This window comes from Rhodanobacter sp. FW106-HT46G03, assembly GCF_058789895.1.
Genome location: NZ_JBYTCC010000001.1, coordinates 2,400,265 through 2,456,783 on the forward strand (window position 1 = coordinate 2,400,265; position 56,519 = coordinate 2,456,783).

Annotated in this window: 51 protein-coding genes, 2 tRNA genes, 1 other RNA gene, 1 pseudogene and 1 riboswitch (2 of these 56 only partly in view); of the genes and pseudogenes, 25 read left to right on the plus strand and 30 right to left on the minus strand. The window is 66.2% G+C overall.

Annotated elements, in window-relative coordinates; all coding sequences use genetic code 11:
- The 7 genes from AC3WP6_RS10545 to AC3WP6_RS10575 form a co-directional block, all read left to right on the plus strand.
- Window positions 1-345 carry the 3' portion of a phage/plasmid primase, P4 family gene (locus AC3WP6_RS10545; protein ID WP_492627665.1) on the plus strand. The gene continues 1,185 nt to the left of window position 1, outside the view, so only the last 345 of its 1,530 coding nucleotides appear in the window; its start codon lies beyond the left edge, outside the window; the stop codon is at window positions 343-345.
- A 557-nt stretch (window positions 346-902) separates the two neighbouring features.
- A complete protein-coding gene (locus tag AC3WP6_RS10550) occupies window positions 903-1,124 on the plus strand; it encodes a hypothetical protein (RefSeq protein ID WP_492627666.1) in 222 nt (73 codons plus the stop codon).
- Between the two features lie 135 nt (window positions 1,125-1,259).
- Complete coding sequence (locus AC3WP6_RS10555) at window positions 1,260-2,225, plus strand: phage major capsid protein (RefSeq protein ID WP_492627667.1); 966 nt, start codon at window positions 1,260-1,262, stop codon at window positions 2,223-2,225.
- The gene (locus AC3WP6_RS10560) at window positions 2,225-2,416 is read left to right on the plus strand and encodes a hypothetical protein (RefSeq protein ID WP_492627668.1); all 192 of its coding nucleotides are present in this window, start codon (window positions 2,225-2,227) and stop codon (window positions 2,414-2,416) included. The genes AC3WP6_RS10555 and AC3WP6_RS10560 overlap by 1 nt, the downstream gene beginning before the upstream one ends.
- Window positions 2,413-2,673, plus strand: a complete 261-nt coding sequence (locus AC3WP6_RS10565; RefSeq protein WP_492627669.1) for a hypothetical protein — start codon at window positions 2,413-2,415, stop codon at window positions 2,671-2,673. The genes AC3WP6_RS10560 and AC3WP6_RS10565 overlap by 4 nt, the downstream gene beginning before the upstream one ends.
- A 145-nt stretch (window positions 2,674-2,818) precedes the next feature.
- Window positions 2,819-3,145: a P27 family phage terminase small subunit gene (locus AC3WP6_RS10570; RefSeq protein WP_492627670.1), complete on the plus strand. Its 327-nt coding sequence runs from the start codon at window positions 2,819-2,821 to the stop codon at window positions 3,143-3,145.
- Between the two features lie 3 nt (window positions 3,146-3,148).
- Window positions 3,149-3,679: a hypothetical protein gene (locus tag AC3WP6_RS10575; protein ID WP_492627671.1), complete on the plus strand. Its 531-nt coding sequence runs from the start codon at window positions 3,149-3,151 to the stop codon at window positions 3,677-3,679.
- A gap of 30 nt (window positions 3,680-3,709) precedes the next feature.
- Here the strand turns inward: AC3WP6_RS10575 and AC3WP6_RS10580 are convergent, their stop codons facing one another.
- The 10 genes from AC3WP6_RS10580 to AC3WP6_RS10625 form a co-directional block, all read right to left on the minus strand.
- On the minus strand, window positions 3,710-4,477 hold the full coding sequence (locus tag AC3WP6_RS10580) for a hypothetical protein (protein WP_492627672.1): 768 nt from the start codon (window positions 4,475-4,477) through the stop codon (window positions 3,710-3,712).
- Between the two features lie 5 nt (window positions 4,478-4,482).
- Entirely contained in the window at window positions 4,483-5,346 is an 864-nt protein-coding gene (locus tag AC3WP6_RS10585) for an SMODS domain-containing nucleotidyltransferase (protein ID WP_492627673.1), read from the minus strand.
- A gap of 275 nt (window positions 5,347-5,621) precedes the next feature.
- Entirely contained in the window at window positions 5,622-5,891 is a 270-nt protein-coding gene (locus AC3WP6_RS10590) for a DUF6953 family protein (RefSeq protein WP_492627674.1), read from the minus strand.
- Complete coding sequence (locus AC3WP6_RS10595; protein ID WP_492627675.1) at window positions 5,888-6,070, minus strand: YodC family protein; 183 nt, start codon at window positions 6,068-6,070, stop codon at window positions 5,888-5,890. The genes AC3WP6_RS10590 and AC3WP6_RS10595 overlap by 4 nt, the downstream gene beginning before the upstream one ends.
- Before the next feature lie 365 nt (window positions 6,071-6,435).
- Window positions 6,436-6,528: transfer RNA gene (locus AC3WP6_RS10600), tRNA-Ser, on the minus strand.
- A 71-nt stretch (window positions 6,529-6,599) separates the two neighbouring features.
- Window positions 6,600-6,809 carry a carbon storage regulator CsrA gene (gene csrA / locus AC3WP6_RS10605; RefSeq protein WP_492627676.1) on the minus strand — a complete coding sequence of 70 codons (210 nt, stop codon included), beginning with the start codon at window positions 6,807-6,809 and terminating at the stop codon, window positions 6,600-6,602.
- A gap of 259 nt (window positions 6,810-7,068) precedes the next feature.
- The gene (gene alaS / locus AC3WP6_RS10610; protein ID WP_492628684.1) at window positions 7,069-9,708 is read right to left on the minus strand and encodes an alanine--tRNA ligase; all 2,640 of its coding nucleotides are present in this window, start codon (window positions 9,706-9,708) and stop codon (window positions 7,069-7,071) included.
- Between the two features lie 65 nt (window positions 9,709-9,773).
- Entirely contained in the window at window positions 9,774-10,268 is a 495-nt protein-coding gene (locus AC3WP6_RS10615; protein ID WP_492627677.1) for a regulatory protein RecX, read from the minus strand.
- Window positions 10,269-10,327: 59 nt separating this feature from the next.
- Window positions 10,328-11,368: a recombinase RecA gene (gene recA / locus AC3WP6_RS10620; protein WP_492627678.1), complete on the minus strand. Its 1,041-nt coding sequence runs from the start codon at window positions 11,366-11,368 to the stop codon at window positions 10,328-10,330.
- Window positions 11,369-11,490: 122 nt separating this feature from the next.
- Window positions 11,491-12,000: a CinA family protein gene (locus tag AC3WP6_RS10625; protein ID WP_492627679.1), complete on the minus strand. Its 510-nt coding sequence runs from the start codon at window positions 11,998-12,000 to the stop codon at window positions 11,491-11,493.
- A gap of 83 nt (window positions 12,001-12,083) precedes the next feature.
- Between AC3WP6_RS10625 and mutS the strand changes: the two are divergent.
- Window positions 12,084-14,661: pseudogene (mutS, locus tag AC3WP6_RS10630) on the plus strand (DNA mismatch repair protein MutS).
- A gap of 107 nt (window positions 14,662-14,768) precedes the next feature.
- Here the strand turns inward: mutS and AC3WP6_RS10635 are convergent.
- The 4 genes from AC3WP6_RS10635 to AC3WP6_RS10650 form a co-directional block, all read right to left on the minus strand.
- Window positions 14,769-15,365: a response regulator gene (locus AC3WP6_RS10635; RefSeq protein WP_492627680.1), complete on the minus strand. Its 597-nt coding sequence runs from the start codon at window positions 15,363-15,365 to the stop codon at window positions 14,769-14,771.
- A 116-nt stretch (window positions 15,366-15,481) separates the two neighbouring features.
- Window positions 15,482-16,042, minus strand: coding sequence for a response regulator (locus tag AC3WP6_RS10640; RefSeq protein WP_492627681.1), 561 nt, complete (start codon window positions 16,040-16,042; stop codon window positions 15,482-15,484).
- Between the two features lie 114 nt (window positions 16,043-16,156).
- Complete coding sequence (locus tag AC3WP6_RS10645) at window positions 16,157-16,564, minus strand: RNA-binding S4 domain-containing protein (protein ID WP_492627682.1); 408 nt, start codon at window positions 16,562-16,564, stop codon at window positions 16,157-16,159.
- Window positions 16,565-16,586: 22 nt separating this feature from the next.
- Window positions 16,587-17,489, minus strand: a complete 903-nt coding sequence (locus AC3WP6_RS10650; protein WP_492627683.1) for an AEC family transporter — start codon at window positions 17,487-17,489, stop codon at window positions 16,587-16,589.
- Between the two features lie 114 nt (window positions 17,490-17,603).
- On the opposite strand from AC3WP6_RS10650, the gene AC3WP6_RS10655 reads away from it, so the two are divergent.
- The 6 genes from AC3WP6_RS10655 to AC3WP6_RS10680 all read left to right on the plus strand — a co-directional run bounded on the left by AC3WP6_RS10655 (window position 17,604) and on the right by AC3WP6_RS10680 (window position 23,315).
- Complete coding sequence (locus AC3WP6_RS10655; RefSeq protein ID WP_492627684.1) at window positions 17,604-18,731, plus strand: phosphotransferase; 1,128 nt, start codon at window positions 17,604-17,606, stop codon at window positions 18,729-18,731.
- Between the two features lie 30 nt (window positions 18,732-18,761).
- Window positions 18,762-18,857, plus strand: a riboswitch (TPP riboswitch).
- Window positions 18,858-18,923: 66 nt separating this feature from the next.
- Window positions 18,924-21,077: a TonB-dependent siderophore receptor gene (locus tag AC3WP6_RS10660; RefSeq protein WP_492627685.1), complete on the plus strand. Its 2,154-nt coding sequence runs from the start codon at window positions 18,924-18,926 to the stop codon at window positions 21,075-21,077.
- Window position 21,078: 1 nt separating this feature from the next.
- Window positions 21,079-21,663, plus strand: coding sequence for a nicotinamide riboside transporter PnuC (gene pnuC, locus AC3WP6_RS10665; protein ID WP_492627686.1), 585 nt, complete (start codon window positions 21,079-21,081; stop codon window positions 21,661-21,663).
- Window positions 21,664-21,708: 45 nt separating this feature from the next.
- Window positions 21,709-21,990 carry a 2-hydroxyacyl-CoA dehydratase gene (locus AC3WP6_RS10670; protein WP_492627687.1) on the plus strand — a complete coding sequence of 94 codons (282 nt, stop codon included), beginning with the start codon at window positions 21,709-21,711 and terminating at the stop codon, window positions 21,988-21,990.
- Window positions 21,991-22,042: 52 nt separating this feature from the next.
- Window positions 22,043-22,708: a DUF4124 domain-containing protein gene (locus AC3WP6_RS10675; protein WP_492627688.1), complete on the plus strand. Its 666-nt coding sequence runs from the start codon at window positions 22,043-22,045 to the stop codon at window positions 22,706-22,708.
- 49 nt (window positions 22,709-22,757) lie between these two features.
- Window positions 22,758-23,315, plus strand: a complete 558-nt coding sequence (locus AC3WP6_RS10680) for a hypothetical protein (protein WP_492627689.1) — start codon at window positions 22,758-22,760, stop codon at window positions 23,313-23,315.
- Window positions 23,316-23,502: 187 nt separating this feature from the next.
- Here AC3WP6_RS10680 and htpG read toward each other — a convergent pair whose 3' ends face one another.
- Window positions 23,503-25,377 carry a molecular chaperone HtpG gene (gene htpG / locus AC3WP6_RS10685; RefSeq protein WP_492627690.1) on the minus strand — a complete coding sequence of 625 codons (1,875 nt, stop codon included), beginning with the start codon at window positions 25,375-25,377 and terminating at the stop codon, window positions 23,503-23,505.
- A gap of 30 nt (window positions 25,378-25,407) precedes the next feature.
- Window positions 25,408-26,310, minus strand: coding sequence for a protease HtpX (gene htpX / locus AC3WP6_RS10690; protein ID WP_492627691.1), 903 nt, complete (start codon window positions 26,308-26,310; stop codon window positions 25,408-25,410).
- A 102-nt stretch (window positions 26,311-26,412) separates the two neighbouring features.
- Here htpX and gluQRS point away from each other — a divergent pair, with 102 nt between their 5' ends.
- Together gluQRS and AC3WP6_RS10700 are read left to right on the plus strand one after the other, a co-directional pair.
- Window positions 26,413-27,273: a tRNA glutamyl-Q(34) synthetase GluQRS gene (gene gluQRS / locus AC3WP6_RS10695; RefSeq protein WP_492628685.1), complete on the plus strand. Its 861-nt coding sequence runs from the start codon at window positions 26,413-26,415 to the stop codon at window positions 27,271-27,273.
- Between the two features lie 59 nt (window positions 27,274-27,332).
- Window positions 27,333-28,073: a beta-ketoacyl-ACP reductase gene (locus AC3WP6_RS10700; RefSeq protein ID WP_492627692.1), complete on the plus strand. Its 741-nt coding sequence runs from the start codon at window positions 27,333-27,335 to the stop codon at window positions 28,071-28,073.
- Here the strand turns inward: AC3WP6_RS10700 and AC3WP6_RS10705 are convergent.
- Entirely contained in the window at window positions 28,058-28,894 is an 837-nt protein-coding gene (locus AC3WP6_RS10705) for a tRNA threonylcarbamoyladenosine dehydratase (RefSeq protein ID WP_492627693.1), read from the minus strand. The two genes, AC3WP6_RS10700 and AC3WP6_RS10705, sit on opposite strands and share 16 nt — an antisense overlap.
- Before the next feature lie 102 nt (window positions 28,895-28,996).
- Between AC3WP6_RS10705 and AC3WP6_RS10710 the strand changes: the two genes are divergently transcribed.
- Entirely contained in the window at window positions 28,997-29,386 is a 390-nt protein-coding gene (locus AC3WP6_RS10710; RefSeq protein WP_492627694.1) for a cytochrome c, read from the plus strand.
- Between the two features lie 315 nt (window positions 29,387-29,701).
- Here AC3WP6_RS10710 and AC3WP6_RS10715 read toward each other — a convergent pair whose 3' ends face one another.
- The 9 genes from AC3WP6_RS10715 to AC3WP6_RS10755 form a co-directional block, all read right to left on the minus strand.
- Window positions 29,702-30,160 (minus strand): hypothetical protein, encoded by a 459-nt coding sequence (locus AC3WP6_RS10715; RefSeq protein WP_492627695.1) that lies wholly within the window; start codon window positions 30,158-30,160, stop codon window positions 29,702-29,704.
- Window positions 30,161-30,333: 173 nt separating this feature from the next.
- Window positions 30,334-31,893, minus strand: a complete 1,560-nt coding sequence (locus tag AC3WP6_RS10720; protein WP_492627696.1) for a YfjI family protein — start codon at window positions 31,891-31,893, stop codon at window positions 30,334-30,336.
- Complete coding sequence (locus AC3WP6_RS10725; RefSeq protein ID WP_492627697.1) at window positions 31,890-32,825, minus strand: toprim domain-containing protein; 936 nt, start codon at window positions 32,823-32,825, stop codon at window positions 31,890-31,892. The genes AC3WP6_RS10720 and AC3WP6_RS10725 overlap by 4 nt, the downstream gene beginning before the upstream one ends.
- Window positions 32,822-33,088, minus strand: a complete 267-nt coding sequence (locus tag AC3WP6_RS10730; protein WP_492627698.1) for a hypothetical protein — start codon at window positions 33,086-33,088, stop codon at window positions 32,822-32,824. The genes AC3WP6_RS10725 and AC3WP6_RS10730 overlap by 4 nt, the downstream gene beginning before the upstream one ends.
- On the minus strand, window positions 33,085-33,474 hold the full coding sequence (locus AC3WP6_RS10735) for a helix-turn-helix transcriptional regulator (RefSeq protein ID WP_492627699.1): 390 nt from the start codon (window positions 33,472-33,474) through the stop codon (window positions 33,085-33,087). The genes AC3WP6_RS10730 and AC3WP6_RS10735 overlap by 4 nt, the downstream gene beginning before the upstream one ends.
- A 57-nt stretch (window positions 33,475-33,531) precedes the next feature.
- A complete protein-coding gene (locus tag AC3WP6_RS10740; RefSeq protein WP_492627700.1) occupies window positions 33,532-34,767 on the minus strand; it encodes a tyrosine-type recombinase/integrase in 1,236 nt (411 codons plus the stop codon).
- A gap of 155 nt (window positions 34,768-34,922) precedes the next feature.
- Window positions 34,923-35,277: a transfer-messenger RNA gene (ssrA, locus tag AC3WP6_RS10745) on the minus strand.
- Window positions 35,278-35,436: 159 nt separating this feature from the next.
- Window positions 35,437-35,523, minus strand: a tRNA-Leu gene (locus AC3WP6_RS10750).
- 50 nt (window positions 35,524-35,573) lie between these two features.
- Window positions 35,574-36,299: an oxygen-binding di-iron domain-containing protein gene (locus AC3WP6_RS10755; protein WP_492627701.1), complete on the minus strand. Its 726-nt coding sequence runs from the start codon at window positions 36,297-36,299 to the stop codon at window positions 35,574-35,576.
- Window positions 36,300-36,824: 525 nt separating this feature from the next.
- Between AC3WP6_RS10755 and AC3WP6_RS10760 the strand changes: the two genes are divergently transcribed.
- Window positions 36,825-37,208: a DoxX family protein gene (locus AC3WP6_RS10760; RefSeq protein ID WP_492627702.1), complete on the plus strand. Its 384-nt coding sequence runs from the start codon at window positions 36,825-36,827 to the stop codon at window positions 37,206-37,208.
- Between the two features lie 45 nt (window positions 37,209-37,253).
- A complete protein-coding gene (hrpA, locus tag AC3WP6_RS10765) occupies window positions 37,254-41,414 on the plus strand; it encodes an ATP-dependent RNA helicase HrpA (protein WP_492628686.1) in 4,161 nt (1,386 codons plus the stop codon).
- A 73-nt stretch (window positions 41,415-41,487) separates the two neighbouring features.
- Here hrpA and AC3WP6_RS10770 read toward each other — a convergent pair whose 3' ends face one another.
- Complete coding sequence (locus AC3WP6_RS10770) at window positions 41,488-42,021, minus strand: hypothetical protein (protein WP_492627703.1); 534 nt, start codon at window positions 42,019-42,021, stop codon at window positions 41,488-41,490.
- 82 nt (window positions 42,022-42,103) lie between these two features.
- Between AC3WP6_RS10770 and AC3WP6_RS10775 the strand changes: the two genes are divergently transcribed.
- The 3 genes from AC3WP6_RS10775 to AC3WP6_RS10785 all read left to right on the plus strand — a co-directional run bounded on the left by AC3WP6_RS10775 (window position 42,104) and on the right by AC3WP6_RS10785 (window position 47,023).
- Window positions 42,104-44,242: a RelA/SpoT family protein gene (locus AC3WP6_RS10775; RefSeq protein ID WP_492627704.1), complete on the plus strand. Its 2,139-nt coding sequence runs from the start codon at window positions 42,104-42,106 to the stop codon at window positions 44,240-44,242.
- 118 nt (window positions 44,243-44,360) lie between these two features.
- On the plus strand, window positions 44,361-46,082 hold the full coding sequence (locus AC3WP6_RS10780) for a tetratricopeptide repeat protein (protein ID WP_492627705.1): 1,722 nt from the start codon (window positions 44,361-44,363) through the stop codon (window positions 46,080-46,082).
- 89 nt (window positions 46,083-46,171) lie between these two features.
- Window positions 46,172-47,023 carry an SDR family oxidoreductase gene (locus tag AC3WP6_RS10785; protein ID WP_492627706.1) on the plus strand — a complete coding sequence of 284 codons (852 nt, stop codon included), beginning with the start codon at window positions 46,172-46,174 and terminating at the stop codon, window positions 47,021-47,023.
- A 115-nt stretch (window positions 47,024-47,138) separates the two neighbouring features.
- Here AC3WP6_RS10785 and AC3WP6_RS10790 read toward each other — a convergent pair whose 3' ends face one another.
- Entirely contained in the window at window positions 47,139-48,230 is a 1,092-nt protein-coding gene (locus AC3WP6_RS10790; RefSeq protein ID WP_492627707.1) for an extracellular catalytic domain type 2 short-chain-length polyhydroxyalkanoate depolymerase, read from the minus strand.
- 1 nt (window position 48,231) lies between these two features.
- Complete coding sequence (locus AC3WP6_RS10795; RefSeq protein WP_492627708.1) at window positions 48,232-50,454, minus strand: TonB-dependent receptor; 2,223 nt, start codon at window positions 50,452-50,454, stop codon at window positions 48,232-48,234.
- A 170-nt stretch (window positions 50,455-50,624) separates the two neighbouring features.
- On the opposite strand from AC3WP6_RS10795, the gene AC3WP6_RS10800 reads away from it, so the two are divergent.
- The 3 genes from AC3WP6_RS10800 to AC3WP6_RS10810 all read left to right on the plus strand — a co-directional run bounded on the left by AC3WP6_RS10800 (window position 50,625) and on the right by AC3WP6_RS10810 (window position 56,301).
- Complete coding sequence (locus tag AC3WP6_RS10800) at window positions 50,625-52,022, plus strand: GntP family permease (RefSeq protein WP_492627709.1); 1,398 nt, start codon at window positions 50,625-50,627, stop codon at window positions 52,020-52,022.
- 119 nt (window positions 52,023-52,141) lie between these two features.
- Entirely contained in the window at window positions 52,142-53,971 is a 1,830-nt protein-coding gene (gene typA / locus AC3WP6_RS10805) for a translational GTPase TypA (RefSeq protein ID WP_492627710.1), read from the plus strand.
- A gap of 419 nt (window positions 53,972-54,390) precedes the next feature.
- On the plus strand, window positions 54,391-56,301 hold the full coding sequence (locus tag AC3WP6_RS10810) for a potassium transporter Kup (RefSeq protein WP_492627711.1): 1,911 nt from the start codon (window positions 54,391-54,393) through the stop codon (window positions 56,299-56,301).
- Here AC3WP6_RS10810 and AC3WP6_RS10815 read toward each other — a convergent pair.
- Window positions 56,286-56,519, minus strand: the final stretch of a protein-coding gene (locus AC3WP6_RS10815) for a class I SAM-dependent DNA methyltransferase (RefSeq protein WP_492627712.1). It continues 402 nt past the right edge of the window; 234 of the gene's 636 nt are visible here — the last part of the coding sequence; its start codon lies off the right edge, out of view — the gene reads right to left on this strand; it ends in the stop codon at window positions 56,286-56,288. The genes AC3WP6_RS10810 and AC3WP6_RS10815 overlap by 16 nt on opposite strands.

Below are 56,519 nucleotides of genomic sequence, written 5' to 3' on the forward strand. Positions count from 1 at the left end.
GCGATGGAGGGCTATCGGCGGCTGCGTGAACGCGGCCGGTTCGATGAGCCGGAAAGTTCAGAGCAGGCCCGCGAAGATTGGTACGAAACCGGAAACCCACTTGCCCAATTTGTGAAGGACTACTGCGTGCTTGGGCCTGATGAGAAAGTTGACCCGACCTACTTCACCAAGAAGTACAACGTGTGGCGCCAGCAACAGGAGATGCCCACCGTTTTCTCCAACAAACTGAGTGAAGCGCTGGCGGGTTTGCATGACGGGCGTGTCAGGCGCGGAACCGATGGAAAAAAGCGGTGCTGGCGCGGGATCGACCTCAATGAAGATGGAAAAAAACTGGCTGACATTTGATGACTGCCGGGTGAGGCACCTATCGTCGGTTGATCGTCGGTCTACCGACGATAGACCCCCCTTCGGCCTGCCGCGCGAGCGCAGCGAGGTTGCCGGCAGGATGTTCGATGGGCGCTGCCGACGATCCTACCGACGATAGACCGACGATCCTGCCGACGGTTCTAAGCCTTGGTATTACTGGTTGCCGACGATACCGACGATTACTTTCTATTTGCAGGGAATAAAACAAAAAAAGAGGGAATAGAGAGATAGAGGGTAAGGAGTAGGTTTTTATCGTCGGTATCGTCGGCAACCGTCGGATTGATGCCCCCCGGCAGTCTCGCGCCCGACTAGCCCCGGCAGATCGCCGCCCACGTAGGAGCGTGCAGGAGCGCGTCGCGCGGCTCGCCGGTAGTCGGGGCTGCGGTAACGAGCCGGTCGCCGCGTCGCGGGCCGGAGAAACAGGAGAAACAGGAGAAGCGTTGGTGACTACCCACACATGCCCCCGGTGTCGGTTCGAGTTCCACGATGAAGATGCGGAGCTAGACGCGCGTGTGGCGGCGCTGGAGGCGGAATGCGTGGACAAGGGTTACCCGATGGCCAGCGGTCGGGTCTCGGAGGAAAACGCGGCGAAGCTGCTAGGCATGGCTGCACGTACTCTCGCCGGCAAGCGTAATGCTCGCCCCAGCACCGGCCCGCGCGCACACCATCTCACCGTCAACGGCTCGCGCTGGTCATACAGCCTCACCGAACTGGCGGCGTGGGAAGCGGCGCATCAAGAAAAAGAAGATGAGTTGTAGAACTACACCGCCATAAACCGCCATGCACAGCCATAAACCACCAAGCCGCTGGCGCACCCTCGATGCGTACCCACTCGCAACGAGGATTCACCCATGTCGTTCTCCACTGGCCCGCGCGGCCGCAGTTTCATCCGCATGAAGGCCGCACAGTTCGGCGGCGGCGGTTCACCCGAACAAATCAACACCTTCGCTGCGGCCCGCTGGCCTGCCGAAGGTTTCGCCATCGCCAAGGCCGCGCAATCCGCGATCAATACCGGCGACCTCGGCACCGCTGAAGCGGTCGAGTACGCCGGCGCAGTGCGCGAAAAGTCCGTGCTGGGCGGACTCGTCGGCACGCGCCCCGTTCCGATGAACAAGCTCATGCTGGCCCGCAAGAACGGCGCGCAAGGTTTCTGGGTTTCCGAAGCTGCACCCGTGCCGCTGCTCAAGCCCGTGCTCGCCGGTTCCATGCTGACCGTGAAGAAGGTCGCCGCCATCATCTGCACCACCACCGAAGCGCTCCGCGCCGAATCGCCCGCCGCCGAAGCGGGCTTGCAGGCCGACCTGGACACCGGCTGCGTCGGTGCGCTGGACTCGGCACTCCTTGATCCGGCCAACGCGGGCACCGACGCCATCCCAGCTTCTGTCACGCACGGCGCACCGACCATCGCCGCCAGCAGTGATGCTGCCGCCGATCTCAAGGCGCTGGTGGCCGCGTTCGCGGGCGACATGGCATCCGCCTACCTCGTCACCGACCCCGACACCGCGACGGGGCTGGCGATGGTACGCGGCGCAAATGGCAGCTTCTTGTTCCCCGATGCTGGCCCGCGCGGCGGCTCGATTCTCGGCATCCCGCTGCTGGTGTCCCGGTTCAGTCCCCGCGACAGCTCCGGCGGCCAGCTCGCATTGATCGACGCTTCCGGGATCGCGCTGGCGCTGGAAGGTATCGAGTTGAGCCAGTCCGATCAGACCTCGTTGGTCATGGCCGATACACCGACCTCGCCGGCAGAGATGGTCAGCATGTTTGCCACAAATACTGTGGCTCTTAAGGCAGTGATCCGCGCGAACTGGGAAAACCAGCGCGTCGGCGGCGTCGCGGTCATCACGGGAGCCAACTGGTGATGAACGGCTTTGACCAGCTATTCGCCGGCATGACCCCCGCCGAACGCGACGCACCCGCGACGCGCGGCGACATCACGCAACTCGCCGCCAATCTCGTGCGCCTCAACCATCAACTCAAGGATCGCATGACGGCTTTCGAGCAGCGCATGGAAGTCTTTGAACAGCAGCTTGCGAAGGAAGTACGCCCATGATGCTCGACTTGAACGAAACCGAGCGCAGCTATCCGCGTGCATGGAACAACGTCAAGGAACAGATCGCCTACGTCAAGCAAGTCAGCGATGGCGACTTTGTACCGTTTGCCGCCGAGGTCATCGACGTCAAAGGCGTGCCGATGCTTGAGGTGTATTGCATGACGGACTTGGTGCTGGCGGACTCCAACGACTCGCACAACGCCATGCGCTTCCGCGCCTTCATCCACGATCCCGCGACACTGAAAAAACTGCACTGACCGACGCTGCCCGGCTTTGGTCGAACAGAACGGTTCTTGTCGAGCATCAGGGGGGGTATCAGCAGCATCCGGGGGCGTTGTGTCGGAAAACGTCGCGCCCATTTTTTAAACATGTAACAAAGGTTGCCTTACAAAAAATCCAGCCATGTCCACAGCGAAAACCGCACCCAAAGGGCTATCCACTGAGGCGAAAGCATGGTGGAAACGGCTGCGAACCGAGTACGAAATTGAGGACGACGCGGGCCTTTTGCTGTTGCAAACGGGCTTGGAAGCGTTCGACCGGATGCGTCACGCGCAGGCGGCCATTGCTCGCGACGGCATGACCATTCTTGATCGGTTCGGTCAACGCAAGGCCCATCACTTGCTGCCCGCCGAGCGCGACGCCCGTGCCCAAATGCTCGCCGCGCTGCGGGCGCTGAACTTGGACGTTGAGCCGCTCCATGACCGACCGGGCCGCCCGGCAGGACGTTGAACGATGCCGACGACACGCCGACTCCGCACCCGCTCGCGACGCGAAGCCATCGACCCGACGCATTGGGCGATCCTCACTGATACCCCGCTGCCGGCCGACGCCAATTCCTTCACTGCGCTGGACGCGGAGAGTTACGACGTCATGCGATTACTGTGGGAGGACTACCGCGCCGGCATCCTTGCCGACTGGATCAAGAGCCAGCCTGGCACGCGCCCAGCGATGTGGTGGCGGTACGATGCGCCCCGTCTCGATCCTGCGCAGCTAGGGCGCTGGTCACGCACCTTGCTGGCTCCGCGCCTGATCGAAACGCGCCGCAAGCTTTGCGGTGAAGGGATGCCTCTTCACGAGGCGCTGAACTATGCCCCTTCGCATCACTACGGAATCCCCGCATGGTTTGGCGATCCCGACAATCCACCCGCGTTCGAGTCGCAGCGTGTCTACTTGAGACGTCATGGTCTACTGCTGCCGGCAGAGCGCCGCCAGATTCCCGAGCCAGTCCGGTATCCGCTGAGGGTTGTTTCAGCATGGAGTTGAAGCGACAACGTGAGTACTGGGGTAATCCGCTTATTGGATTCCAACGGCAGCTTTGATGTCATCCCATTCGCTGGAAAGAGAAGGGTTCAAATCTTCAAAAATCCTAGATGACAGGGTAATTGCGGCATTGGCTTTCGCGGTTTCGTACAGGCAAACTTCCTCCAGCGCGATTGCATTGAATTGCTCGGTCGGCGGTTGTGATTGAAATAGTTTGTAGACATCGCCGAATGCTTTCTCAAATCGGACTCTAAGCCATTCGATCCTAACCCATCGCGCCACCAACTGCTCGCTGAATATTGCCTGTGATGCGGCAACGATGACACCAAGTTCGGTTTGTCGGCAGAGAACACAAACTATCCAAAGTGCGACATATAAAACTATCTTTATGCGCTCAGTTCTTGCCATTCGCAGAGCAATGGCTTTGCTGAAGTGGCTATTCTCCAGTACCTGCGCGGCCATCCGCTTTAATGGATCGGTGAGATTGTTGTTGTAGTAGCCGTCTGTTTTTTGATGGGTCAGGTTGACGCCACAAGCGCTGCTAAAGAAATCTTGGAGGCGTTTATCCTGCGCGCGAGGCGCAAGGTAAAGACGGGAAACAAGCCCGATGACAAACAACAGCAGCGTCGATAAGCCAAAGGCGATCAGGACTACAGTTGAAAGAACGGGGTACTTTGTCTGGTCAACAAGTAGGCTGAGAATGGATAGAGCGGCACCGATGTAGAACAGGATGTCAGAAGCCTTGTCGCCCAGTTCGACTGCTTCAAAATATTCCTTTCGGATGGGATCAGAGCGTGACATCTGTATTATCCATAGGCTGGAAAGTCACTTCCAAAAATTTGCCGCCAAATTTCGATAGCACCTTTGTGATCGCTGTTGGTGCCGTAGGTTTTGTGCCACGCATCTCTGCTTTTCGAGATTGCAGTATCGAAGCGCTTTAGCACTTCCTGTCGGTCAGACCAACTCAGGTAGTCGTCGGCGAATCCATTTTCGTACCACAAATAGCTTTCAAGAAGCGGTCTGGCGTTGCTGAAAAACTGGAAGACCTGCCAAGGTGTATCGCTGAGATCGGAATGGAAAAGTTTGATGGCCAATACTTCAATGTGATAACTCTGGAGGTAGTCACTATGGACGCGATTCCAGTGCTTGATCATCTTGATGATCCGCCTGAAATTGGCGCCGCAGTCTGATGCCTTTGATTCGATGGCTGCGGCAAGCTCCTTCGGCTTGGACTCGATCCATTTGTCCGTATTGGAGTCGGGTACGTTGTAGTGCGTAACCTTGCCGTTGCCATCGACAGATCGTGATACGGGAACGACGTCCACGCTGGGCCAGGTCGTGTAGCTAAGGGTTACCGCTTGACCATTGCGGCGGACACCCGTTCGCCATTGCGACAACGCATTCCGAACGCTTTGCAGAACTTCAGTTGGGGTCTTGCCTTTGATGTGTTTGTCGTAGTGCAGTGCGACCATCACATCTAGATCGGCGTGCTGTCGTAGCGCCGTAAACTTAGGTATCGAACCAGTGCTGAATGCTTCGACAATTTCAAACGACTTGCCGAGCTTCGCAACGATATCGTCCTTACGACCATTAGCAGTACTGCGGTGATCGCCTCCAAGATTGATCTGTTCGTAGAACTGATCAAAGGAAACGGCAACTGTATAAGCCATGCAATTCTCCAACTAACATCCGCGCTCGGAGCACCATTGCGGCGAGCGGCTTCCTCCGTTGGCAGATTTCGCTTGGTTCGCGTATCCGTGACCGCTCTCATGCGCAGCGCAACTTGCGCCTGCATGGTCGTCCTTCGTAGCCGCCCCTAACTGCGTTCCATGCGGATGATCCCCCGCGTATGAATATGCACCGATCGCAGAGGGCGCGCCAGTACCGCGATTAGCGCTGACGCCATGCAGGCGTGTGCAGGAGCGCGCCGCGTGGAAGGCCGTACCTAGCCGCGCGCCTCACGTCCCGGCTCATCCTCAGCCACGCGTGTTCGCCAATAGAAGTCCGGCTTGACCCACACAACGGTTTCCGCATTGAGCTTGCGAAACGCATTCAGTAGCGCCGTCCCCAGGACAAGGTTGCCGTCCGCATTCTCGCGCAGCAAATCTTCTTGAGAAGATTTGACGAGATGATCTATGACGTCATCTTGGTAAAGGCACCCGTCACGATCAATCTGCGCCTGCATCCATTTCGCAGCTGGGGCAGCGTCGCTCATTTTTTCGGCTTGACCGGTTCGAGAGATTCAACAGGGAAAACGCCACTTTCCAGCTTTTTCCCTGCGAACCATTGGCATCGGTACGTCTTGCCATCAAAGTCTATCTGCACGGCCATCTCTGGACCGCCAGCCTTGAGCTTGACGATGTCGCCTAAATTGAATGTTGATTGCTTTGCCACAAGCGCCCCCATTTCCTTTTTGAAGACTCTGACAGCATAGCGGCACCATCGAGCGCATGAAAGATCGCGCCGGTATTGGTGTGCGTGTAGACAACCACCTACGCTGGGGATGCTCGTGCGTTGCCCGCGACGACGGGAAAACGCCACCGACCATGCAGGCGTGTGCAGGAGGGCCGCGCGCTAGCCGACCCTTACCGGCCTACGGCCCCAAGCCTAGATCGCGAAGGCGAAAGGGGAGCAGCCCGCGCCGTTCCTTGTCCGTAAGCGTTCGCCCGCGACCGGATCGCGAGAGAGGGACGCAAAGCGGGACGGCAATACCTTGAGCAACAAAAAAGCCCCTAGAAACAGGGGCTTAATTGCGTATCTGGCGGAGAGAGAGGGATTCGAACCCTCGATCAGGTGTTTAACCCGATACTCCCTTAGCAGGGGAGCCCCTTCGGCCTCTCGGGCATCTCTCCGGGTGAGTGGGTTGCAGCGAAGCCGGCAAGGATAGCGGTGGCGGCGGTGCAGGTAAAGGCGAGGGTGTCGATCAGGACTCGGAGTGATCGTCGTGTGGAGGCACCGGGCCGCCGTCGTGTTCGCTCTTGATGCGCTGGTAGATCTCCTCGCGATGAACCGCGACCGTCTTGGGTGCATTGATGCCGATGCGCACCTGGTTGCCCTTCACGCCCAGCACGGTAACGGTCACCTCGTCACCGATCATCAGGGTTTCGCCAACCCTGCGGGTCAGAATCAACATGGTTACTACTCCATCAATTCCTGGTTGCAAACACGAAACGGCGGAGCCTCACCCCTGAGCGCCCGCTGCTTCGGCTCGACGATCAACCGTCGAAGGCCCTCGCGCCTTCCCGGCTTTCCATCCGGCCATCTGTTGCGACGACTAGCGCACGGCGACACCGTGCCACTGGTTGATCGGGTGATACTACCTATCGGGTTTGATCGGCGCAACGCGCGGTATCTTTAGTGTTGGCGTCGCATACACGCGCCAGCGACCGGCCTTATGCCGACAACCGATCGGATGTCCACAACGGCACACCGGCAAGAATCGTCGACAGCGCCGGCACATCGTCGCCACCGCCCTGCGCCATGTCGGGGCGACCACCGCCCTTGCCGCCAATCTGCTTGGCCACGTACGAAACCACATCGCCAGCCTTGATCTTGCCCAGCGCAGTGCCATGCACGCCAGCCACCAGCGCCACACGACCATCGGCGGCGCCGGCCAGCACGATCACGCAATCGCCCAATTGCTGTTTCAGGCGATCCACCGCATCGCGCAGCGATTTGGCATCGAAGCCTTCGAGCCGTGCGGCGACGACCTTGATGCCGCCGATGTCCGCGGCATGCGCAGCGAGGTCGGCGGTGGCCGAGCCAGTAGCCTTGGCGCGCAGGGATTCCAGCTCGTGCTCGAGTTTCTTCTGGCGATCCAGCAACTGGTGCAGCTTGTCGACCACCTCGCTGCCGTTGCCGGAAAGCAGGTGCGAGATCTCGCCCAAGCGGCGCTCTTCATCGTCGATGTGCGCCAGCGCGCCAGCGCCGGTCACCGCCTCGATGCGGCGCACGCCGGAGGCCACACCCGATTCGCCGACGATCTTGAACACGCCAATGTCGCCGGTGCGGCCGACATGGGTGCCGCCGCACAACTCGGTGGAGAAATCCCCCATCTTCAGCACGCGCACTTCGGCGCCGTATTTCTCGCCGAACAACGCCATCGCGCCGGTGGCAATCGCGTCGTCATAGGCCATGTGATGCACCTCGGCCTGCGCGTTGCGGCGCACCTCGGTGTTGACGATGGTCTCGACCTCGGCCAGTTCCGCCGCGCTCATCGGCTTGTGGTGCGAGAAATCGAAACGCAGGCGATCCGGCGCCACCAGCGAGCCCTTTTGCGCCACGTGGGTGCCAAGCACCTGGCGCAGCGCCGCGTGCAAGAGATGGGTGGCTGAATGATTCAGCACGATCGCCTGTCGACGCGCAACGTCCACCTGGGCATCGAGCGGATCGTCGGCCTTGAGCGGCTGCGTGCCGTGCCAGGTACCGGAGTGACCGAAAAACACGCCACCCATCTTGAGGGTATCGACCACGTCGAAGCGGCCGTGCGCCGAACTCAGCATGCCGGTGTCGCCGACCTGACCACCCGACTCGGCGTAGAACGGCGTGCGGTCGAGAATGACGAAACCGTGCTCGCCTTCGGCCAGCTGCGCCACCTGCGTGCCATCGCGCACGATGGCCAGCACCTTGCAACGCGTAGCGGAGAGCGTCTGGTAACCGAGGAAATCGGTCTTGGCGAGATGGCTCGCCAGCTCGGCCGGCAACTGGCCCTTGGCCTCGAACTTGCCGGCGGCGCGGGCGCGCTCGCGCTGCTCGTTCATCGCCGCCTCGAAGCCGGGCATGTCCACGTCCAGCCCGCGCTCGCGCGCGATGTCGGCGGTGAGGTCGACCGGAAAACCATAGGTGTCGTACAGACGGAACGCGTCGGCGCCCGGGATGGTCTTGCCCGTGAGCTTGCCGGCGACATCGTCGAACACGCGCATGCCGTGTTCCAGCGTTTCACCAAAGCGCTGTTCCTCGGTGCGCAACGCATCTTCGACAAACGCCTGCTTGGCCTGGATCTCCGGATAGGCCTCGCCCATTTCGGCCACCAGCGGCGCGACCATCTTCCAGAAGAAATCGCCGCGCACGCCGAGCATCCAACCGTGGCGCAGGGCGCGGCGGATGATCCGGCGCAGCACGTAGCCGCGGCCTTCGTTCGACGGCAGCACGCCGTCGACGATGAGGAACGCGCAGGCGCGGATGTGGTCGGCGATCACGCGCAGCGACTTGCTGGCGAGATCGGCCGTGCCGGTCAATGCCGAAGCGGCCTTGATCAACCGCTGGAACAGGTCGATCTCATAGTTGGAATGCACGTGCTGCAGCACCGCGGCCAGACGTTCCAGGCCCATACCGGTATCCACGCAGGGCGCAGGCAGTGGCGAAAGCGTGCCATCCGGCGCGCGGTCGAACTGCATGAACACGAGGTTCCAGATCTCGATGTAGCGGTCGCCATCCTCGTCTTTCGACCCCGGCGGGCCGCCGGCAATCTCCTCGCCATGGTCGAAAAAGATCTCGGTGCACGGGCCGCACGGGCCGGTGTCGGCCATTTGCCAGAAGTTGTCCGAGGCGTACGGCGCCCCTTTGTTGTCGCCAATGCGCACGATGCGCTCGGCCGGCACACCCACCTCGTCGTGCCAGATGCCATAGGCCTCGTCGTCGGTGTGGTAGACGGTGACCCACAGCCGGTCGGCCGGCAGCTTGAAGACCTGGGTCAGCAGCTCCCACGCCCAAGCAATGGCTTCACGCTTGAAGTAATCGCCAAACGACCAGTTGCCCAGCATTTCGAAAAATGTATGGTGGCGCGCGGTGTAGCCCACGGCATCCAGGTCGTTGTGCTTGCCGCCGGCCCGCAGGCAACGCTGTACGTCGGACGCACGCTGATACGGCAACTTTTCACTGCCGAGAAATACGTTCTTGAACTGCACCATGCCCGAGTTGGTGAACAGGAGCGTGGGGTCGCTGGCCGGCACCAGCGAGCTGGACGGCACGATGGTGTGCCCCCTGGTACGGAAAAATTCAAGAAAAGTCGACCGGATAGCGGCCGTGGTCATCGGGGTCTGAGTCATGCGCCGTGGCGTGCCAATTGCGAAAAGGACACGCCACGGGCGGGCCGCGATCAGGATGCTTCGTCGGCCTCGTCCACCTCGGCGTGGGTGGCATATCTTACCGTGGCCGCAGCAAAGCCGCGCCGCAACAGGAACTGCGCGCGTTTGCCCTGTTCCGCGCGATCTGCCGGCGCACGGTTGCCGTAGTGTCGACGCAGCTGCGCAAGTGCGCTCGCGTTCCAGTCGACCTCGGCGGATTCCAGCAGCGGTGTGATCTCGGTATCGCCCAAGCCGTGCGTGCGCAGCTCCATGCGGATGCGCTGTGGGCCGTAGCCTTGCGCCACGCGCTGGCGCACCAGCATCTCGGCAAACCGGGCGTCGTCCTGATAATGCTGCGCGCCCAGCCGATCGAGCGCAGCGCCGGTTTCGTCCAGCTCGTAACCGCTGCGCGCGAGTTTGCGCTGCAGCTCCAGCCGTGATTGCTCGCGGCGGGCCAAAAGCCCCAGCGCCTTATCATAGGCGCTGGGGCGAAAACGCTCGGACGGCGGTTTGAGTCGGCGCGGCAACGGCAGTTACCCCGCAGTGGCCGCGCTGGATCCTGACCCCGTCGTGCCCGCGCCCGGCATCACGCTTCTTCGGTGGCCGCGGCTTCGGCAACCGGCTCGGCCTTGCCGCCAACGTCCGCCAGCAGGCGCGCACGCAGCTCGGTGTCGATCTCGTTGGCGATCGCGGCGTTGTCACGCAGGAACTGGCGCACGTTCTCCTTGCCCTGGCCGATGCGGTCGCCCTTGTAGCTGTACCAGGCGCCGGATTTCTCGATCAGGTTTTCCTTCACCCCCAGCTCGATGATCTCGCCTTCGCGCGAGGTGCCCTCGCCGTAGAGGATCTCGAACTCGGTCTGACGGAACGGCGGCGCCACCTTGTTTTTCACCACCTTGACGCGGGTTTCCGAACCGATCACCTCGTCGCCCTTCTTCACCGCGCCGATGCGACGGATATCGAGGCGCACCGAGGAATAGAACTTGAGCGCGTTGCCGCCGGTGGTGGTTTCCGGGTTGCCGAACATCACGCCGATCTTCATGCGGATCTGGTTGATGAAGATGACCAGGCAGTTGGAGCGCTTGATGTTGGCGGTGAGCTTGCGCAGCGCCTGGCTCATCAACCGCGCATGCAGGCCGACGTGGGAATCCCCCATCTCGCCTTCGATTTCCGCCTTCGGCGTGAGCGCGGCCACCGAGTCGACCACCACCACGTCGACCGCGGCGGAGCGCACCAGCATGTCGGTGATCTCCAGCGCCTGCTCGCCGGTGTCCGGCTGCGAAACCAGGAGATCGTCCACCTTGACGCCGAGTTTGGCGGCGTAGGTGGGGTCGAGCGCATGTTCGGCATCGACGAACGCTGCGGTGCCGCCGTTCTTCTGGCAATTGGCAATGACCTGCAGCGTGAGCGTGGTCTTGCCGGAAGACTCCGGGCCGTAGATTTCAACCACGCGGCCCCGCGGCAGGCCGCCGATGCCGAGCGCGATATCCAGCCCCAGCGAGCCGGTGGAAATGGTGTCGATCGCCTCGTGCGAATGGTCACCCAAGCGCATCACGGCGCCCTTGCCGAATTGCTTTTCGATCTGGCTCAGGGCAGAGGCAAGGGCCTTGCGCTTGTTGTCATCCATCGTGGGGGTTCCGAGTGGGCTGTGAATGGATTGCATCATGGCCTGATGGCGTCTCACCGGCTGCGATCAGGCCGGAAGAAGTATCCCATACCGGTCAAGCGCGCCAGCCCGCCGCATGCGCATCACACTGTCAGCGTCTTGCGCACGCCGATGAGGGCCGCGGCCACCGTCTGTCGGCGCACGGCGTCACGGTCGCCATCAAAGTGGAACAGCCTGGTGTGCGCGTAGCCGCCGCGGCGCTTCCAGGCGATCCAGACCGAGCCGACGGGCTTGTCCGGCGTACCGCCGGAGGGCCCGGCGATGCCGGTGACGGCCACCGCCACCCCGGCGCCAAAGCGCGCCAGCGCACCGGAAACCATCTCCAGTGCAGTCTCCTCGCTGACGGCGCCGGTGCGCTCGAGCGTGCGCGGATCGACGCCCAGCAAGGCTTGCTTGGCCTCGTAGCTGTAGGTCACCACGCCGGCATCGAACCAGGCTGAGCTGCCGGGGATATCGGTGAGGGTCTTGGCGATCCAGCCGCCGCTGCAGGATTCGGCAGTGACCAGCATCAGGCGTTGCCGCAGCGTGGCCGCCGCGACGCCCTGCGCCAGCGCGAGCAGGTCTTGATCGGTGGGGATGGCAGCAGGCTCCATGCGACACTCTCCGGCTGGAATGCGTGCAGCAGCACGCGGCTCTTCGTTCTACCCTTCCGGCGCGCACCCGCCAAGACCCTGCAATGACCGACGACGAAATCTCCCAGCACACCCCGCTCATGCGCCAGTACCTGGCGGTGAAGGCGGAACACCCGGATGTGTTGCTGTTTTTCCGCATGGGGGACTTCTACGAGACGTTCTACGACGACGCGCGCAAGGCCGCGCGGCTGCTCGATCTCACGCTGACCCAGCGTGGGCAATCCGCCGGGGTGCCGATCCCGATGGCCGGCCTGCCGTACCACGCAGTGGAGAACTACCTTGCGCGGCTCGTGCGGCTGGGCGAGTCGGTGGCCATCTGCGAGCAGTTCGGCGACCCCAACGGCAAGGGGCCGATGGAGCGCAAGGTGGTGCGCGTGGTGACCCCCGGCACGGTCACCGAGGAGGCCTTGCTCGAACAGCGGCGGGACAACCTGCTCCTGGCGATTGCCGCCGGGCCAAAACATGGCTACGGGCTGGCCTGGGCCGACCTGTTCGAGCGGGCGTTTCCTCTTGAGCGAAGTCGCCGACGCCGAAGGTCTGGCCGCCGAGCTGGCGCGCCTGCAGCCGGCGGAAACGCTGGTGGACGAAGCGGCCGCCCTGCCGCCCGCGGTGGCCGCCATGCCCGGCCTGCGCAAGCGCCCGCCGTGGCATTTCGACGCCGACGCCGCGCGCCGGGAACTCAACCGTTTCTTCGGCACCCGCGATCTCTCCGGCTTCGGCGCCGAGCACCTGCCGCTGGCGATCGGCGCCGCCGGCTGCCTGCTTACCTACGTCGAGGAAACCCAGAAAAACGCGCTGCCACACCTCTCCGGCATGGCGGTGGAATCGGCCGACGAAACCATTGCGCTGGACGCCGCCACCCGGCGCAACCTGGAGCTGGACACCCACCCAAGCGGCCGCGCCGAACACACTCTGCTCGGCGTGCTGGACGAAACCGTGACGCCGATGGGCGCACGCCTCCTGCGCCGCTGGCTGAACCGCCCGCTGCGTGCGCACGCCGTGCTGCGCGCGCGCCACCAGGCCATCGGCACCCTGATCGACAACCGCGGCTACGCGCCCTTGCGCGAGCAACTGCGCGCCATCGGCGATCTGGAACGCATCCTTGCCCGCGTCGCCCTGCGCTCGGCGCGGCCGCGCGACCTTTCCACCCTGCGCGACGGCCTGCTCGCGGCGCCCGCCCTGCGCGAGCGCGTCGCCCCGCTGGACAGTCCGCTGCTGCACGCGCTGGTCGCGCGTATCGGCGACCACGCACACAGCACCGAGCTGCTGGTGCACGCCATCGTCGCCCAACCGCCGGTGCTGCAGCGCGATGGTGGCATCATTGCCGACGGCTACGACGCCGAGCTGGATGAGCTGCGCCGGCTCGCGAACCACGCCGACCAGTACCTGGTGGAGCTGGAAGAACGCGAGCGTGCAGCGAGCGGCATCCCCACGCTCAAGGTCGGCTACAACCGCGTCCACGGCTACTACATCGAGATCACCAAGGCGCAGGCCGACAAGGCCCCCACGCACTACACCCGCCGCCAGACCACCAAGAACGCCGAGCGCTACATCACCGAGGAGCTCAAGCAGTTCGAGGACAAGGTGCTCTCGGCCAAGGAACGCTCGCTGATGCGCGAACGCGCACTCTACGACGCCCTGCTCGGCACCCTGACCGAGCGGCTCGAACCACTGAAGCAGGCCGCCCAGGCCATCGCCGAACTCGATGTGCTCGGCTGCCTCGCCGAACGCGCCGACACGCTCGACTGGAACCCGCCGGAGCTCACCGAAACCGCCGGCATGCAGATCGAACGCGGGCGCCACCCGGTGGTGGAGAAAGTGCGCGAAGAGCCGTTTGAGCCGAACGACCTCATGCTGGACGAAGCCCGCCGCATGCTGGTCATCACCGGCCCCAACATGGGTGGCAAAAGCACCTACATGCGGCAGAACGCGCTGATCGTGCTGCTCGCCCACATCGGCAGCTACGTGCCCGCCAGCCGTGCCGTGATCGGTCCGGTCGACCGCATCTTTACCCGCATCGGCGCCGGCGACGACCTCGCACGCGGGCAATCCACCTTCATGGTGGAAATGAGCGAAACCGCGAACATCCTGCACAACGCCACCGCGCACAGCCTGGTGCTGATGGACGAGGTGGGCCGCGGCACCAGCACCTACGACGGCCTCGCGCTCGCGCGCGCCGCCGCGGTGCACCTGGCCACCGTGAGCCATGCGTTCGTGCTGTTCGCCACCCATTATTTCGAGCTGACCGAGCTCGCCAACGAGTACCCGACCATCGCCAACGTGCACCTCGACGCGGTCGAGTACGGCGAGCAACTGGTGTTCATGCACGCGGTGAAGGACGGTCCGGCGAACCGCAGCTTCGGCCTGCAGGTGGCGGCACTCGCCGGCCTGCCGCGCGCGGTGATTGCCGATGCGCGTCGCACGCTGGCAAAGCTCGAACACGGCATGCTTGCCGGCAGCACGCAAACGGCTGCCGCGGACTCACCGCAGCTGTCGCTGTTTGCCCCGCCCGCGCCCTCGGCCATCGAAGATGCGCTGGACACGATCGACCCTGACACCCTGTCGCCGCGCGAGGCGCTGGACGCGCTGTACCGGCTGAAGGCCTTGCGGCCCGACGCGTGAGACGGGATTCGGCAGCGCGACCCACGCTGATCCGAAACCCCCGTGGCTCGGGTTTCAGCCCGACCGGCGGTCGGTAAGGCGCCGTCGGGCTGAAACCCGACCCACGGCTACTTTTCGGCTTGGTCGGCAGCCGATTTGGTGGCGTCGACCAAGTGGTCCGCATCCGGCATGGCGATGTCCGGGATGGCATCCCACTCGGCTTGACTGTCGGTGGCCGGCAAGGGCTCCGGCGCGGTGGCGGCGCGGCGCGGCAGCCGACCGGCCAGCACCAGTTGCTGGATGCGCTCGAACACCTCTTCACGGCCGAACGGCTTTTTCATGAAATCGTCGGCCCCGTAGCGCTGCACATAGAACTGTTCGGTCGCCTGCACATTGCCGCTGATCATCACGATGGGCGTGGCCTGCGTAGCCGTCTCGTGGCGCAGCGTGCGCAGCACCTCGAAGCCGGACACGCCGGGCATCACGATGTCGAGAAAAATCAGCCCCGGGTGCTCCCGTCGCGCGAGTTCCAGCGCCTCGGCACCATTGGCGGCCTTGATGACGGCGTAACCGTCCTGGATAAGCATCTTGCCGAGCACGGCGCGGATTGTCGGCGAGTCGTCGACCACCAGCATGCAGGTGGACGCCATCGCACGCACGCGCGGCTCGCTGTGACGGCGCTCGCGACCGCCCACCAGTCGCTTCAACAAACCGAATCCGGCCATGCTCCTGCCCCCTGCCGCTTCCCGTGGCGACATGGGCGGAGTGTCACCGGCACCGCGTGCCAGCGCAAGCAGGCGTGGGTGACGAAAACGGGCGGTGCGCCGGGCGGCTACCCGGATCAGCCGTGATGCACCAGCAGGTTCGACTCGGAAGGAGCGTCGGTTGCAGCGGGCTGCAGGACACCGGCAGCCATGGCCACCACCTCGTCCGGCCTTGCCGGCAAGCGCCCGGCGCGCACCAGGGTGTCAATGCTGGCCTGCACCGCCGAGCGACCGAACGGCTTCTTGATGAAGTCGTCGGCACCAAAACGCTGCACGTAGAACTGCTCGGTCGCCTGCGGGTTGCCGCTCATCATCACGATCGGAATGTGCGCGGTTTGCGGTGCGTGCCGCAACGTGCGCAGCACCGCAAAGCCGTTCACGCCCGGCAGCACGATATCGAGAAAGATCAGCCCCGGCTGGCCCGCGACGGCCAGCTCGATCGCCTGCTCGCCATCGACCGCCTTGTGCACCGCGTAGCCGTCCTGTTCCAGCATGCGGCCCAGCACGGCGCAGATCGTGGGCGAGTCGTCCACCACCAGCACGCGCGTGTCGGCAAGTGTCTTTCGCCACACTGTGGCCGGTGCGGCCGGGTTTCCCATGCTTCCCAGGAGCTTGCGCAAAAAGCCGGTGCTGTTCATCGCCCACCTCCCATAGGCCCGCCGCCGCGTACGGCGGGTTGATGGCTGGATGGTGAGACGTCCCGCGCACACAAACTGGGATGCAGTGCTCAGCTGCCGCGCGCAGGCATCCGATCACGGCGCCGATTGATCCTTGAGGTCGCGCAACCGTCGACGCGCGTGCTTGTCCGGCCGCCGCGGCGGCGCCTGGCGGCCGATCAGGCGCTGCTCCTCACGGCGCAACGCGCGCGCCTGCACGCTGGCCGCGCTTTCGCGGTAGAGCGCCTGCGCCGCACTGGCCGGGCCCCGTTGCGCGGACACCGCCAGCAGCTCGACTTCCAGCCGCTCCGCGCCGCGCGTCACCTGCAGCACGTCGCCCACATGCACCAGCTTCGCCGGCTTGCAGCCGCCATCATTGACGGTGACCTTGCCACCTTCAATGGCCTGCTTGGCGAGGCCGCGCGTCTTGAAAAGCCGCGCCGCCCACAACCACTGATCGGCACGGATACCAGTGCTTGCGTCGTACTCGTTCATCGGCAGCATGATCGCACGCCGACGGAGGTCGTCACGTGCCCAGCCACGCGTTGGCCAGCGGCACCGTCACGAGCGAAACCAGGATGCCGAGACCGAGCACGGTGTTGGCCAGTTCGGGGTCGAGGCCGTATTCGTCGGCCAGGATCGTGGCCGACACCATCGGTGCCATCGCCGCCTGCAGCACGCCCGCCACCAGCACCATGCCGCCGACGCCGGCCGCAACGCCGAGTACCCAACACGCGGCCGGCGCCGCCGCGAGTTTCCACCCCAGGCCCCACGCGGTGGCGCCCCATTGGCCGCGGCTGCCACGCAGGCGGAACTGCATGCCCACGGAAAACAGCGCGAGTGGCGTCAGCGTTTCGCCAATCGGGTGGAACACGCCGTCGAGCCACGCCGGCCAGCCGCCGAGGCGGCCCGCCACCACGCCAACCAGCAAGGCCAGGAACGCGGGAAACGTAAGAATGCGCCGCACGATCACGCGTGCATGCGGCGCGCGCCCGGCATACAGCGAGGCCACCACTACCGCCACCGAAGCCAACACCGGGAATGCGCCAAGCTGGTCGGCCACGACCGCGAGCGACAAGCCGGCTTCGCCACGCAACGCGGCAATCATCGGGTACCCCATGTACGCGGTGTTGCCCAGCCCGCACACCAGGATCAGCGCGCCCGTGCGTTGCCGCGACCAGCCCAGCCGCGGCCCCAGCCAGCCAAATACCAACCATGCACCGGCAAACACCAGCCACATCGACACCACGAGAAACCACAACTGCGGATCGAGCCGCACTTTGGGGATCAGCTCGAGCACCAGTGCCGGCAGCGCCACGTTCAGTACCCACCAGTTGATGCCGCGCACCGTACCTTCGGGTGGGTGCGCAAAACGGCGCACCAGCACGCCAAGCGCAAGACAGACAAACAGCAGCACCAAGGCGGACATCGGCGATCACGCGCGGGAAAGCCTCGCATTAGACGCGATGCCGGCGGCGCACGAAAGCGGCGCGCCGGCTCGGCGATAATGCCGACTTCGCCCTCCGGTCGATGCTGCGCGCAGATGAGCTTCCCCGAACACCACGTCCACGGCCTTGCCGGCGACGACATGCCGCCCGACTGGCCGCCACTGACGGCGACCGAGCTGGCCCGGGTACTGGATGCCTACCCAGCGCTTGGCACGCCACGGCATATCGTCTGGCACAGCCCGCGCCCGCTCTCCAGCGCCGCACTGGTCGATACCGGCGGCGGGTGTGTGTTCGTCAAGCGCCATCACCGCAGCGTACGCAGCGTCGTGAGCCTGGGTGAGGAACACGCCTTCGCCGCGTGGCTCACCGGCCACGGCATGCTGGTGCCGGCGGTGCTTGCCGACCGCCACGGCCGCACCGCCACCGCGCTGTGCGACTGGGTGTACGAAATCCACGCACCGGCCCGCGGCCGCGACGTGTATCGCGACACCATGTCGTGGGTGCCGTTGACTGATCTTGGCCGCGCGCACCGCGCCGGCGCCATGCTTGCGCGCTTCCACCGCGCTGCGGACGGCTACGCCGCCGCCCAGCGCTCCACCCATCGGCTGGTGGCGCGCAGTGAACTGATCGAAGCCGCCGACCCGGTGGCCGCACTGCAGGCGCAGCTCACGCAGCGGCCGGATTTGGCCGTCTATCTGTCCGGACGTCCGTGGCAGGCCGAACTCGCCGCCGTGTTCGGGCCGCAACACGCGCAAACCGCCGCGCGCCTGCGCGCCCAGCCGCGATGCTGGACACACGGCGACTGGCATGTTTCCAACCTGTGCTGGAGCGACGACGGCGCCGACGCCCGCATCACCGACGTGCTGGATTTCGGCCTGGCCGCACGCACCTTTGCGCTGTTCGACCTCGCCACCGCGATCGAGCGCAACGCCATCGCCTGGCTAGAACCCGGCACCAACCGCGCGCGTCCCGGTACGGCATTCGCGCTGATAGCCGGTTATCAGGACGAACATCCGCTGACCCGCGCGGATCTCGACCTGCTCGCCGAGCTGCTGCCGATCGTGCACGTCGATTTCGCCATTTCCGAAGTGGATTACTTCCACGGCGCCACGCATTCGCGCGCGCATGCCGACGTGGCGTGGGACACCTTCCTGCGCGGCCATGCCGCCTGGTTCCGCAGCACCGACGGCCGCCGTCTACTGGCAACCATCCGCGCCGCTTGACGCAAGCTGGTTCGTTCGTGGTCTAATTGGCAGCTGAAGCGGGGGTGCCCGGCGTTGCCGGGCTGAGAGAGTCCCTTGGAACCTGACCCGGTTAGAACCGGCGTAGGGAGCTTGATCCAGAATCGCGATCGCGCCCGACCGGCGCACGCGGTTCATCGTCGCTTCGCCCGTTTCCCACGGCGACCCACGACGATGACGCTTCCCCGTACTTCCCTGCTGCTTGCCCTGCTCGCCGCCCTCGCGCCCGCTACGCGCGCCGCGGAGGTGCAAACCACCGACCTGGCCGCCATACACGTCAAGGCCACGACGCACACCGACCGCAACAACGCGAAACTGGCGACCTGGGGCAACGCGCCGCTGCACGACACGCCGGCCTCGGTCACGGTGATCCCGCGCGCGCTGATCGACGATCGCCAGATCCGCACCTTGTCGGAGCTGGCCCGCACCGATGCCGCGCTTGGCGACAACTACGCGGCCGTGGGCTACTACCAGAACATCTCGATCCGCGGCTATCCGCTCGACCTCGCCACCGGCTACCGCCTGAACGGTCTCACCCTGGTCGGCGAGCAGAAGGTGGCACTGGAGGACAAGCAGCAGGTGGAGGTGCTTTCCGGCCTCGCCGGGCTCGATGCCGGGGTGATGGAACCCGGCGGCGTGGTGAACTACGTCAGCAAGCGGCCGGCCGAGGTGCGCGACGTGACGCTCGGCACCGACTCGCACGGCGCGCGCTACGGCGCGCTCGACGTCGGCACCTGGCTTACGCCCAGCTTCGGCGTGCGCGCCAATCTCGCGTGGGAGGACATCCACTCCTACGTGCAGCATGCCAATGGCCGACGCAACTTTTACTCGCTTGCGGCGGATTGGCGGATCGCGCCAAACGCCACGCTGGAACTCGACAGCGACTACCAGACCAGCGCGCAGCGCTCGGTCTCCGGCTATCAACTGCTCGGCGGCACGGTCATCCCGCAGCACCCCGACCCCACGCGCCTGCTGGGCTACGAGCCGTGGCAACTCCCGGTGGGCATCCACAGCGCCAACACCAGCGCCCGCTTCCGCTACGCGTTCAACGACGACTGGAACGCCAACCTTGCCGCCGGCCACAGCCGCGGCGTGATCCAGGACAACGTCGCGTTCGCCTACGGCTGCTTCTATCAGGATGCCTGCGCGAACCTGCTCACCACCGGGGCCTACTTCGCTCCCGACGGTGGTTACGACATCTATGACTACCGCAGCCCCGACGACACCCGCGTGGCGGACGAGGCGCGTGCCACGCTCCAGGGCCACTTCGACACGGGCGCAGTGAGCCATGACCTGACCCTCGGCGCCAGCGCCTTCCGCCGCACCATCGACCGCCGCATCGAGGTCTACGACTACGTCGGCAGCGCCAACATCGCGGACAACAACCCCCCGTACTTTGCGCCTTCACCCAATCAGCCCGGTGCTTCGGCGCGCCGGCTCGCCAGCTGGCAGCACTCGCTGTTCGCCATGGACCGCCTGCACTTCGGTACCCACTGGCAAGCCATCCTCGGCAACCGGTTCGTCCGCCTCAACGAACGCGACTACGACAGCAGCAGCACGCTCACGCGCAACACCCGCATGAGCCGCACCCTGCCGCAAGCCGCCGTGCTGTGGCAGCCCACCACGCCCATCACGGTTTACGCCAGCTACGTCGAAGGCTTGTCGCTCGGCCTGGCCGCGCCGTACTGGGCCAGCAATCCGGATGCGATCCTCGGCCCACGGCTGTCGCGTCAGCTCGAAACCGGTGTGAAATACGCACTCAGCGATGCGTTCAACCTGAGCGCCGCGCTGTACCACATCCGCCAGCCCTACCAGTACGCGCAGCCGGATGACTCGGCTGCCGGCTACACCTTCGTCGAGCACGGCGAAGAGGTGCACACCGGCATCGAGCTGGGTGCGCACGGGCAGCTCACCACGCACCTGCGGCTGGATGCCAGCGCCAACCTGATCCGCGCCGAGGCCCGCAACACCGGCACGCCGTCCTACGACGGCCACCAGGTGGCCAACGTGCCGCGCCTGCGGGTGGCCACGTATCTGGATTACAGCCTGCCCATGCTGCCGCAGCTCGCCCTGCTCGGCGGCTGGCGCTATGCGTCGCCCAACGTGGCCACCGCGGATGGCCGGGTGCGCGTGCCGGCCTACAACGTGTTCGACGCCGGGCTGCGCTACACCGCCCATTGGGGCGAGCGCACCCTGACCTGGCGGCTGGCGGTCGACAACGTGTTCGACCACAGCTACTGGCGCGACACCGGCAGCGCCTGGGGCGACAGCTACCTGTTCCCCGGCGCGCCGCGCCTGGCGCGTCTGTCCGTCACCATCGGCCTGTGACGTGACGCTGGTCGAGCTCATCGCCGCGGTGCTCAGTGCGTCGGGCGTGTGGCTCACCACCCGCCGCCACCCCGCGTGCTGGCCGGTCGGGCTGGTGTCGGTGGTGGTCTACGCGTGGGTATTCGTCGACGCCAAGCTGTATTCGGACGCGCTGCTGCAGGGCGCGTTCGGCGTGATGATCGGCTATGGCTGGGTGCGTTGGGTGCAGCACCTGGGTACCGACGGCCGCGTGCGCATCGCGCGGTTGCCGCCAGGCCGCGCGACCTGGCACGTCGCGCTCGGCGCGCTCGGTGCGCTCGCGCTTGGCGCCGTCATGCGCCACTACACCGACGCAGCCCTGCCATGGCTGGACGCCACGCTCACCGCGTACAGCCTCGTCGCGCAATGGTGGCAGGCACAACGTCACACCGCAGCGTGGTGGCTGTGGATCGTGGTCGACGTGGTGTACGTCGGCGAGTACGTCTACAAGGATCTCCGGATCACCGCCGTGCTGTACGCGCTGTTCGTCGCCATGGCGGTCGCCGGGTTGCAGCAATGGCGGCAAGCCGGTCGGATGCAGGCGACCGCCAGCGGGTTCGGCACCTGAAAGCCTGTGCCACAATGGCCGCGTTTTCGCATCACGCGTGGTCACATGCTCTCCAAGCCCTACGATTTCCACCAGTTCCAGACCGAGCTGAGTGCACTGGATACCAGTCAGCCGGCGTCACCGCCTGCCGCCGCAACGCCTGTCGTCAACCCCAAGTCACGGTTGGCGCGCGCCAAAGTGGAGTTTCTTGCCTTGCGCGAGCGCTACCAGCTGACGGTGGCCGAAGTGGTCGCGTTTTTTCCGGAAGAAGATGGCATCGCCTACTTGCAGACGCTGATTGCCGCCAGTGCGGCCAAGCCGTCGCGACGCCGCTCCAAGAGCGTCTGAAAGCTCCCCGGCCTCACACTGCGGCAACCCCGTGCACGGGCATAATCGCGGCATGAACAGCCCGACCCGCTTCGCCTGCTGTCTCATCGCCACGCCGCTGGTGGCGTGGTCGTTCCCGGCCGGCGCGCAGAACATCTACAAGTGCGTGACGGCCGGTCAGGTGACCTACACCGACCAGCCGTGCAACGACGGCAACGGCAAGCTGCTGCACCAGGCGAGCGCGGCGGAAACCATCGACCATTACCTGCGCCTGGGCCAGCCGCAGCTGGCCAAGGCCTGGGCCATGGCCCGCCATCTGGATTCGCTCTACACCGCGCGCCTGGCGCTGTTCAACGCAGCGCAGGAGGCCAAGGCCAAACAAGCCCAGGCAGACGCCATCGCGGCGCAAGCTGCCGCCGATGCGGCGCGCGCGCAACAGCAACAGGCCATGGCAGCGGCACAAGCGGCTGCACAGGCCGCGGAAACCGATCGCCTGGCCGCCGAAAACACTCAGCTGCGTGCGCAGAATGCGGCCTATCAGAACAGCCTGGCGCAACCGCCGGTGTACTACATGACCGTCCCGGCCTACTTTGGTGGCTGGAACAGCGGCTATCGCCCACCCTTCAACCATGAACACCCATACCGTCCGCCACCGACAAATCTCAGGCCGCCGCCGGTGCGGGGTTACACCTTGTTGCAAACCTGCGGCTCGCTCAAAGGCGGCCGCGCAAGCTGTTGAGCCCAGCACCACGACCCGCTGCAGCGACACCGAAGTGAGGAAGAACGCTATGCGCAACCGATTCCCTGTGGCTTGCATGGCCGCGCTGCTCGGCCTGGGCGCCGCCACCGCGGCCGCCGGCGACTCCATGTCGCTCAATGCATTTACTCCGCGCGTCGAGCCGGTGCTGATTCAGGTGGATGCGCACGGCAGGATCACCTCCGCCTCGCCCGCCTACGCGTTGCCGCCGGCACTCGACCGGCTGCTGCGCAAAAACCTCGCCGAAATGATCAGCAAGCCCGCCACCGACAAGCACGGCAAACCGATCGCCAGCCAGTTCGTGATGAACGTGGCACTGCAGGCCATCCGCAACGACGCCGGCGGCTACGACACCTCGTTCCGCTACGTTTCCGCGCAACCGGTGCCGATGGGCTCGTGGTTCTGGTCGCACCAGGACGGCCACCGCCTCGCGCTGGTCAGCCAGGATCACCGCCAGCGCTGGTTGCATCGCGCGCCGCGCGACTTCAATGCCCCCGCCTGGCGGCAAACCAACCACATGCCACAGCCCGCCGCCATGCCGCAACCGGCCAGCACGCCGGCGGCGAACCCGGTCGAACGCAACCGCTGACTCGCCGCACCGCAATCCTGCAGGCCGGGATGGGGGATTCGGGATTCGGAAAAGACCCCTACTCGCTTCCCGGCGGATCGGGGTTTGTCCCGACTTGGTTCAGCGAGATGTCGCCAGGCTGCAGCAACCTGCAACGGAGCCGGGATTCCTGCCGAATCCCGCATCTCCCATCCCCAATCCCGGCTCCTCAGCCACCAAGCAACACGCGGTTCAACCGCTGTACGAACGCGGCTGGATCGGCGAGTTGCGCGCCGGCGGCAATCTCCGCCTGTTCGAGCAGCAGGCTGGCGAGATCCTTGGCTTTTGCCTCGTCGGTTTCGGTTTCGACCCGCTTGAGCAGGGCATGTTGCGGGTTGATCTCCAGCGTGGGCTTGGTCGCCGGCATCTCCTGCCCGGCCTCGCGCAGCAGGCGCGCCAAATGCGGCGCCATCTCGTAATCGGACAGCGCCAGGCAAGACGGTGAATCGGTGAGGCGGGCGGAAACCTTGACCTCGCCAACCTGGTCGCCAAGCAGCTCCTTGAGCTTCTTGAGCAACGGTTCGGCGGCTTTCGCGGCCTCCTCCTGCTGCTTCTTTTCGCCCTCGTCGAGCGGCAGTTCGCCCTTGGCGACGTTGTGCAGTTTCTTGCCCTCGTACTCGCTGAGGTAGCCGACCATCCACTCGTCGATGCGGTCGAACATCAAGAGCACCTCGATGCCCTTGGCCTTGAACGCTTCGAGCTGCGGGCTGCCGACGGCGGCGGCGTAGGTGTCGGCGGTGATGTACCAGATGGTGTCCTGGCCCACTGCCATGCGGCCGATGTAATCGTCGAGCGACACGCTCTGCTTGGCGCCATCGCCCTTGGTCGAGGCGAAGCGCAGCAGCTTGGCAATGCGGTCGCGGTTGGCGGTGTCCTCGCTGATGCCTTCTTTCAGGGTGTTGCCGAAGGCCTTGAGGAAGGTGGCGAATTTTTCCGGCTCATCCTTCGCCAGCTTTTCGATCAGGTCGAGCACGCGCTTCACGCACGCACCCTTGATGCGCTCGAGCTGGCGGTTGTGCTGCAGGATTTCGCGACTGACGTTGAGCGGCAGGTCATCGGCATCCACCACGCCGCTGACAAAGCGCAGGTAGTTCGGCAACAGCTCCTTGGCCGCGTCCATGATGAAAACGCGCTTGATGTAGAGCTTGAGCCCCTTGCGCTCGTCGCGCCCGCCCATCATCCAGTCGAACGGCGGCTGCGCCGGAATGTAGAGCAACGTGGTGAAGCTCTGGCTGCCCTCGACGCGGTTGTGCGTCCACGCCAGCGGGTCGTTGAAATCGTGGCCGAGCGATTTGTAGAACGCCTTGTATTCGTCGTCCTTGATCTCGCTCCGGGGCTTGGCCCACAGCGCCGAGGCGGCGTTGACGGTTTCCCACTGGTCGGTGGGCTTGCCGTCCTTTTCCTCCGGCACGCGGATCGGAAACGCTACGTGGTCCGAATAGGTGCGGATCAGGCTCTTGAGCTTCCAGCCCTTGAGAAACTCGTCCTCGTCCGCGCCCAGGTGCAGCACGATGGTGGTGCCGCGCTCGGCCAGCTCGGCGGTTTCCAGGGTGTACTCACCTTTGCCGTCGCTTTCCCACTTGACGCCATCGGCCGCGGCGCTGCCGGCATGGCGGGTAAGCACCGTCACCTTGTCGGCCACCACGAACGCCGAGTAGAAGCCCACGCCGAACTGGCCGATCAGCCGTGCGTCGGCCTTCTGCTCGCCGCTCATCGCTTCGAGAAAACGCCGGGTGCCGGAGCTGGCGATGGTGCCGATGTTGGCCACCACCTCGTCGCGGTTCATGCCGATGCCGTTGTCGCGCACGGTGATGGTGCGCGCCGCTTCGTCCCAACTGACGTCGATGTGCAGCTCGCTGTCGCCGCCCATGAGCTCGGGCTTGGCGAGCGCCTCGAAGCGCAGTTTGTCGCACGCGTCGGAGGCGTTGGAGACCAGCTCGCGCAGGAAAATCTCCTTGTGCGAGTACAGCGAGTGGGTGACCAGGTGCAGCACCTGGGCAACTTCGGCTTCAAACGAGCGGGTTTCAGTGGCGGTTGCAGTCATCTTCGACGGGTCCATGCAAACGAGGGGAAATCAATGGTGCGGCGAGGCGTTGCGCAACGCGGCAATACGCTCGTCGAGCGGCGGGTGGCTCATGAACAGGCGCCGGAAGCCGTCGGCCAGCGGGCCGGCAATGCCGAACGCCGCCAGCGTCTTCGGCAAGGTGTTCTCGCCGTGGCCGCCGCGCAGGCGATCGAGGGCGGAAATCATCGCACCGCGGCCGGCAAAACGCGCACCGGCCGCATCGGCGCGAAACTCGCGCCAGCGCGAAAACGCCATCACGATCATCGACGCAAACAGGCCGAGCACCAGTTGCAGCACCATCACGGTGACGAAATAACCGATGCCGCTGCCGCTTTCGCGCTCGTCGCGGTTGCCGCTGAGCGCGCTGTCCACCACCCGGCCAATGACGCGCGCGGCAAGAATCACCAGCGTGTTCAGCACACCCTGGATCAGGGTCATGGTCACCATGTCGCCGTTGGCGACGTGGCCGATCTCGTGCCCCAAGACGGCCGTGACCTGCTCGCGATCCATCTGCTGCAGGAGGCCGCTGCTCACGGCCACCAGCGCGTGGTTTTTCGACATGCCGGTGGCAAACGCGTTCATCTCCGGCGCGTCGTAAATGGCCACCTCAGGCATGCCGATGCCGGCGTTCTGTGCATGCCGGCGCACGGTTTCCACCAGCCAGCGCTCGCTTTCATTGGCCGGCTGGGTGATGACGCACGCGCCGGTGGAGTGTTTCGCCATCCACTTCGATATGGCGAGCGAAATGAACGCCCCGCCCATGCCGAACACGGCCGCAAACACGAGCAACCCGGTACTGCCGCCAAAGCCCTGCGCGGCGGCCATCTGATCCACCCCAAGCAAGTGGCAGACGATGCTGAGCAAGAACAGGACGGCGATATTGGTCGCGAGGAAAAGGACGATGCGGCGCATGGCTGTCACTCCGGCAGTCACGTAATGAAGAAACGAGTGCAAGCGGAGTGGGGGTGATGCCTGCCGGTTTCAAGCGCCGGCGGGCGCGTGCAGACTGTACACATGAACTACCGCGGACGCTTCGCCCCCTCGCCCACCGGCGCCCTGCACTTTGGCTCGCTGGTGGCTGCGCTGGCCAGTTGGCTGTGTGCGCGTCAAGCGGGCGGCCGCTGGTTGGTGCGCATGGAAGACCTCGACCCGCTGCGCGCCGTACCCGGCTCCGCCGCGTCCATCCTTGCCACCTTGCCCGCGTTCGGGCTCGTCCCCGATGTCCCGGTGTTGCATCAGGCGCAACGCACGGCCGCCTACGATGCAGCGTTTGAAGCACTGCGCCGAAGCGGCGCGGTCTTTCCATGCTGGTGCAGCCGCAGCGAACTGGCCCTGGTCGGCCTGCACCGCGACGGCCGTTGCAGCGCCCGCAAAAACCCGCACCGCGAGCCTGCGTGGCGGCTGCGCGCACCCGATGTGGATATTGCCTTCGACGACCGGCTGCAAGGCCCGCAAAGCCAAAACCTGCGTACTGCCGTGGGTGATTTCGTCATCCGTCGGGTCGAAGGCATCTATTCCTACCACCTGGCCTGCGTGGTGGACGACGCGTTTCAGAGCGTGACCGAAGTGGTGCGCGGCTGCGATCTGCTCGACTCCACACCGCGGCAAATCTGGCTGCAGCGCCTGCTCGGCCTGCCCACGCCGGCCTACCTGCACCTGCCGTTGGCACTGGATGCGCGCGGCCACAAGCTGTCCAAATCAAGCCAGGCGTGGCCGGTCGATCCCGCCCACCCGCTGTCAACCCTGCAGCGTGCACTCGCCTTCCTCGGCCAGGCTGTGCCGCCCGCCGATGACCTCGCCGAGTGGCTGGCCGTGGCAGCGCGCGAATTCGATTTGCGTCGAATACCGCAACGCAGCGGTTGCTTTGCGCCCTGAGCGGTTATAAATCTCCTGCCGGGCTGGCGCAGCCCCGCAACCGACCCAGGGAGACTGACATGACGCAGCGTACGGTTTTGGTAACGGGTGGCACCGGCGGCATCGGCAGCGCAATCGTCCGCTACCTCGCCCACAAGGGGTACCGCGTGGCCACCAACTACCGCAATGCCGAAAAGGCCGAAGCATGGCGCAAGGCGATGCATGCCGAAGGCATCGACGTGCACATGGCCGCCGGCGACGTTTCCGACCCCAAAGCTTGCGCGGAAATGATCAACGCCATCGAAACCGCATGCGGTCCGATCGACATTCTCGTCAACAACGCCGGCATCACCCGCGATTCCACCTTCCACCGGATGAGCTACGAGCAGTGGACGGACGTGGTCAACACCAACCTCAACGCCTGCTTCAACGTCACCCGCCCGGTAATTGAAGGTATGCGTGCACGCAAGTGGGGCCGCATCGTGCAGATCAGCTCGATCAATGGCCAGAAAGGCCAGTACGGCCAGGCCAACTACGCCGCCGCCAAGGCCGGCATGCACGGCTTCACCATCTCGCTGGCGCAGGAAAACGCCAAGTTCGGCATCACCGTCAACACCGTCTCGCCCGGCTACGTCGGCACCGACATGGTGATGGCCGTGCCCGAAGAGGTACGCGCAAAGATCGTGGCGCAGATCCCGGTGGGCCGCCTCGGCAAGCCAGAGGAGATCGCCTACGCCGTCGCCTTCCTCGTCGGCGAGGAAGCCGCCTGGATCACCGGGGCCAACCTCGCCATCAACGGCGGGCATTACATGGGTTGGTGAGCGTCGACAGCGCGCGCGTTGTCGCCTTGCCCGGCGCGCGCCTGCAGCAGCTTCTCGATCACCTTGCCCACCGCGGCAAACGCGAATGCGCCGGTGACGTGCGTGGCCGCGCCCAGCCCGCCGCCACACGCCAGGTTCATGGATTCCCCCTCTGGCGGACGCGTGCCGCACACGCTGCCATCGGGTTGCGGGTACTGCACGTTTTGCAGCGAGTACACCGCCGATACGCCGAAGTAGCGCTGCGGGTTGCGCGGGAAATTGAAATCCGTACGCAGCTTGCGCCGGATCAGGCTGAACATTGCATCGTGCTCGGTGCGCGACAAGTCGCGCACACGGATCTCGGTGGGGTCGGTGCGCCCGCCCGCCGAGCCCACACTGACGATCGGCAACTTGCGGCGCCGGCACCAGGCGATCATCTCCAGCTTCACCCGGAACGCATCGCACGCATCCAGCACCGCGTCGTAACCGCGGTCAAGCAGTTCGTCCAGCGTGCTGGTGGTAAGGAACCGCTCGATCGTTTCCAGCGCGAGCGCGGGGTTGATCGCACGCAGACGAGCCGCCATCACCGCCACCTTGGGCTTGCCATATTCACCCTCCAGCGCAGGCAATTGCCGGTTGGTGTTGGACACACACACCTCGTCGGCGTCGATCAGGGTCAGGTGCCCGATGCCGCTGCGCGCCAAGGCCTCCGCCGCCCACGAACCGACGCCGCCGATGCCCACCACACACACATGCCGCTGCGCGAGGCGCGCCACGCTGCCCGCGCCATACAGGCGTTCGATACCGGCAAAACGTTCGAAAAGCGGCGTGGGTTCAGTCATGGTCGAGCCGGTGCGCAGCGTGGGCGGAAAGACGCGATTTTATCCCGGCCCCGCAGCGGGACGGATTATGCTCAGCGCCTTGCCTCGATCGGATCGCACCCCATGCGCGTCGCATTGCTCATCCTGCTCGGCCTCGCCATCGGCGTCGTCGGCACCGCCAACGTGATGAGCCTGCTTGCCCAGCGCAACCCGATGCCGACCGCCATCATGCACACCATGGATTACCACATGGCCAGCCTCAAACAGGCGGTGAAAGCGCAGCACTGCGACGCCACCCAAACCGCCCGCCACCTGCTGCGCCTGCAATCCACCGCCACCGACATCCTGCCGGTGTTCGGCATCCACGAGAAAAACTTCGTCGATTTTGCCAACCGCCTGCAGACCCACCTGCAGCAGGCCACGCTCGCCAACCCGGCCAGCTGCGCCGCCCTGGCCACCGCCTTGCGCCCGATCAACCAGACCTGCGACGACTGCCACCGCCAGTACCGCTGAGCGCGCGCCAAAAGCGCAGGGCCCGGAAAACCGGGCCCTGCAGGTTGGTGGGGTGGGGTCTATCAAACAATCGCCGGAAAGCCTTGTGCTGCAAAGGTTCCGCGAATCGGAAAATGGAAGATGCCCCCAAATATGCCCCCAGCGCGTCGAAGTGACTGGCCTATATCGGCCCTGACAGCAGGGTGAAGATCGCGGAACAGCCACGCGCTTCAAGCGGTGGCCGATCTGCTCGAAGTGCCCGCCGTGGCGCGGCTCGCGGATGTTCGATTCGCGGAAGCGGTCAGCCACAACCTCAGTTCATTGCGCGTCGCCCCCCTACCCGCTCGGCCGGTAGCTGCCGCAGGCGTGCCGCTGCATCGGGTAGTGCATGCCGTTGCCGAGTGCGCAGTTCCCCATGCCCGCCGGTGGATTGATCGTGTCGGGCTGCCAGTGCGTGCAGGTCTCGCACGTGACGCGCGGCCGGGGCACATACCCGCCAGCCTTGCGGACGAAACACCACGGGCAGCCCAACGCACGCGGCCAACCGTCCACCACGGGCAGCACGGCGGCAATACTCGGGTGCGCATAGACCGGGCCGCACCGCCCGCAGTAGATCGCCGCCGTGTCGCCCTCGGGCGGTTTGCCCGCCTGTCGCGTGGCGGTGTCGGCAGCCGCCAGCAGGAACGCGCGCAAGCCGGCCTCGGGTAGTTCGGCCAGTGTCCGCAGGTCGGCATCGTGCAGACGATGCACCAGCACGGCGGCCAAGCCCAGCCGGTCGGCCAGCCCCAGCAGCACGGGCCGTATATCCACCCTCACAGCAGGGTCGGCGGCTAGCCTCGATTTTTCAAGAATGGCCACCCGGGGCACTGCCAAAACTGACAAAAGGGGTTTTGTCGGTTTTGTCAGTTCCCCACCCGGCCCTTTCTGGATTTTTTCTGTCCGCTGGGTAGCCAGCCGGTCACGCCAGTTCATGCCGCCACCCATGCGAACGAAACCGATGGACGTCCGCCGCTGGCGTCCGCGTCACGCTCGATCAGGTGGCCGTATTCGATCAGCACGCCCAGCGCCTCGGCTACGGCTTGCGGATCAGTCAGGCCCGACCATCCCTTGCGGTAAACCTCGCGCGCCGTGAATACCTCGCCCAGATCGCCGCGTTTGCGCAGCAGCGCATGGGCAGCCGACAAACCCGAGTCCAGCGCAGGGCCATAGATGCGCCGCGCGTGGCCTTCAAGGTAGTCACACCAGCCCAGCGCACGCGCCAGCACCTCGGCTGGGATCGGGCCGGCGCCACCATCGGCAAGATGCAGCACCAGCGCTAGCCGACCCGCGAGACTGCGGTACTTGGACAAGTGCGACTCCATCCATGCCGGCTCGCTGCCAGACCGTAGCCGCTGCATCAGTTCCGTCTGCCACTCGATCAACATCCCCAGCGCCTCGCCATCAAACCGCATGAAGGACGCGTCGCATCCCTCGCTGCGTTCGGCGCCGATGGCGTCCGGGTCAAGGTTGCGCAGTCGCTGGAACGTCGCCCATGCCGCGCGCTCGGCCTCGGGATTCAGTGGCCGGTCGGTGTAGTGCCACGATGCCGGCAAGTCGGGGTAGACGGCCAACTGAAACCGCTGGATCAGACCATCATCGGAGAATCCGCCACGGATCGCGCCGCGTACGTACTCGCCCAGCTTGCCCGGCTGCATGCCGCCCAAGATGGAAACCGCGCAGGCTTCGATGCGCACCGTACCGCGCCCGATCCGATCCACGGTGAAACTGCCGCTGCCGTTCCAGCATTCCAGCCAGAATGCGCGGTCGCCTTCGCGGCCCTCACGATCCAGGCTCGCCAGCCAGCCGGCCAGTTCATCGCGGAATTGCACCAGGCCACGCGGGTTCGCATTCAATAGCTCGCCCAGCTTTTCCACCGTGGCATCGTTGACCACGATGCGCGGCTCGCACGGTGGCGCATCCTCGCCCGTCACTGCCTCGGCCAGCGCTTCGGCTTGTGTGACGTCGCCTGCCTTCATGGCCTTGCGGATGGCATCCTTCGCATTCGCCCGCTGCGCCTCGGCGACCATGATGCGCGCCTCATAGGCACGCATCGCCGATTCGTGACTCTGGCGTTCATCGTTTGCGAGCCGATCCAGCATGCGCCGCGCGGGCATCAATGCCGGGCTTTTGCCGCTGCTCGGCCGGCCGACCACGCACCCCCACAAGATAGGCCGCTCAAACCATCGGGCGTGTTCCTTCATCGCCACCGCGATGCCGCGCCCGATGGCGCCAGCCAGCGCTACCATCGCCGGTATCGCCGTGAAGTCCAAAGGAACCTGTAGGCCGTCGGCGGCATCCACGCACCACGCGCGCACGGACTGCGGCAGTAGCTCGGCATCAAAGGCAGGAACCGATGGCAACGGGTCGGGCAACGGCTCCGGCACTGCCACTAGCGGCGCCTTCGCACGCTGCACCACGTCGCGCACGGTATCGGCGCCTTGCGTGTTTGCCGAATCGTTGAAGTCAGTCAGTTTTGCCGGTGCGTTCATGCCGCAGCCTCCATGCCGAAGTGGGGCACCGCCAGCAAACCGCCCACGGCCCGCGCGGCAGCCGTCGCCGCCTCCATGCCGGGGTTGCGGCCGATACGCTCGGCAGTCGCGGTGTCGTTGTCAGCGCAGATGACGATGCGGGCCGTGGGGTAGCTGGCGCGCAGATTGATCGCCACGGGTTCAAGGTTGCCGGCGTTGAATGCCACCGCGACCGGGTAGCCAGTGGCCGCGTGGACGCTGGCGCCGGTGGCGTAGCCCTCGGCAATGCACAGCACGTCCGCGACCGGGGTGCCGATCAAATGGAACAGACCGCGAATGCGTGCGCCGCGCTCGAACAGTTTGCAGCCGCCGATGCCGATGCGTTGCACGTTCCACAGCGCGCCGGCCGTGTCGCATATCGGGATCAGCAGCCAGCCACCAACCTCGCGGATGCCGTAGGGTGCGACGCGCTTTGTGCGCAGGTAGGGATGGCTGGCGCTCGCCTCGCTGGCGCCCTCCCAAAGCGCCAGCGCACGCCCTGCCGCCTCGGCGTGGCGTTGCCGTTCCTCGGCCTCGCGGCGTCGCCGCGCGCTGGCGACGATCAGCGCGACGTCTGCCGCGTTCCTCGATCCGGTTCGATGGTCGGCATCACGTCGTGGGCACAAGTCGGCCAGGGTCAAACCGACCGCTTCCGCGATGGCTTGCGCGGTGCATCCGGCGTGGCAGCGCACCAGCACCATGCCGGCGTCGCCCTCCACGATGGACAGCGAAGCGGACTTGCTGCCGTGCGCCGGGCAGCAGGCACGCCAGCCCTTGCCTGCACGGTGGACGCCTTCCAGCCGCGCCAGCAGCAGGCCGGCATCGGCCGGGGTAGAATAGGCGCGCGTGGTGTTGTGTGTGCGATCTCGAAGCCCGGTTGCCGCCGGGCTTCGTCGTGTCTGGTAGGCGGTCACTCGGCCACCTCCGCACGGATACGTGCCGCCGCTTCGCGCAGTGCAGTGCCGACCGCAAACGGTAGGCCGGCCGAGAATCGTTCGGCATCGCTTGCCGGGATCGCTGCGAGAAAGCCGGACTTGCGATTGCGGACGATCAGCACATCCTCAAGCGTTCCGTCCGGCTGGCGGGTCAAGCCAACAAGCCAGCCTTGCCCGGCTTCCAGCGCGCGGCACAGTTCGGCGTCGCCGGTGGCTTCGATGATCTCGACGGCGGCACTCATGCGGCCACCTCCACGCGCGATGCAGCCTCGCGGCTGGCGATCCACGCATCCACTTGTGCCGCATCCCATGCAGACGTGGCCGGCCCGAGTTTGATTGGCGCAGGGAAATCGCCCAACCCGATCAGGCGATAGATCGTGCTGCGGCTCATGCCGGTTTTGAGCCGCACGGAAGGGAGCCGGATCAGGATGCGGCCGGGCAGTTCTTGCATCGTCGTGTTCGTCATTTTCAGACCTTGGAAACGAGAAAGCCCCGCTCGATGGCGGGGCTTGGGGTTGGCCCTTGCGGGCATAAAAAAACCCGCGCTAGGCGGGTCGGTTGGTTTTGCTGGCGCTAGAAACGCGAAAGCCCGCGCGGTGGCGGGCTTTCGGGTGCAGAGCATCAGCATGGACAGTTTGGCGGACTCCCGCGCGATGTCAAGCGGGCCAACGAACGCCCGCCGCGTCTATCCGACCTTGCGCTTGAACGGCAGCACGTCACCACCAGCGCGCAGCGTGTCCAAATAGTCGGCCCACCCCTGCATCATCTTCCGCCGCTCCGGCAGGTGCGCCGTGCGGTTGTAGGCGCGCCCGTTCGGGTCTTTCACGGCATGGGCAAGCTGGTGTTCGATGTAGTCCACGCGGTAGCCCAACACTTCATCCAGCATCGTGCGCGCGGTGGCGCGGAAGCCGTGGGCGGTCATGGTGTCTTTGCCGAAACCCATGCGCCGCAAGGCCGCATTGATCGCGTTGTTGCTCAGTGGGCGACGCGGCGAACGGCCACCCGGAAACACGTACTGCCCGCGCCCGGTCAGCGGGTACAGCTCGCGCAGGATCGCCACCGCCTGCCCGCACAGCGGCACCAGGTGCGGCTGGCGCATCTTCATCTTGCCGGCGGGGATGTTCCACTCGCCCGCGTCCATGTCGATCTCGGCCCACTCTGCATGCCGAAGCTCGCCGGGGCGCACAAACAGCAACGCGGACAGCTTCAAGGCCGCACGCGTCACCACGTCGCCCGAGTAGCCATCGATGGCGCGCAGCAAGCCGCCAAAGGCCACGGGGTCGGTGATGGCCGCATGGTGGCGTTCGGCTGGCGCGGCAATCGCGCCCTTCAGGTCGGCAACGGGGTTGCGGTCGGCTCGCCCGGTGGCGATGGCGTAGCGCATGACCTGCCCGCACGTCTGCAACACGCGGTGCGCGGATTCGATGGCGCCGCGTTCTTCGATGCGTCGCCCCACGCGCAAAAATTCGGGCGCGGCCAGCTCGGCCACGGGGCGGGCGCCGATGTACGGATAGACGTCGTTCACCATCCACGCCTCGACCTTCACGCGGTAATGCTCCACCCACGTTTGTTTTGCCAGCCATTCGCGGGCGATCACCTCGAAGCTGTTGGCCGCGCGTTCCACGCCCGCCGCTTTCTCGGCCTTGCGTTGCTCGCCCGGATCGACGCCAGCCGCCAGCAGCTTGCGCGCCGCGTCGCGCTTGTCGCGGGCATCGGCTAGGCCGGTGTCGGGGTAGATGCCCAACGCCAGCCGTCGTTCCTTCCCGCCGAATCGGTACTTGAGCCGCCACAGCTTGCCGCCGGCTGGCGAGACTTCCAGGTACAGACCGCCGCCATCAAACATCCGCACCGGCTTGTCGGCGGGCTTGGCCTTGCGTATCGCGGTATCGGTGAGCGTGGGGGCATCCTCGCTTGGGGGCATCTCACCCGCAGCGGATGCCCCATGCCCCCAAGGATGCCCCCAACCGGGGCCGGATTGCAACGGATGCCCCCACACGTCGCTGGACAAGGAAAAGGCCGGAACCCTTGATTTGTCGTGGGTTTCCGGCCTCTATTGGACGCCGTTGGACGGCTTATTGGTGGAGGTGGGGGGAGTTGAACCCCCGTCCGAAGATGCTCAATGCCCGGATCTACATGCTTAGCTCACCGTTCGATCTCGTTCCGCGACAAGCACGGCGGGCGAAGCGCACCGCGGAACCAGCCTGATTGATTTGACCTAGAGCCGCCAGGCGGCAGCGTTCGGCGATCTCATGATAATGACCCTACACCGACGAGCATGAGCACAAGTGGGTTCGGGGCTTACGCCTTAAGCGGCGAGAGCGTAGTTGTCGTCGTTGGCAACTATGAGTTTGCTGCTGGATTAACGAGGAAAGCTGCCCCCTCGGCATGCACCAAGTCATCTCGCTACCCCCGTCGAAGCCAGTACACCCCCGGGGAAAACGTCATGGCCAGACAAGTATATGCGGGCACATTGGACGGGTTCAACGCGCAGGGCAGTTTCCTGCCGCTGTCACGCGCTTTGATGACAAGCCCCGAGTCACCCGTGCCCCCTGTTGATGTGCACAGGCATGCCGTCGCCCGGCAACCCGGCTGGTGCCCGGAGTGGGGATCGAACCCACATGGCCTTGCGGCCGAGGGATTTTAAGTCCCTTGCGTCTACCAGTTTCGCCATCCGGGCCGGGTGGCCGAGGATCGTAGCATGGGGTGCCAAGGCGGCTTTGCGCGGTTTCAGCCGGCGTGCGCGATGGCGGCAGTGAAGCGCTCGGCGTAGCCATCGGCAAGGACGCGCAAGGCGGCGGCACCATCGCCGTGGAAGACTGGGCCGTGCATCAAGGCCAGTGCCTTGGGCTGATATTGCGCCAAGGCGCGGATGGTAGGCGCGGTTTGCGGGGTGAGCGCGGTGCTGTGGTGGTGGTCTTCGCTGGCCAGTGCCGCGGCCACGATGTCGCCATCGACCAGCGCCGGGCCGTTGCCCATTTGGGTGAACAAGTCGCCGCACAACAGGGTGCCGGTGGTTTCCTCGTACAGCACGCCGGCATCCCAGCAGTGCGGCACGTGCGGCGTGGCAAGGTAGCGCACGCGCTTGCCGCCGAGGTCGAGCACTTCGTGGTCGGCCAGTGCGCGCGGCGGGCGGATCGCCTGGTCGACGGCGGACAACATACAGCCGATGCGGCCAACCGCCACGGTGGCGCACGGCGCAGCGCACAGCCAGTCGTTCATGGCGCCGCATTCGTCGGCTTCAAAATGGCCATACGAAACCCAACGCAGCTTTGCCGGCGGCAATACCTGCGCCAGCGCGCTGCTGACGCTGGAAAACAGCCGGCGTTGGCCGCAGTGGAACAGCAACGGTTCATCGGCCAGGATCAAGTACTGGTTGAAACGCAGGTCAGCGGCTTCGATGTAGGTGGCAAGCTGGTAAATGCCGTCGGCGACCTCGGTGACGATGGTTTCCATGCTGGGCTCCTCGCTTGCCAGAGAACGAGCCGAGTCTAGCGAGCGGAAAGGACTCAAGCGTCGGTTTTTGCCGCGGTGAAGGCGCGCGGCACGCCGATCACATGCCGCCCAGGTGCGGCGAAGGCTGCCACGCGCTGCCCTCGTTGGCGGCCTGCCTGCCGCTCCGGCAGGCAGGCACACGTGGATTGCCGGCGCTTCCCGATCAGGTGGGTGCGCCGGTCCGGCATGTCGCGCCGGGAGGCCGTGGCGAGCCGGTACTTCGGCCAGCGATGCGGTACTGGAGACGAGGCAAGCGTGGCACCACACACGGGCCTTGCCGGTCGGATCCCAGCCGAAATACGTTGCGCGGTGGCCCGCTGGAGCGAATCCCGACCCGCAACACGCCACGCCCCGTCGGCCTTGACCTCGTCTTCATTGCGAGCCGGCCGCGGGGCGGCCCACAATGCGGGCCCGAGTTTCGCTTGCTGCACGCAGCGGTGTGCGCTGGCGGCGAAACTCCCCGTTGCCAACCCAAGGAATCGCTCGATGGACACCATTCGCCACGCGCTTGACCTGCTCGGCCGCATCCTCATCGCCGTTTTCTTTATCCCGTCTGGCATTGAAAAAATTACTGGCTACGCTGGAACTGCCGCCTATATGACGGCCCACGGCGTGCCCACCTGGTTGATGCCACTGGTGATCCTGACCGAGCTCGGCGGGGGCATTTTGCTATTGATCGGCTGGCACACCCGTATCGTGTCGTTCCTCCTTGGCGGCTTCTGCGTGTTGGCCGTGTTGTTCTTCCATAGCCCGAGTGGCCCGCAACTCGATCAAATCATCTTTTTTGCCGAACTGGCACTCGGCGGCGCGCTGTTTGTCATGGCCAGCCGTGGCGCCGGTGCGTGGAGCCTGGACGCCCGCAAGCACTGACGCCGCACGGGGCAGCGGTGTGGAGCCGCTATCATGGGCGGCTCCATGAACGACCGCGACGCCCCACTGCCCGCGCCTGAAATACCCTCGCTGCACGCGCTCAAGCGCGCGCTGGACGGGGTGTGCAGCCGCGATTTTGGACGTCTGTCCGGACGCTGGCGGCAGCTGTCGAAAACCCCGGATGCGCGCAAGCTGGCGGCGCTTGCCGCCGCCATCGCGGCCTCCGCCGCGAAACGCGCAGCCCGGGTGGCGGCGAAGCCGGCGATCCGCCTGGACGAGACGCTGCCGATCACCGCGCACGCCGACGCCATCGTCGAGCTGATCCGCGAGCACCAGATCGTGGTGATTGCCGGCGAAACCGGCTCGGGGAAAACCACCCAATTGCCCAAGCTGTGCCTGGCCGCCGGACGCGGCGAGGCCGGCATCATCGGCTGCACCCAGCCGCGCCGGCTCGCCGCACGCTCGGTGGCGCGCCGCGTCGCGGAGGAGCTGGGCACGCAAACCGGTGACCTCGTGGGTTTCCAGGTGCGCTTCACCGAGCACGTCTCCGACCGCACGCTGGTCAAGTTCATGACCGACGGCATTTTGCTGGCGGAAACCCAGGGCGATCCGTGGCTCTCCGCGTATGACACGCTGATCATCGACGAGGCGCACGAGCGCAGCCTCAACATCGACTTCCTGCTCGGCTACCTGAAGCGCCTCGCCGAGCGCCGACCGGGCCTGAAGATCATCGTCACCTCGGCCACGATCGACACCGCGCGTTTTGCCGCGCACTTCGGCAACGCGCCGGTGGTGGAAGTGGAAGGCCGCGCGTATCCGGTGGAAGTGCGTTGGCGACCCGCCGATCACGAGCGGGGTTCGGCAAAAAGCGAACCTGACTCCAGACAGGGCAGCACGGAGCACATCGCCGCGGTGGTCGACGAGATCATGGCCGACCACAGCCTCGGAACCGGCCCCGGCGACGTGCTAGTGTTTCTGCCCGGCGAGCGCGAGATCCGCGATGCGCACCAGCTCCTGTCGCGTCGGCAATACCGGGCCACGGAGATCCTGCCGCTGTACGCGCGGCTCTCCGCCGCCGAACAGGATCGCGTGTTCAAGCCCGGCCCGAAGCGGCGTGTGGTGCTGGCGACCAACGTCGCGGAGACCTCGCTCACGGTGCCGCGCATCCGCTACGTGGTCGACACCGGCAACGCGCGGGTCAAGCGCTACAGCCAGCGCAGCCAGGTCGAACGGCTGTACATCGAGCGGGTGTCGCAAGCCGCCGCCGACCAGCGCAAGGGCCGCTGCGGGCGCATCGGCCCCGGCATCTGCTATCGCCTGTACGACGAGGCGGATTTTGCCGCGCGCCCCGCGTTCACCGACCCCGAATTGCTGCGCGCCGCGCTGGCCAACGTGATCCTGCGCATGCTGGCGTTGAAGCTCGGCGAAGTGGAGCAGTTTCCGTTTCTCGATGCACCCGACCCGCGCGTCGTGGCCGACGGCTATCGCCGCCTCGCGGAAATCGGCGCCATCGACAGCGCGCGCCGCCTCACTGCCACCGGCCGCACGCTTGCACGCCTGCCAGTCGACGTGCAGCTCGCACGCATGCTGGTCGAGGGCGAGCGCCGCGGCGCGCTGCGCGAGATGCTGGCGCTGGTCGCCTTCCTCAGCATCCAGGACCCGCGCGAACGTCCAGCCGATGCACGCCAACAGGCGGACGCTGCGCATGCGACCTTCAGCGATCCGAAATCCGATTTCATCGGCGTGCTCAACCTGTGGCGCGAGTACGGCGCCGCCCACCGCGACCTCACGCAATCAAAGCTGCGCGACTGGTGCACGCGGCATTTCCTGAGCTTTCTGCGCATGCGCGAATGGCGCGAGCTGCACCGGCAATTGCTGCTGGTGGTGCAGGAGCTCGGCTGGAAGCTCGACGCCCAGATCTCTTCACCCCAACCGGAAGGCCACAGCGCCTCCCCCGCTCCCTCGCGCAAAGGCCGCGGCCCGTCCCCCGCTCCGCCACGGGAAGAGCGACGGGGTGAGGGGCCAGGCTTGCGGGACGGCGGGCAGAACCCACGTGCTTCACACGAACGCTCTCGCCAGTCCGCCCCCCTCGCCTCAATCCTTTCCCCGGAGGGGAGAGGAGGCAAAAGCAAGGAGCGGGATGAAGACGCAGCATCGCTTGCCTACGAGGCCATCCACCGCTCGCTGCTGGCCGGGTTGCCCACACAGGTGGGGCGCAAGGACGAGCGCGGCATCTACCTCGGGCCACGCGAGCGGAAATTCCAGGTGTTTCCCGGCTCCGCCCTCGCCAAAGTGCCGCCAAACTGGCTGTTTGCCGCGCAGATCCTCGACATCAGCGGCAAGGTGTGGGCGATGGCATGCGGGCGGATCGAACCGGCGTGGGTCGAGCAGCAAGCCGCGCACCTGGTAAAAACCGCGTGCCGCGATCCGCACTGGTCGAAAAAGCGCGGCTGCGTGGTGGCCTACGAGCAAGTGAGCCTGTTCGGGTTGACGCTGGTCGAACGCCGACCGATCACGTTTGACCGGCAGGACCCGCCGCTCGCGCACGAAATCTTCCTGCGCGAAGCGCTGGTGCGCGGCGACCTCGATGCCCGCGCGGATTTCGTGCGCGCCAACCAGCGCGTGCTGGAAGACGCGCACGGCATCGAGGCGCGCCAACGCCGCGAGGGTTTGATCCGCGACGAGGACGCGCTGGTGGATTTTTTTCGCGGCAAGTTGCCGGAGGAGATCTCCAGCAGCCGCGCGCTGGACGCCTGGTATCGCCGCGCGCGGCCGGCGGAACAGGCGGCGCTGCGCTGGTCGCTGGACGACGTGATGGTCGGCGGCGCCGGACTCGATCCCAAGGCATTTCCCGCGGCTTTGGACGTCCAGGCACCTGGCGCCGCGCAGCGCTATCGCCTCGAATACCGCTTCGTGCCCGGCGACGAGGCCGACGGCGTCACCCTGCACCTGCCGCTGGCGATGCTCAATGCGCTGCCCGCCGCCCGCTGCGAATGGCTGGTGCCGGGCCTCTTGGCGGAGAAGGCGGCCGAGCTGATCCGCGGCTTGCCCAAGGCGTTGCGCCGCAACTTTGTGCCCGCGCCGGATTTCGCGCGCGCGTTCGCCGAGGCCGAAGCGCCGCGCGACACGCCGCTTGCGCAGGCGCTGGCCACTTTCCTGTCGCGTACCACCGGTGTGCCGCTTGCCGCCGCGGAGTTCGCCGGCATCGAGCTCGCGCCGCACTACCTCATGCGCTACCGCGTGCACGACGAGCACGGGCACACGCTGGCCACCGGGCGCGACCTCGCCGCGCTGCGGGCCACGTGGGAGGCCCGCGCACGCGAAGCGTTCTCGCGCAAGACCGACATTGAGCTGACACGCGAAGATGTTACGCACTGGGATTTCGAGGAGATCCCGCACGAGGTGAGCTCCGCCGGCAACCTTGTCGCCTACCCGGCGCTGGTCGATCTCGGCGACGGTGTGGCGCTGCGCGTGTTCGAGCGCCGCGACGAGGCGATGCAGCAACATGCGCAAGGCGTGCTGCGCCTGTTGCGCCACGCGCTCGCCACCGATCTGAAGCAGGCGCGGCGACGGTTGCCGATCGGCAACCCGCTGGCGCTGAAATTCGCGCCGCTCGGCAGCGCCGAAAGCCTGCGTGAAGACCTGGTCGAAGGCGCGCTGGCCGACCTGATCGGCACGCTCGATCTCGACGTGCGCAGCGCCGGCGCCTTCACCACGCTGCACCTGCATGCCGCACGCGACCTCTTTGCCGCGGCGATCGAACGGCTGAAACTCGCCGAACCGATCATTGAAACCCAGGCCGAGCTGCGCCACTGGCTCACGCCGCCGCTGCTTGGCTTTGCGCGCGCCAGTTACGACGATCTGCACGAACAGGCCGATGCGCTGCTCACGCCCGGCTTTCTGCGCGAGTTGCCCTGCACGCGGCTGGTACACCTGCCACGCTACCTCAAGGCGATGCGCCTGCGCGCCGAACGCCTGCAACAGGATCCGGCCAAGGATCAGCAGCGCATGCTGCAGGTGCTGCCCTATTGGCGCGAATACCTGAAACGTCGCGCCGAGGGCGCCGAAGGGCTCGACGAGCTGCGCTGGCTGATCGAGGAATGGCGGGTATCGCTGTTTGCGCAAGAGCTCAAGACCGCCGAGCCGGTGTCGGCCAAGCGCCTGGCACGCGCCGCCGGCATCGAAAGGGGGGCATCTCGCCCGTAGCGAAATGGGGTCGCCATTTCGCCGGCAGGGAGTGGCGGACTCAATTCCTCCGGGGCGAAATGGTGACCCCGTTTCAGTTGGCCGGCTGCACCCGCGCCGCAGTGTTGTAGCCGTCGACCTTGAGCAGCCAACCGCCGACCAGGCCCGGCTGGATGGTCACCGCGGGCGAATCGAGCGCCTTGCCGGTATCCAGCATGCTGTCGTCGGCCACGCGCCACCGCTGACCGTTGGCCAGCACCAGCACGGCGCCCGGTTGCCAGCCGCGGAACGCGCCGGCCACGGTACTGCGGATGGCCACCCGCCCCAGCTTCGGTTTGCTGGCTGTTGCCGGTGCGGCGCGCCGGGACGCGCGCTCAGCAGCCACGGTGGCCGAGCCTTCGGCCGCCAGCGGGCGCTGACGCGCCAGCTCGCCATCGTGGGCCGCCAGCCAGCCTTCCAGCACCTTGAGCTGTTGCGGGCTCAACTGATCGAGGCCGGCGCGGTGAAACGCGGCCGCGCCCATGCGCGCGGCCAGCGACGGAGCCTCCTGGGCGTGGCCAGCCGCCAGTGCCGAAACGACAAGCAGCGCGGTCAGCGCAAGCGGGCGCAACCAGCAGGAAACGGACATGGCGGGCTCCGTGGAAAGTGGGTCGCAGCGGGCATTGTGCCTGTGCACAAGGCATTCCAACCAGTCGCCCTACAATGCGCGCATGGTTCAGCGCACGTCCCCCATTGCCGACCCGCAAACCGATTGGCACCAGCGCGCGCATGCCTCACCGATGCTGGCGACCGCGCTCGATGCGCTGAAGGTGCGCGACGGCAGCGATCGCGTCTGCCGCGACGTGCTCGACCTGCTTACCGCGCTGGGCTGCGACGCGCCGACGATGGCCTCGGCGGTGTGGTTCGAGCTGGCGGTGCACGACAACGCCGCCTGGAAGGCGCACGCCGCCGGGCTGCCGGAAGAGCTGCGCCGCCTCGTCGACGGCCAGCTGGCGGCGGAAAAGGTCTGGGCATTGCATGCGCAGCGGTCAGCGGACAGCGGTTCCGAAGGCTTGCGCAGGCTGCTGCTGGCGATCATCCGCGACCTGCGCGTGGTGTTCGTGCTGCTGGCACGCCAGCTCGTGCGCCTGCGTGCCACGGCCACGGCCTCCGAGGCCGAACGCCTCGCGCTGGCGCGGCTCACGCGTGACATCCACGCGCCACTCGCCAACCGGCTGGGCATCTGGCAGCTCAAGTGGGAGTTGGAAGACCTCGCGTTCCGCTATCTGCAGCCGGACATCTACAAGCGCATCGCCAAGCTGCTCGACGAACGGCGCACCGATCGCGAGGCGTTCATTGCCGAATCGCTCGCCGAACTGCGTCGCGCGCTGGAAGCCGCCGGCATCCATGCCGACCTTGCCGGCCGCCCCAAGCACATCTATTCCATCTGGAAAAAGATGCAGAAAAAGGGGCTGGCGTTTTCCGAGCTGTACGACATCCGCGCGGTGCGCATCCTGGTCGACACCGTGGCCGACTGCTACGCCGCCCTCGGCGTGGTGCACACCCTGTGGCCGCACCTGCCGCGCGAGTTCGACGATTACCTCGCGCGTCCCAAGGGCAACGGCTATCGCTCGCTGCACACCGCGGTGATCGGCCCGCACCGCAAGACGCTGGAGGTGCAGATCCGCACCCACGCCATGCACCGCGCCAACGAGCTCGGCGTCGCCGCGCACTGGCGTTACAAGGAAGGCGGCGCCGCCGATGCCGAGTTCGAGGCCAAGATCGCCTGGATGCGCAAACTGCTCGATGCGCGCGGCGAAGACGACGGCGCGCTGGCCGCCGACCTCAAGACCGAGCTGATCGAGGACCGCGTCTACCTGCTCACCCCCAAGGGCGAGGTGGTCGACCTGCCGCACGGTTCCACCGTGCTTGATTTCGCCTACCACGTGCATACCGAAGTCGGCCACCGCTGCCGCGGCGCCAAGGTCAACGGCCGCATCGTGCCGCTCACGTTCCAGCCGCAAAGCGGCGACCGGGTGGAGATCCTTACTGCGAAAGTCGCCGAGCCCAGCCGCGACTGGCTTTCGCCGCACCACGGTTTCCTGAACAGTGCGCGTGCCCGCGAAAAAGTGCGCACGTGGTTCCGCAAGCAGGCGCACGACGCCAACCTCGGCGTTGGCCGCGCCCTGTTCGAGCGCGAACTGAAGCGTCTTGGCTTGCCGGAAACCGATCTTGCCGAGCTGCCCAGGCATTTCCGCCTGCAGACCCAGGAAGAGCTGCTGATCGCGCTGGCACTGGGCGAAATCAGCGGCGGTCAGATTGCCCGCGTGCTGCAGGAACTCTCCCAACCCGCCGCAGTTGAATTGCCTGCCGCCCCTGCCGCGCCGCGCACCGCCGCCCCCGACCCCGGCGCGCTCACGATCGAAGGCATCGGCAACCTGCTCACCACGCTCGCCCACTGCTGCCAGCCGCTGCCGGGCGATCCGGTACGCGGCTACATCACCCGCGGGCGCGGCGTGTCGGTGCATCGCACCGATTGCGCAAGCCTTGCCCGACTCGCGCGGCGCGAGCCCGACCGCGTGATCGACGTCGCCTGGGGCCGGCCCAGCGCACAGGCCTACGAGGTGGCGATCGAACTGCGCGGCTACGACCGCAAGGGCCTGCAAAAAGATGTGGCCGGCGTCATCAGCAACGCGGCCACGCCCATCATCGCCTCCGCCAGCCGCGCCATCGCTGCCAGCGGCGAAGTGGAAATGCGCTTCACCCTGCGCGTACGCGACTTCGAGCAGCTTTCCACCCTGCTCGACCGCCTGCTGGCGTTGCCCAATGTGGTGGACGCACACCGCGTCGGCAACAGTGCACGCCCGTAGCACTACAGCGCCCGGGTGGTGCGAGCCACGCCCACGCTGAACGTCGGTTGCGGCGCCTCGCGGCGATGCACCATCGCAATGCTAAGCTCGTGGATGCACTGCCGATGCCGCAGATTCCATGACTGAACGCCGCAACCAGCCCCCTTCCCCATCGCACGAACGCGCGGAACCGACGCTGGGCAACCTTGACCAGCTCGATACCGATATCGACGCGCCCCCGCGCGACACGCGTCCACGGCGCGAGGAACCTCCCGCACGCAAGCCCGTGCGTGCACCGCACGCACGGCGACGCTGGTTGCTGCCCGCCATCGTCGTGGCGCTGGTGGTCGTGATCGGCGGCATGTGGGTAGAGCAAAACCGCTTGCGCAGCCTCTTGCCGCGCACCGAGCTCAACGATGTGCTCGGCCGCGCGCAACAGGCGCTGGCCGCCGGTCATCTGGATGGCGACGACGGCACCAGCGCGCGCGAGCTGTTCCAGGCGGCGATAGCGCTGGAACCCGACAACGACGCTGCACGCAATGGCCTGCATCAGGTCGGCTCGGCCGAACTCGCGCAGGCCGACGCGGCGGTGCAAGCCGGCCAACTCGACATCGCCACGCAAAAAGCGGCCATTGCCCGCGAGCTGCTGGGCGGCGGCAGCGACGTGGATCGACTGGATCAGCTGATTGCCGCGCAACGCAACTCGCAGGTGCGCCTCTCCTCCTTGGTGCAACAAGCGCAACAGGCGGTGGCGGCCGGCCAATACGGCGGGCCGGAGGGCGCAGGTGCGCTGTATCAACGCGCACTGCAGGCCGCGCCCGGCAACGCCGTGGCCAGCCACGGGCTGGACCAAGTGGCCGCGGCACTGGCCAAGCAGGCGCAACAGGCGCTGGCCGCCGGCAACACCACGACGGCCGATGCGGCGATCGAGCAAATCTCCTCGCTGCAACCCAACAATGCCGCGTTGCCAGGCTTGCGCGCCGCGCGTGCCCAAGCCGGCCAGCAGGACAGCACGGCCCTCGACGCCATGCTGCAGCAAGGCGATGCCGCGCTGCGCGCCGGGCACATCGACGGCCCAGGCGACGACACTGCGCTTGCCCATTACCGGGCGGCGCTCGCGCTGGCCCCCGACAACGCCCAGGCCGAAGCCGGACTGGGCAAGGTCGCGCAAGCGCTCACCGTACAGGCCAGCGCCGCCATGGACGCTGGCGACTACGCGCAAGCTGCCTCCCTGCTGAAACGCGCCGCGCCGCTGGCGCCGAAATCGGCGGAGTTGGCCGAAGCGCGCGCGCGGCTGCAAGAACACCAGCAGGACCACCAGCAAGGCCACGCCACGTCGGCGCCGCGAGCCGGCGCGCAAGGGCTCGCCACGGTCGCCACCGACAACCCCGACAACACGGTGCAACCGCCGCTCAGTGCCGCGCAAAGTGCCCAGCTGGCCAACCTGCTGCAACGCGCGCAGGCCGCGGTGGCGCGCGGCGACATCATGATGCCACCCGGCAACTGCGCGTACGACCTGTACCGCAATGCGCTGGCGATCGACGGCAACAACGGCGCGGCGCGGCAAGGCCTGCAAACCTTGCCGCAAGTGGTGCGTCAACGTTTCGAGCAGGACCTGGCGCGCGGCGCCCTTGCCGACGCCGACGCCATGCTCGCCAACCTGCGCGACCTCGCCCCCGGCGACGCCGACCAGGGCGGGCTGCGCCAGCGTCTCGCCAGCGCCTGGCTCGACCAGGCCCAGCAGCAACTGCGGCAAGGCAACCGCGCCGGCGCCGGCAATGCGCTTGATCACGCGCGTCGTCTCGCTCCCGCCGACCCGCGGGTGCAACAGATCACCACGCAATTGCAGACCGGCGCTTGAGTGCCGGTGCCAGCCTCCCCTGTCTTTCCCGGCCGCTGCCAAACGCCTTTGCGGGTGGCGTGCGCGCCCGGCCCCCACGCTGAGCCGGCATGAGCATTCTCGTTTTCGGCGCGAGCAGCCAAATCGGCCATTTCCTGCTGCCGCGGCTGCACCGACTCGGCGCGGCGGTGTACGCCATCAGCCGCCGCCCGCGGGCGCCGCGCGAGGGTGCCCGCTGGCTGCAGGGCCAGTTGCCGGATGTCGTGCCCGACCTGTCCACCACGCCGGCGGCGATCGTCAGCTTCGGTCCAATCGGACCGTTTGCGGCGTGGCTGGCAACCGCGCGGTTCGCCACGCCGCCGCGCGTCATTGCCACCAGCTCGATGAGCGCGCACACCAAACGCGACTCCACCGTGGCCGCCGAGCGTGCACTTGCGCAGCAATTGCGCGACGGCGAACACGCCATCGCCAACGCCTGCGCCCACCTTGGCGCCCCGTGGACGATTTTCCGCCCCACCCTCGTCTATGGCGCCGGGCTCGACCAGAGCCTTACCCCGATCGCCCGCCGCGCGCTGCGCACGCACGTCTTTCCGTTGCCGGCGGGTCGCGGCTTGCGCCAACCGGTGCACGCCGACGACATTGCGCTCGCGGTCATCGCCGCCTTGCGCCAGCCAGCCAGCGCGGGCCACATCCTGGCCATCGGCGGCGGCGAACGCCTGCTGGCGGCCGACATGTTCCGCCGCGTGCGCGACAGCCTGCCGACGCGTACCTTGCCGGTGCCGCTGCCAGCCGGACTGCTCCACGCCGCGCAGCACCTGGCGCCCACCAGACTGCGCGGCCCGCTGCATCGACTGGACTGCGATCTCGTTGCCGACAACACCGAACTGACCCGCTTGCTGGGCGTCGTGCCGCGCCCGTTTGTCGTGGATGCGGACATGTGGCTCGCGCCGCGCGAAGGCTGAGTCCATCCGCCGCTGCGCCACTGTGGGTCGGAAGTCATCCCGACAGGCTTTTCGCGGCAAGCCCAGTCGGACTGAAGTGCGACCCACAAGGCTTCATCGCTCGCCGCGGATCGCTCTATCGAATCCCCAATCCCGTATCCCGAATCCCGGCTCCAGCACCCAGCGCCTGCACGGCATGCACCAGCCAGCGCAGCTGCGCGCCGTCGCGGGTGGCGTAGTTGGCTCCGGAGTAACCCCACCAATCCCAGCACGCCTGCGGGTTCAGCGGCGCGAAGCTGGCGCGGGCCTGCGGGTAGAGCACGACCACGCCATAGACATCGGCCCAGCGATTGAAGCCGGCATCTTGCACGAACGCGGTGCCCACCGATGCGGCGTCCTGCTTGCAGCCATGAAAGGCCACCAGCAGCCCGCACGATTGGCCCGCTGCGCACGCTGGCGGCACGTAGAGATACCCGGTGCGGGCGAGGTAGGCATCGGCGCCGTCGATCCGCAGGGCGTCCTGGTCGAACCGACGCAGCTCACCGTGCGCGCCGTCGGCTTGCCGTGGCGGCGCACCAAACATCCGGGCGAAGATCGCGCCCGCCGCATCGAACCCGCACCCACCGAGGAATGGCGATTGCGAGAGCCGGCAATCATCGCCGTGCCGGGCGACCGGCAGGTTGTGGCCAAAATCGCGCTGGTCGTCGACCACGAGCTGCAGGTCGCGCAGGGCCGGGGATTGCGCCGCCAATGCGCGATAAAACGAAGCACTCGCCGCCGCGACGTCTGCGCTGACCGTGGCGTCGTCCCGGCCGCGCAACAAATAGACCCGTGCGTGCGCCAAGTGCGCAAGATCGCCCAGACGCCCTTCCTTTGCCCACGCGCCGGCACGGGCAACCAGACCGGGTACTTCGGCCCGCGGGTTGCCTTTCAGGCACGCCGTGAGCGCCGTCTTGAGGCTGCCGTCCGCACAATTCCACGGGCCGCCGGCAACCAACGCCGCATTCGCAAACCACTCCGGATACGCCAGCTGCGCCTGCCCCGCCATGTACGCGCCGGCAGACAGGCCGACCACCGCCACGCGCGCGGAGTCGAGATGCAGCTTCGGCAACGGCGGTGCATCGGCGGCCTGGACACTGCCCAGACCCAGCGCCGCCGCCAGCAGGCCACCCGCGAGGCGCCACGCAAAACCGCGTGGCGCCCGCGTCGTTGTCGCTGCCCTGCCCATATCAGAACTGATAGCGGGCGCTGAGCGTCACCGTGCGCGGGTTACCGTAGAACCCGGTGACGATGCCGAGGGCACCGATGTTGTAGCCGGTCGTGCGGTAGGCCTTGTTGGCGAGATTGGTGCCCTGCAGGCTAAGCGACCACGGGCGGTCGATCTGCCAGATCACACCGGCGTTCCACAAGCCATAACCGCGTTGCGCGATCAGCGGCGACAACGTGGTTTCCGGATACACGAAGCCCTGGTAGGTGTAGTTGATGCGCCCGCTCAGGCTGCCGCCGTTGGCGAGCGGCATGGTGTGCTCCAGCGAAAGTCCGCCCGACCATTTCGGAGCGTTGGTGAAGCGCTGCTTGTCGGCGATGTTGACGCCGCCGCTCATGAACTTGGTGTACTTGGTGTGCAGGTACGCCACGTTGCCGCGCAAAGTCCAGTTTTCCGTCGGCATCCACGCAAACTCTTCTTCCAGGCCATCGATGTGACCCTTGCCGGCGTTGGTGAAATCGCCGAAGAAACCCTGCTGGCCGTTCGCCATGGTGTACGAGGTGAACACCGAAAGCTGGATGTTGGAGTAGATGTTGCGGTACGCCGCGGTGTTGAGCATCAGGCGGTCGTCGAAGAAGGTCATCTTGCTGCCCAACTCGAACGAACGCACCTTCTCGTCGTCGATCGGCCGGCATGAGCTGGGGATGGCCGCGCAGTTGGCGCGGATGTTGTAGCCGCCGGAGTGGAAGCCTTCGCTGTAGCTCGCGTAGAGCTTCACGTTGGGGTTGATGCTCCAGTCGAGCGAGACCTTGGGCGACACGTTGCTGGTGGCATGCGAGCCGTGAAAATTCGCAATCGTCAGCAGCGGCGTGCTGAATGTGGCGTCGCCGAAGCCCTGGTTGAGAATGCGCGCGGTCTTGGTTTCATGGGTGTAGCGCAGGCCCACATCGAGGCTCCAGTCGGGCGCGAAATCCCAACTGAGATCGCCGTAGCCAGCGTAGCTCTTGGTGCCCATGCTGCCGCCGGTGCTGCCGTACTGCGCATAGCCCAGCGTGGAATACGGCGGCGAGCCAAGGAAAATGTTGTGGATCTCGCCATCCGCGCTGCCGTCGAAGTAATACAGCCCGGCCACGCCGTGCACGCTGCCGCCGGCATCGTAATTGGCCTGGAATTCCTGGCTGAACTGGTGATCCTTGTAGATCGCGTTGACGTCGGTGAGCTTGGGCGGCAGGGTGTCGAAATCGATGTTGGTGTCGGTGTGGGAGCCGCGCACCGCAGTAACCGATTTGAGCGACCACGCCTCGCTCGCGATCCAGTTCACCGTCAGCGCCGAGCCGTACAGCTTGGTGTGGTTCAACTGGGCAAAACCGCTGCGCGTGTTGTAGTTGCTGGGCAGCGGCGCATAGGTCGGATAGAACTTGTTGACCGTGAGCATTTTCGCGCCGCGCGGATTGGAGTTGTCGCGCACGCCATCCAGCGCCAACTGCACGTTGAACTGGTTGTTCGGGAAAAAGCCCAGGGTCAGGCGCCCGGCATTGGTGTTCTTGTTGCCGTTGCGGCTGCCGGTGTTGATGTCGGTGCCGTAGCCGTTGTTGTGCATGCTGGCCACCGCCAGGCGTCCGCGCCACACCTGGTCGGCGCTGGCACCGCCAAGGTTGCCCTTGATGTCCTTCTCGCCGTGGGTGCCGATAGTGGCCTCCACCGCGCCCTCGGTCTTGACCGGCAGCGGTTTGGACACGTACTTGATCGCACCGCCGATGGTGTTCTTGCCGTACAGCGAGCCTTGCGGGCCGCGCAGCACTTCGATGCGCTCCACGTCGAACACATCGAGCATCGCACCCTGCGGACGCGCCAGGTAAACGTCATCGAGATAGATGCCTACCGCCGGGTCGAAACCCCAGGTCGGGTCGGCTTGCCCCACGCCGCGGATGTACGCGGTGAGCGTGGTGTTGGAGCCGCGCGCCGCGTAGACCTGCAGCGAAGGCACCTTGCCTTGCAGATCCCCGAGGTTCTGCACGTTGTCGGTGCGCAGCGCCTCACTGGTAAAGGCGCTGACCGCGATCGGCACGTCCTGCAGGGTTTCCTTGCGCTTGCGCGCGGTGACTACCACCTGGTCGAGCTGCTTGACCTTGGCCGGCGAAGTGGTCTTCGTCGCCGGTGCGGTTTGTGCGGCGGCCACCGCGGGTGCGGCGCAGGCCATGCCAAGGGCAAGGCCGACGGCGAGACTCAGATGCGTGCGCTTCATGTTTTCCCCCATCGTGGTCGCACCCGACGGACGCGGGCGCTGATCTGGCGCTGAGGTTAAACAGCCTTCCGCAGAGGGGCACTTGTACCTTCGTACAGTGCCGGCACACGCGGGCGATGCCGAATACTGGCGGCATCGTTACCACCGGATGGTGTGAGGGGAATCCGCGCATGGCCTTCGTGATCGTGCTCGCCGCACTGTGTTTTCTGATGCTGGCCGCCTACCGCGGCCACAGCGTCATTCTGTTTGCGCCGATTGCCGCGCTGGGCGCGGTGCTGGTGACCGACCCCGGCCTGGTCGCGCCGATGTTCACCGGGCTGTTCATGGAGAAGATGGTCGGGTTCCTGAAGCTGTATTTCCCGGTGTTCATGCTGGGCGCGCTGTTCGGCAAGCTGATCGAGATCTCGGGGTTTTCCAAATCCATCGTGGCGGCGACGATTCACGTGGTCGGGCGCAGCCGCGCGATCCTGTCGATTGTGGTGGTCTGCGCGCTGCTCACCTACGGCGGCGTGTCGCTGTTCGTGGTGGTGTTTGCGGTGTACCCGTTCGCCGCCGAGCTGTTCCGCGCCAGCGACATTCCGAAGCGGCTGATCCCCGGCACCATCGCGCTGGGAGCGTTCACCTTCACCATGGATTCGCTGCCCGGCACGCCGCAAATCCAGAACATCATCCCGACCGCGTTTTTCGGCACCAACACCTGGGCCGCGCCATGGCTCGGCGTGCTCGGCGGCGTGTTCATTCTCAGCGTCGGCATGGTCTATCTCGAATCGCGTCGGCGCAAGGCGGCGCGCGCCGGCGAGGGCTACGGCACGAACCTCGTCAACGAACCGGAGCCGTTCGATGGCAGCAAGCTGGTGCATCCGCTGATTGCGCTGGCGCCGCTGGTGCTGGTCGGCGTGGCCAACAAACTGCTGACCGATGCGATTCCGCGCCTGTACGGCAGCACCGCGGCGTTCCAGCCCAGCGTGGTCGGCAAGAGCACGCCGGTGGTGCAGGAGGTGGGCAAGATCGCCGCGATCTGGGCGGTGGAAGGCGCGCTGGTGCTCGGCATCGCCTGCGTGCTGGTGTTCGCTTGGCGGCCGGTCGCCAAGCATTTCACCACCGGCAGCCAGCTCGCGGTTTCCGGCGCCCTGCTGGCGTCGATGAACACCGCTTCGGAATACGGCTTTGGCGCCGTGATTGCCGCGCTGCCGGGGTTCAAGCTGGTGGCCGATGCGCTGCACAACATCCCGAATCCGCTGGTGAACGAGGCGGTGACGGTGACCGCGCTGGCCGGCATCACCGGCTCGGCCTCCGGCGGGCTCAGCATCGCGCTCGGGGCGATGGCGGACACCTTCATGGCCAACGCGCACGCCGCCGGTATTCCACTGGAGGTGTTCCACCGCATCGCGGCGATGGCCTCCGGCGGCATGGATACCCTGCCGCACAACGGTGCCGTCATCACGTTGCTGGCGGTGACCGGGCTCACGCATCGGCAGTCGTATCGCGACATCTTTGCGGTGACCGTCATCAAGACGCTGGCGGTGTTCGTGGTGATCGCGGCCTACGAGCTCACCGGGCTGGTCTGAACGCCGCACACGCCCCCAGGCCGTGCCGCGCAGGCACGGCGGCGTGGGTGCGCGTATAATTGGCCGATTCGATTCCGCAAAACTTGCGCGGCGGCCCTTGTGTCGCCCGAGACCAGCCCATGTCCCACGAAAATCTGCGCAACATCGCCATCGTCGCCCACGTCGACCACGGCAAGACCACCCTCGTCGATTGCCTGCTCAAGCAGTCCGGCACGTTCAGCGAGCGCACCGTGCTGGCCGAGCGCGTGATGGACTCCAACGACCAGGAAAAAGAGCGTGGCATCACCATCCTGGCCAAGAACACCGCGATCCGCTGGAACGGCAACCGCATCAACATCGTCGACACCCCCGGGCACGCCGACTTCGGCGGCGAAGTGGAGCGCGTGCTGTCGATGGTCGACTCCGTGTTGCTGCTAGTCGACGCGATGGACGGCCCGATGCCGCAGACGCGCTTCGTCACCCAGAAGGCGTTCGCGATGGGCTTCAAGCCGATCGTGGTGGTGAACAAGATCGACCGCCCCGGTTCGCGCCCGGACTGGGTGGTGGAACAGGTCTGGGATCTGTTCGACCGCCTCGGCGCCACCAGTGAGCAGATGGATTTTCCGGTGATCTACGCCTCGGCGCTGAACGGCTACGCCAGCCTCGACCCCGACGTTCGTTCCGGCGACATGACGCCGCTGTACGAGGCGATCATGAAGTACACCCCGGTACCGCCGGTTGACCCGACCGGCGCGTTCCAGATGCGCATCAGCCAGCTCGACTACAACAGCTTCGTCGGCGTGATCGGCATCGGCCGCATCCAGCGCGGCACGCTGAAAAAAGGCATGCCGGTGGCGGTGATCGACCGCGAGGGCAAGAAGCGCAGCGGCAAGGTCGGCCAGGTGCTGGCGTTCATGGGCCTGGAGCGCATCGAGGAGGAAAGCGCGGAGGCCGGCGACATCGTCGCCATTTCCGGCATCCAGGAGCTTTCGATCTCCGACACCCTCACCGACCCGGAGGTGCCCGAGGCGTTGCCGGCGCTCATGGTGGACGAGCCGACCATCTCGATGACCTTCCAGGTGAACAGCTCGCCGTTTGCCGGCGACAAGGAAAAGTCCGGCGGCAAGTTCCTCACCAGCCGCCAGATTCGCGAGCGGCTCGACCGCGAGAAGGTGCACAACGTGGCGTTGCGCGTCGAGGACGGTTCCGACGCCGACAAGTTCCTGGTTTCCGGGCGCGGCGAGTTGCACCTTTCGGTACTGATCGAGACCATGCGCCGCGAAGGCTACGAGCTTGCGGTATCGCGTCCGGAAGTCATCATCAAGATGATCGACGGCAAGCCGATGGAGCCGTTCGAACAGCTCGTGGTGGACGTCGAGGAGACCCACCAGGGCACGGTGATGGAACGCCTCGGCACGCGCCGCGCCGAGCTCAAGAACATGGTGCCGGACGGCAAGGGTCGTGTGCGGCTGGAATACATCATCCCGGCGCGCGGGCTGATCGGCCTGCAGAACCAGTTCAAGACGCTCACCCAGGGCACGGGCCTGCTGTTCCACGTGTTCGACCATTACGGTCCCAAGGCGGAAGGCCAGATCGCCAAGCGTCCGAACGGCGTGATGATCTCCAACGGCACCGGCCCCACTCCGGCCTACGCGCTGAACATGCTGCAGGAGCGCGGCCGCCTGCTGGCCGGCGAAGGCGACGAGGTGTACGAGGGCCAGCTGGTCGGCATCCACGCCAAGGACAACGACCTCACCGTCAACTGCCTGCGCGGCAAACAGCTCACCAACATGCGCGCCGCCGGCAAGGACGAGGGCATCCAGCTCACCCCGCCGATCCGCATGTCGCTCGAACAGGCGCTGGATTTCATCGAGGACGACGAGCTGGTCGAGGTCACCCCCAAGGCCATCCGCCTGCGCAAGAAGGCGCTCACCGAAATGGATCGCAAGCGCGCGCATCGCGGGCAGTGAGACGTTTTTGACGCCACACCAAAACGGCCACCGCGAGGTGGCCGTTTTGGTGTGGCGTGCCGGATCAAAAAGGTCGTCGAATGGGTCCCCACCGGGGTTCGCGAACGATCCGCGACACCAGGGGCAACGACCTACCAAGTCCCCGCTTTCCGCAAGAACACGACGCGCGTCCTTGCACACGATTTCCCCGCTGGCCGCGTACCGCACACGTCCTTTGCCGGCGTGTTGCCGTGCACCGCATCCGTGGCTACAGTGCACGCACTTCCGAGCCGCCGCGACCGCAACGCTCAGACAGGCTGCGGCATCGACATCGCTGCCCCGACTTGGGCTGCCATCCGCACCGCTCCGGACATATCGCGCTGACGCCGAGCCGTGCGCATACGCTCCACCTCCATCGCCAACGCCGCTGCCACAACTCCATGACCAGCACCAACGCCGCGGATTCACCAGGCAACCACGCCGGGCTGGCAAACCAGCCGCTGCGCACGCTGACGCTGGGCGCCGTCGGCGTCGTGTTCGGCGACCTTGGCACCAGCCCGCTGTACACGCTGCAGGAGGTGTTCGGCAACACCCGCGGGCTGGGCATCAGCCATGCCACCGTGCTCGGCGTGCTGTCGCTGGTGCTGTGGTCGCTGGTGGTAGTGGTGTGCATCAAGTACGTGGCATTCGTGATGCGCGCCGACAACCGCGGCGAAGGCGGCATCGTGGCGCTGCTCGCACTGGCCCAGCGCAGTGTGCGCAATGCGCCGACGCTGCGCTGGCTGGTGGCGTTGATCGCGATCTTCGGTGCCGCGCTGTTCTATGGCGACGGCGTCATCACGCCGGCGATTTCGGTGTTGTCGGCGGTGGAAGGCATCAGGGTGGCGGCGCCACACCTGCAGGCGTGGATCACGCCGATCAGCGCCGCCATCCTGCTGGTGCTGTTTTTGCTCCAGCGAGCTGGAACCGCCCGGGTCGGGCGCGTGTTCGCGCCGGTGATGATGCTGTGGTTCGTGGCGATCGCCCTGCTCGGGTTGCGCATGATCGTGCAGCAACCGGCGATCCTCGCCGCGGTGAATCCGTATTACGCGGTGCGCTTTTTCACCGTGCACGGTCTGGTGGCGTTCGTGGCGCTCGGCGGCGTGGTGCTGGCGCTGACTGGCACCGAAGCGCTCTACGCGGACATCGGCCACTTCGGCAAGCGGCCGATCCGCGTGGCGTGGAGTCTCATCGTGTTTCCCGCGCTGCTGCTCAACTACTTCGGCCAGGGCGCGCTGCTGCTGCAGACACCCGATGCGGGCACCAATCCGTTCTACCGCATGGTGCCGGAAAGCCTGCTGATTCCGATGATTGCGCTCGCGGCGATGGCCACCATCATCGCCTCGCAGGCGGTGATATCCGGCGCGTACTCGATGACGATCCAGGCGATGCAGCTCGGCTACTCGCCGCGCATGCGCGTGGTGCACACCTCCGACCAGGTCGCCGGCCAGGTGTTCGTACCGGCGATCAATACGTTGCTGCTGATCCTGGTGCTGGCGGCGGTGCTCGGCTTCCGCTCCTCCGAAAACCTCGGCGCGGCCTACGGCATTGCCGTCACCGGCACGATGGTCACCACCACCCTGCTCGCACTGCTGGTCGCGCTGCGGCAATGGCGCTGGAAGTGGTACGCGGTGCTGGCGTTGGGCATGCCACTGTTGGTTGTCGATGGCGCGTTCTTCGGCGCCAACCTGCTCAAGGTCGAAAGCGGCGGCTGGTTTCCGCTTGCGCTCGGCGTGCTGGTGTTCACCGTGATGACCACCTGGCGGCGCGGCCGCGAGCTGGTGCTGCGCCAGCTCAAGATGGGCGGGCTGGCGCTGTCGCCGTTCATCACCAGCATCGGCAGCCATCCGCCGGCACGGGTACCGGGCACCGCGATTTTTCTCACCGCCAACCTCGACGCCGTGCCGCACGCGCTGCTGCACAGCCTCAAGCACTTCAAGGTGCTGCACGAGCGCAACGTGCTGCTCAGTGTGGAAACGCTGGAGGTGCCGTATGCCAACGCGGACGAGCGCATCGAACTGGCCGAACTCGGCCAGGGCTTCCACCGCCTGCTGCTGCGCTTCGGCTTTGCCGAGGCACCGGACATCCCCACCGCGCTCACCGCCTGCGCGCCGCGCGGGCTGCGTTTCGACCTGATGGACACGACGTTTTTCCTGTCGCGCGAAAACATCGTCGCGGCCCGCCACCCGGGCATGGCGCTGTGGCGCGACAAGCTGTTCGCGTTCCTCGCGCGCAACGCGATGCCGGCCACCGCGTTCTTCCACATTCCCGGCAACCGGCTGGTCGAACTGGGCACTCAGGTCGAAATCTGATCCGCCGGCGCAGGCGTGCGCCCGGCCAGTTCCAGCGCCGATGCGCGCGCCGCGAGGTCGGCGCCCACGTAGCAGTGCGAGCCGACCGGCACCAGGCCGACGCGGGCGAATTCGCGCAGGTACCACGCCGCGGGGCGCGCCACGTAGTCGGCGCGGTCGCCGACCACGTCGTCGCCGCGGACAAAGGTTTCCATGAAGGCGACCCCGCCGAGCATGTC

Excerpts from the sequence above, each read along its gene's own strand:
- AC3WP6_RS10555 (WP_492627667.1), top strand. The coding sequence starts at position 1,260 with ATGAAGGCCGCACAGTTCGGCGGCGGCGGTTCACCCGAACAAATCAAC.
- AC3WP6_RS10560 (WP_492627668.1), top strand. The coding sequence starts at position 2,225 with ATGAACGGCTTTGACCAGCTATTCGCCGGCATGACCCCCGCCGAACGC.
- AC3WP6_RS10565 (WP_492627669.1), top strand. The coding sequence starts at position 2,413 with ATGATGCTCGACTTGAACGAAACCGAGCGCAGCTATCCGCGTGCATGG.
- AC3WP6_RS10570 (WP_492627670.1), top strand. The coding sequence starts at position 2,819 with ATGTCCACAGCGAAAACCGCACCCAAAGGGCTATCCACTGAGGCGAAA.
- AC3WP6_RS10575 (WP_492627671.1), top strand. The coding sequence starts at position 3,149 with ATGCCGACGACACGCCGACTCCGCACCCGCTCGCGACGCGAAGCCATC.
- AC3WP6_RS10580 (WP_492627672.1), bottom strand. The coding sequence starts at position 4,477 with ATGTCACGCTCTGATCCCATCCGAAAGGAATATTTTGAAGCAGTCGAA.
- AC3WP6_RS10585 (WP_492627673.1), bottom strand. The coding sequence starts at position 5,346 with ATGGCTTATACAGTTGCCGTTTCCTTTGATCAGTTCTACGAACAGATC.
- AC3WP6_RS10590 (WP_492627674.1), bottom strand. The coding sequence starts at position 5,891 with ATGAGCGACGCTGCCCCAGCTGCGAAATGGATGCAGGCGCAGATTGAT.
- csrA (WP_492627676.1), bottom strand. The coding sequence starts at position 6,809 with ATGTTGATTCTGACCCGCAGGGTTGGCGAAACCCTGATGATCGGTGAC.
- alaS (WP_492628684.1), bottom strand. The coding sequence starts at position 9,708 with ATGACCACGGCCGCTATCCGGTCGACTTTTCTTGAATTTTTCCGTACC.
- recA (WP_492627678.1), bottom strand. The coding sequence starts at position 11,368 with ATGGATGACAACAAGCGCAAGGCCCTTGCCTCTGCCCTGAGCCAGATC.
- AC3WP6_RS10625 (WP_492627679.1), bottom strand. The coding sequence starts at position 12,000 with ATGGAGCCTGCTGCCATCCCCACCGATCAAGACCTGCTCGCGCTGGCG.
- AC3WP6_RS10635 (WP_492627680.1), bottom strand. The coding sequence starts at position 15,365 with ATGGCCGGATTCGGTTTGTTGAAGCGACTGGTGGGCGGTCGCGAGCGC.
- AC3WP6_RS10640 (WP_492627681.1), bottom strand. The coding sequence starts at position 16,042 with ATGAACAGCACCGGCTTTTTGCGCAAGCTCCTGGGAAGCATGGGAAAC.
- AC3WP6_RS10645 (WP_492627682.1), bottom strand. The coding sequence starts at position 16,564 with ATGCTGCCGATGAACGAGTACGACGCAAGCACTGGTATCCGTGCCGAT.
- AC3WP6_RS10650 (WP_492627683.1), bottom strand. The coding sequence starts at position 17,489 with ATGTCCGCCTTGGTGCTGCTGTTTGTCTGTCTTGCGCTTGGCGTGCTG.
- AC3WP6_RS10655 (WP_492627684.1), top strand. The coding sequence starts at position 17,604 with ATGAGCTTCCCCGAACACCACGTCCACGGCCTTGCCGGCGACGACATG.
- AC3WP6_RS10660 (WP_492627685.1), top strand. The coding sequence starts at position 18,924 with ATGACGCTTCCCCGTACTTCCCTGCTGCTTGCCCTGCTCGCCGCCCTC.
- AC3WP6_RS10670 (WP_492627687.1), top strand. The coding sequence starts at position 21,709 with ATGCTCTCCAAGCCCTACGATTTCCACCAGTTCCAGACCGAGCTGAGT.
- AC3WP6_RS10675 (WP_492627688.1), top strand. The coding sequence starts at position 22,043 with ATGAACAGCCCGACCCGCTTCGCCTGCTGTCTCATCGCCACGCCGCTG.
- AC3WP6_RS10680 (WP_492627689.1), top strand. The coding sequence starts at position 22,758 with ATGCGCAACCGATTCCCTGTGGCTTGCATGGCCGCGCTGCTCGGCCTG.
- htpG (WP_492627690.1), bottom strand. The coding sequence starts at position 25,377 with ATGACTGCAACCGCCACTGAAACCCGCTCGTTTGAAGCCGAAGTTGCC.
- htpX (WP_492627691.1), bottom strand. The coding sequence starts at position 26,310 with ATGCGCCGCATCGTCCTTTTCCTCGCGACCAATATCGCCGTCCTGTTC.
- gluQRS (WP_492628685.1), top strand. The coding sequence starts at position 26,413 with ATGAACTACCGCGGACGCTTCGCCCCCTCGCCCACCGGCGCCCTGCAC.
- AC3WP6_RS10700 (WP_492627692.1), top strand. The coding sequence starts at position 27,333 with ATGACGCAGCGTACGGTTTTGGTAACGGGTGGCACCGGCGGCATCGGC.
- AC3WP6_RS10705 (WP_492627693.1), bottom strand. The coding sequence starts at position 28,894 with ATGACTGAACCCACGCCGCTTTTCGAACGTTTTGCCGGTATCGAACGC.
- AC3WP6_RS10710 (WP_492627694.1), top strand. The coding sequence starts at position 28,997 with ATGCGCGTCGCATTGCTCATCCTGCTCGGCCTCGCCATCGGCGTCGTC.
- AC3WP6_RS10720 (WP_492627696.1), bottom strand. The coding sequence starts at position 31,893 with ATGAACGCACCGGCAAAACTGACTGACTTCAACGATTCGGCAAACACG.
- AC3WP6_RS10730 (WP_492627698.1), bottom strand. The coding sequence starts at position 33,088 with ATGAGTGCCGCCGTCGAGATCATCGAAGCCACCGGCGACGCCGAACTG.
- AC3WP6_RS10735 (WP_492627699.1), bottom strand. The coding sequence starts at position 33,474 with ATGCTGATGCTCTGCACCCGAAAGCCCGCCACCGCGCGGGCTTTCGCG.
- AC3WP6_RS10740 (WP_492627700.1), bottom strand. The coding sequence starts at position 34,767 with ATGCCCCCAAGCGAGGATGCCCCCACGCTCACCGATACCGCGATACGC.
- AC3WP6_RS10755 (WP_492627701.1), bottom strand. The coding sequence starts at position 36,299 with ATGGAAACCATCGTCACCGAGGTCGCCGACGGCATTTACCAGCTTGCC.
- AC3WP6_RS10760 (WP_492627702.1), top strand. The coding sequence starts at position 36,825 with ATGGACACCATTCGCCACGCGCTTGACCTGCTCGGCCGCATCCTCATC.
- hrpA (WP_492628686.1), top strand. The coding sequence starts at position 37,254 with ATGAACGACCGCGACGCCCCACTGCCCGCGCCTGAAATACCCTCGCTG.
- AC3WP6_RS10770 (WP_492627703.1), bottom strand. The coding sequence starts at position 42,021 with ATGTCCGTTTCCTGCTGGTTGCGCCCGCTTGCGCTGACCGCGCTGCTT.
- AC3WP6_RS10775 (WP_492627704.1), top strand. The coding sequence starts at position 42,104 with ATGGTTCAGCGCACGTCCCCCATTGCCGACCCGCAAACCGATTGGCAC.
- AC3WP6_RS10780 (WP_492627705.1), top strand. The coding sequence starts at position 44,361 with ATGACTGAACGCCGCAACCAGCCCCCTTCCCCATCGCACGAACGCGCG.
- AC3WP6_RS10785 (WP_492627706.1), top strand. The coding sequence starts at position 46,172 with ATGAGCATTCTCGTTTTCGGCGCGAGCAGCCAAATCGGCCATTTCCTG.
- AC3WP6_RS10790 (WP_492627707.1), bottom strand. The coding sequence starts at position 48,230 with ATGGGCAGGGCAGCGACAACGACGCGGGCGCCACGCGGTTTTGCGTGG.
- AC3WP6_RS10795 (WP_492627708.1), bottom strand. The coding sequence starts at position 50,454 with ATGAAGCGCACGCATCTGAGTCTCGCCGTCGGCCTTGCCCTTGGCATG.
- AC3WP6_RS10800 (WP_492627709.1), top strand. The coding sequence starts at position 50,625 with ATGGCCTTCGTGATCGTGCTCGCCGCACTGTGTTTTCTGATGCTGGCC.
- typA (WP_492627710.1), top strand. The coding sequence starts at position 52,142 with ATGTCCCACGAAAATCTGCGCAACATCGCCATCGTCGCCCACGTCGAC.
- AC3WP6_RS10810 (WP_492627711.1), top strand. The coding sequence starts at position 54,391 with ATGACCAGCACCAACGCCGCGGATTCACCAGGCAACCACGCCGGGCTG.